The 43,148-nt window shown below is 63.0% G+C and carries 41 protein-coding genes (1 of these 41 cut by a window edge); 15 read left to right on the forward strand and 26 right to left on the reverse strand.

Going from position 1 to position 43,148, the window contains the following annotated elements:
* On the reverse strand, positions 1-73 hold the start of the coding sequence (locus NKI58_RS15040) for a tetratricopeptide repeat protein (protein ID WP_352586723.1). 1,724 nt of this gene lie to the left of the window's left edge; only the first 73 of its 1,797 coding nucleotides appear in the window; the start codon lies at positions 71-73; its stop codon lies beyond the left edge, outside the window.
* A gap of 143 nt (positions 74-216) precedes the next feature.
* A complete protein-coding gene (gene leuA / locus NKI58_RS15045) occupies positions 217-1,953 on the reverse strand; it encodes a 2-isopropylmalate synthase (RefSeq protein ID WP_352788003.1) in 1,737 nt (578 codons plus the stop codon).
* Positions 1,954-2,761: 808 nt separating this feature from the next.
* Here leuA and NKI58_RS15050 point away from each other — a divergent pair.
* The 4 genes from NKI58_RS15050 (at position 2,762) to NKI58_RS15065 (ending at position 6,313) form a co-directional block, all read left to right on the forward strand.
* Positions 2,762-3,928, forward strand: coding sequence for an ATP-grasp domain-containing protein (locus tag NKI58_RS15050; protein WP_352788006.1), 1,167 nt, complete (start codon positions 2,762-2,764; stop codon positions 3,926-3,928).
* Positions 3,929-3,932: 4 nt separating this feature from the next.
* Complete coding sequence (locus NKI58_RS15055; RefSeq protein WP_352638263.1) at positions 3,933-4,709, forward strand: esterase family protein; 777 nt, start codon at positions 3,933-3,935, stop codon at positions 4,707-4,709.
* Between the two features lie 18 nt (positions 4,710-4,727).
* Positions 4,728-5,042: a nuclear transport factor 2 family protein gene (locus NKI58_RS15060; RefSeq protein ID WP_352788011.1), complete on the forward strand. Its 315-nt coding sequence runs from the start codon at positions 4,728-4,730 to the stop codon at positions 5,040-5,042.
* A gap of 194 nt (positions 5,043-5,236) precedes the next feature.
* The gene (locus NKI58_RS15065; RefSeq protein ID WP_023679534.1) at positions 5,237-6,313 is read left to right on the forward strand and encodes a siderophore-interacting protein; all 1,077 of its coding nucleotides are present in this window, start codon (positions 5,237-5,239) and stop codon (positions 6,311-6,313) included.
* Positions 6,314-6,333: 20 nt separating this feature from the next.
* Here the strand turns inward: NKI58_RS15065 and NKI58_RS15070 are convergent, their stop codons facing one another.
* The 6 genes from NKI58_RS15070 to NKI58_RS15095 form a co-directional block, all read right to left on the reverse strand.
* Positions 6,334-7,548 carry an MFS transporter gene (locus NKI58_RS15070; protein WP_352824577.1) on the reverse strand — a complete coding sequence of 405 codons (1,215 nt, stop codon included), beginning with the start codon at positions 7,546-7,548 and terminating at the stop codon, positions 6,334-6,336.
* On the reverse strand, positions 7,548-9,635 hold the full coding sequence (locus NKI58_RS15075) for a TonB-dependent siderophore receptor (protein WP_352638268.1): 2,088 nt from the start codon (positions 9,633-9,635) through the stop codon (positions 7,548-7,550). The genes NKI58_RS15070 and NKI58_RS15075 overlap by 1 nt, the downstream gene beginning before the upstream one ends.
* Before the next feature lie 186 nt (positions 9,636-9,821).
* The gene (locus NKI58_RS15080; protein WP_352788018.1) at positions 9,822-10,910 is read right to left on the reverse strand and encodes an AbrB family transcriptional regulator; all 1,089 of its coding nucleotides are present in this window, start codon (positions 10,908-10,910) and stop codon (positions 9,822-9,824) included.
* Between the two features lie 271 nt (positions 10,911-11,181).
* Positions 11,182-11,490, reverse strand: coding sequence for a putative quinol monooxygenase (locus NKI58_RS15085; RefSeq protein ID WP_352450553.1), 309 nt, complete (start codon positions 11,488-11,490; stop codon positions 11,182-11,184).
* A gap of 49 nt (positions 11,491-11,539) precedes the next feature.
* Entirely contained in the window at positions 11,540-12,337 is a 798-nt protein-coding gene (locus NKI58_RS15090; protein ID WP_352586729.1) for an SDR family NAD(P)-dependent oxidoreductase, read from the reverse strand.
* 171 nt (positions 12,338-12,508) lie between these two features.
* Entirely contained in the window at positions 12,509-12,967 is a 459-nt protein-coding gene (locus tag NKI58_RS15095) for a DsrE family protein (protein WP_352456435.1), read from the reverse strand.
* 102 nt (positions 12,968-13,069) lie between these two features.
* Here NKI58_RS15095 and NKI58_RS15100 point away from each other — a divergent pair, with 102 nt between their 5' ends.
* Together NKI58_RS15100 and NKI58_RS15105 are read left to right on the forward strand one after the other, a co-directional pair.
* Complete coding sequence (locus tag NKI58_RS15100; RefSeq protein WP_352788021.1) at positions 13,070-14,170, forward strand: hypothetical protein; 1,101 nt, start codon at positions 13,070-13,072, stop codon at positions 14,168-14,170.
* 55 nt (positions 14,171-14,225) lie between these two features.
* Positions 14,226-14,474, forward strand: coding sequence for an antitoxin (locus tag NKI58_RS15105; protein WP_352638275.1), 249 nt, complete (start codon positions 14,226-14,228; stop codon positions 14,472-14,474).
* A gap of 217 nt (positions 14,475-14,691) precedes the next feature.
* Here the strand turns inward: NKI58_RS15105 and NKI58_RS15110 are convergent, their stop codons facing one another.
* Together NKI58_RS15110 and NKI58_RS15115 are read right to left on the reverse strand one after the other, a co-directional pair.
* A complete protein-coding gene (locus NKI58_RS15110) occupies positions 14,692-15,621 on the reverse strand; it encodes a cation diffusion facilitator family transporter (protein WP_502896887.1) in 930 nt (309 codons plus the stop codon).
* A 32-nt stretch (positions 15,622-15,653) separates the two neighbouring features.
* Positions 15,654-17,843, reverse strand: a complete 2,190-nt coding sequence (locus NKI58_RS15115) for an anthranilate synthase (RefSeq protein ID WP_352789405.1) — start codon at positions 17,841-17,843, stop codon at positions 15,654-15,656.
* Between the two features lie 320 nt (positions 17,844-18,163).
* Here NKI58_RS15115 and NKI58_RS15120 point away from each other — a divergent pair, with 320 nt between their 5' ends.
* The gene (locus NKI58_RS15120; protein ID WP_352568032.1) at positions 18,164-18,934 is read left to right on the forward strand and encodes an isocitrate lyase/PEP mutase family protein; all 771 of its coding nucleotides are present in this window, start codon (positions 18,164-18,166) and stop codon (positions 18,932-18,934) included.
* A 14-nt stretch (positions 18,935-18,948) separates the two neighbouring features.
* Here NKI58_RS15120 and NKI58_RS15125 read toward each other — a convergent pair whose 3' ends face one another.
* The 3 genes from NKI58_RS15125 to NKI58_RS15135 form a co-directional block, all read right to left on the reverse strand.
* Positions 18,949-19,998 (reverse strand): M14 family metallopeptidase, encoded by a 1,050-nt coding sequence (locus tag NKI58_RS15125; RefSeq protein ID WP_352744290.1) that lies wholly within the window; start codon positions 19,996-19,998, stop codon positions 18,949-18,951.
* A gap of 101 nt (positions 19,999-20,099) precedes the next feature.
* Positions 20,100-21,476 (reverse strand): FAD-containing oxidoreductase, encoded by a 1,377-nt coding sequence (locus NKI58_RS15130; protein WP_352789408.1) that lies wholly within the window; start codon positions 21,474-21,476, stop codon positions 20,100-20,102.
* A complete protein-coding gene (locus NKI58_RS15135; RefSeq protein ID WP_352853437.1) occupies positions 21,473-21,934 on the reverse strand; it encodes a DUF4126 domain-containing protein in 462 nt (153 codons plus the stop codon). The genes NKI58_RS15130 and NKI58_RS15135 overlap by 4 nt, the downstream gene beginning before the upstream one ends.
* A gap of 147 nt (positions 21,935-22,081) precedes the next feature.
* Here NKI58_RS15135 and NKI58_RS15140 point away from each other — a divergent pair, with 147 nt between their 5' ends.
* Positions 22,082-22,639, forward strand: a complete 558-nt coding sequence (locus tag NKI58_RS15140; RefSeq protein WP_352638281.1) for a sugar O-acetyltransferase — start codon at positions 22,082-22,084, stop codon at positions 22,637-22,639.
* Between the two features lie 58 nt (positions 22,640-22,697).
* On the opposite strand, the gene NKI58_RS15145 is transcribed toward NKI58_RS15140, so the two are convergent.
* From NKI58_RS15145 to NKI58_RS15155, 3 genes are all read right to left on the reverse strand, one after another.
* Positions 22,698-23,207, reverse strand: coding sequence for an RES family NAD+ phosphorylase (locus tag NKI58_RS15145; RefSeq protein WP_352638283.1), 510 nt, complete (start codon positions 23,205-23,207; stop codon positions 22,698-22,700).
* Positions 23,204-23,683, reverse strand: a complete 480-nt coding sequence (gene parS, locus NKI58_RS15150; RefSeq protein WP_352638288.1) for a type II RES/Xre toxin-antitoxin system antitoxin — start codon at positions 23,681-23,683, stop codon at positions 23,204-23,206. Before parS ends, NKI58_RS15145 begins: the two co-directional genes overlap by 4 nt.
* Before the next feature lie 187 nt (positions 23,684-23,870).
* Positions 23,871-24,860, reverse strand: coding sequence for a helix-turn-helix domain-containing protein (locus NKI58_RS15155; protein WP_254819147.1), 990 nt, complete (start codon positions 24,858-24,860; stop codon positions 23,871-23,873).
* A gap of 128 nt (positions 24,861-24,988) precedes the next feature.
* Between NKI58_RS15155 and NKI58_RS15160 the strand changes: the two genes are divergently transcribed.
* The gene (locus NKI58_RS15160; RefSeq protein WP_023679515.1) at positions 24,989-25,636 is read left to right on the forward strand and encodes a cysteine hydrolase family protein; all 648 of its coding nucleotides are present in this window, start codon (positions 24,989-24,991) and stop codon (positions 25,634-25,636) included.
* 72 nt (positions 25,637-25,708) lie between these two features.
* Here NKI58_RS15160 and NKI58_RS15165 read toward each other — a convergent pair whose 3' ends face one another.
* The 8 genes from NKI58_RS15165 to NKI58_RS15200 form a co-directional block, all read right to left on the reverse strand.
* Positions 25,709-27,388 carry a formate--tetrahydrofolate ligase gene (locus tag NKI58_RS15165; protein ID WP_352456446.1) on the reverse strand — a complete coding sequence of 560 codons (1,680 nt, stop codon included), beginning with the start codon at positions 27,386-27,388 and terminating at the stop codon, positions 25,709-25,711.
* Between the two features lie 307 nt (positions 27,389-27,695).
* Entirely contained in the window at positions 27,696-28,820 is a 1,125-nt protein-coding gene (locus tag NKI58_RS15170; protein ID WP_023679513.1) for a DUF2333 family protein, read from the reverse strand.
* A gap of 15 nt (positions 28,821-28,835) precedes the next feature.
* On the reverse strand, positions 28,836-30,134 hold the full coding sequence (locus NKI58_RS15175; RefSeq protein WP_031212593.1) for a DUF6638 family protein: 1,299 nt from the start codon (positions 30,132-30,134) through the stop codon (positions 28,836-28,838).
* Between the two features lie 198 nt (positions 30,135-30,332).
* Positions 30,333-32,243, reverse strand: coding sequence for an AAA family ATPase (locus NKI58_RS15180; RefSeq protein ID WP_023679510.1), 1,911 nt, complete (start codon positions 32,241-32,243; stop codon positions 30,333-30,335).
* Between the two features lie 24 nt (positions 32,244-32,267).
* Positions 32,268-33,413, reverse strand: a complete 1,146-nt coding sequence (locus NKI58_RS15185; protein WP_023679509.1) for a hypothetical protein — start codon at positions 33,411-33,413, stop codon at positions 32,268-32,270.
* A gap of 35 nt (positions 33,414-33,448) precedes the next feature.
* Complete coding sequence (locus tag NKI58_RS15190) at positions 33,449-34,537, reverse strand: hypothetical protein (RefSeq protein ID WP_352853438.1); 1,089 nt, start codon at positions 34,535-34,537, stop codon at positions 33,449-33,451.
* Between the two features lie 215 nt (positions 34,538-34,752).
* Positions 34,753-35,142 (reverse strand): c-type cytochrome, encoded by a 390-nt coding sequence (locus NKI58_RS15195; RefSeq protein WP_023679507.1) that lies wholly within the window; start codon positions 35,140-35,142, stop codon positions 34,753-34,755.
* A gap of 127 nt (positions 35,143-35,269) precedes the next feature.
* Entirely contained in the window at positions 35,270-35,881 is a 612-nt protein-coding gene (locus NKI58_RS15200) for a thymidine kinase (protein ID WP_023679506.1), read from the reverse strand.
* A 237-nt stretch (positions 35,882-36,118) separates the two neighbouring features.
* Between NKI58_RS15200 and NKI58_RS15205 the strand changes: the two genes are divergently transcribed.
* The 3 genes from NKI58_RS15205 to choV all read left to right on the forward strand — a co-directional run bounded on the left by NKI58_RS15205 (position 36,119) and on the right by choV (position 39,205).
* Complete coding sequence (locus NKI58_RS15205) at positions 36,119-37,054, forward strand: choline ABC transporter substrate-binding protein (RefSeq protein WP_023679505.1); 936 nt, start codon at positions 36,119-36,121, stop codon at positions 37,052-37,054.
* A 118-nt stretch (positions 37,055-37,172) separates the two neighbouring features.
* A complete protein-coding gene (gene choW / locus NKI58_RS15210) occupies positions 37,173-38,027 on the forward strand; it encodes a choline ABC transporter permease subunit (RefSeq protein WP_352853439.1) in 855 nt (284 codons plus the stop codon).
* Complete coding sequence (choV, locus tag NKI58_RS15215; RefSeq protein WP_023679503.1) at positions 38,024-39,205, forward strand: choline ABC transporter ATP-binding protein; 1,182 nt, start codon at positions 38,024-38,026, stop codon at positions 39,203-39,205. Before choW ends, choV begins: the two co-directional genes overlap by 4 nt.
* Positions 39,206-39,441: 236 nt before the next feature.
* Here choV and NKI58_RS15220 read toward each other — a convergent pair whose 3' ends face one another.
* Together NKI58_RS15220 and NKI58_RS15225 are read right to left on the reverse strand one after the other, a co-directional pair.
* A complete protein-coding gene (locus tag NKI58_RS15220; protein ID WP_352789417.1) occupies positions 39,442-40,851 on the reverse strand; it encodes an ATP-binding protein in 1,410 nt (469 codons plus the stop codon).
* Complete coding sequence (locus NKI58_RS15225; protein ID WP_352690602.1) at positions 40,848-41,564, reverse strand: response regulator; 717 nt, start codon at positions 41,562-41,564, stop codon at positions 40,848-40,850. The genes NKI58_RS15220 and NKI58_RS15225 overlap by 4 nt, the downstream gene beginning before the upstream one ends.
* Before the next feature lie 237 nt (positions 41,565-41,801).
* Between NKI58_RS15225 and NKI58_RS15230 the strand changes: the two genes are divergently transcribed.
* The 3 genes from NKI58_RS15230 to clpS all read left to right on the forward strand — a co-directional run bounded on the left by NKI58_RS15230 (position 41,802) and on the right by clpS (position 42,961).
* A complete protein-coding gene (locus NKI58_RS15230; protein ID WP_352469825.1) occupies positions 41,802-42,146 on the forward strand; it encodes a hypothetical protein in 345 nt (114 codons plus the stop codon).
* A 36-nt stretch (positions 42,147-42,182) separates the two neighbouring features.
* The gene (locus NKI58_RS15235) at positions 42,183-42,398 is read left to right on the forward strand and encodes a hypothetical protein (RefSeq protein ID WP_352450529.1); all 216 of its coding nucleotides are present in this window, start codon (positions 42,183-42,185) and stop codon (positions 42,396-42,398) included.
* Positions 42,399-42,655: 257 nt separating this feature from the next.
* Entirely contained in the window at positions 42,656-42,961 is a 306-nt protein-coding gene (gene clpS, locus NKI58_RS15240; protein ID WP_023679498.1) for an ATP-dependent Clp protease adapter ClpS, read from the forward strand.
* Positions 42,962-43,148: the final 187 nt, after the last annotated feature.

A 43,148-nucleotide genomic window follows, 5' to 3' on the forward strand; every position in this document is an offset into this window, starting at 1 on the left:
CGAACGTTTCGCTGGCAAGCAATCGCTCCAACGTTTCGCGCACTGCGGGGGCGGCAGGCGTGGTATGCTGCAAGTGTCGATCCCTTCGAATTCGGCACAGGTTGAGGTACGATCATATCGCGCTGGCGGCGCCTTACAAGCATGTGCTTATGGTGCGATAGCGTACCCACCGGATAAAATTTCCGGTGGGCTGATGCGCGGGCCTGGCGGTCTCGGCTAGCCGCCCTTTCGGCCGACGATGCGGTTGGCGGCCGAAACCACGGCTTCTAGCGAGGCGGCGACGATGTTGGTGTTGATACCGGCGCCGAACAGCTTGCCGCCCGGATGTTCCATCTCGACATAGGAAATGGCCGAGGCATTCGAGCCGCGCTGCATGGAATGCTCGGAATAATCCAGCACCGACATCGGCACCCCGACATGGCGCGACAGCGCATCGACGAAGCCGTCGATCGGGCCGGTGCCGGTGCCTGATATGGTCACCTCCTTGCCTTTGTCGAGGATCACCGCTTCGACCACGCGCCGGCCCTTGACCTCGGTGTCGGGATAGGTGTGGTGGTCGAGGAACTTCAGCCGCGCGCCGGGCTGGTCGACATAGGTGTCGAGAAAGCGCTCGTAGATGCGCTTGACCGGCACCTCCTTGCCTTCGGCGTCGGTGATCGCCTGGATAGCCTGGCTGAACTCGATCTGCAGGTTGCGCGGCAGGTTGAGGCCGTAATCCGCATGCAGCACATAGGCGATGCCGCCCTTACCGGACTGCGAGTTGATGCGGATGATGGCTTCGTAGCTGCGGCCGACATCGGCCGGGTCGATCGGCAGATAGGGCACCTCCCAATGCGGCGTGTTGGCCTTGCGCAGCGCCTTCATGCCCTTGTTGATGGCGTCCTGGTGCGAGCCGGAAAAGGCGGTGTAGACGAGCTCGCCGACATAAGGGTGGCGCTCCGGGATCTTCAGCTGGTTGGAGTATTCGTAGACGTCCTTCATGCGGTTGATGTCGGAGCAGTCGAGCCCGGGATCGACGCCTTGCGTGTACATGTTGAGCGCCAGCGTGACGATGTCGACATTGCCGGTGCGCTCGCCATTGCCGAACAGCGTGCCTTCGACGCGGTCGGCGCCCGCCATCAGGCCGAGTTCGGTGGTGGCGATGCCGGTGCCGCGATCATTGTGCGGATGCAGCGAGATCAACAGGTTCTCGCGGTTGTCGAGATTGCGGCACATCCATTCGATGCGGTCGGCATAGATGTTGGGCGTCGACATCTCGACCGTAGAGGGCAGGTTGATGATCAGCTTGTTTTCCGCCGTCGGCCTGACGATCTCGGTGACCGCGTTGCAGATCTCCAGCGCCACTTCGAGCTCGGTGCCGGTAAAGCTCTCCGGCGAATATTCGAAACGGTAGCCGCCGCCGGCCTTGGCCGCCATGTCGGTGATCATCTTGGCCGCATCGGTGGCGATGCGCTTGATGCCGGCGACGTCCTTCTCGAAGACGACGCGGCGCTGCAATTCGCTGGTCGAGTTATAGAAATGGACGATCGGGTTGGTGGCGCCCTTCAGCGCCTCGAAAGTGCGGGTGATCAGTTCGGGCCGGCACTGCACCAGCACCTGCAGCGAGACGTCGGCGGGCACGTTGCCTTGTTCGATGCACCAGCGGGCGAAATCGAAGTCGGTCTGCGAGGCCGACGGGAAGCCGATCTCGATCTCCTTGAAGCCCATGTCGAGCAGCAGGGCGAACATGCGCGCCTTGCGTTCCTGGCCCATCGGATCGATCAGCGCCTGGTTGCCGTCGCGCAGGTCGACCGAGCACCAGATCGGCGCCTTGTCGATCACTTTCGAAGGCCAGGTGCGATCGGCAAGACCGACGGTCGGATAGGGCTGGTACTTGCGGGCAGCATCCGGCATGCCCCTCGCGGGCCTGGCGGTTTCCTCTACATTCAGACGGATATCTTCTCGTGCGTTCATCGTCTTTTCTCCCGGCGGCTCGCGGATCCAGCTTCAGGCGGATTGGTGGCGAGCGGCGCCTTTACCAGAATTTCGTTCGCTTGATGTGACGTGCCAATTTGTGACTGGCCAAGGAGCGTGCGCGTGAGCGGCAATTCGACCGCCGGGCGCTCCTTCAGCGAACCCGGCGATCGCCGATAAGGCCGAGAAGCAGCAGGGTGGAGGCGAGCGCGCGAACGGTCTGGCCGGCAATGCCGGTCGGACGGGACGCAAAAGAGGTGGCGCGCGGGCTCATGGCGGATTTCATACAGGAGCGGGCAAAGCGAGGCAAGTGGGAGCCTCGCTGTCGCAGAAGCTGCCGATCCAACCTCAAGACCTGGGTTCCTCGCCGTCGCGAAACGGGGGAGAGGTGGCCGCCCAGGGTCTTGCCTTCGGCGAGCCCGAGGACAGGCTCTGCGGCCGGAGAGGGGGGCTTCGTAGGGCGCAATCCCCTCTCCGTCTCGGCTTCGCCGAGCCACCTTTCCCCATTTTTGTGGGGCGAGGAACCCAAGCTGCAATGAAGGCCCGGCGCCGACATGAAGCGATTTTTTCCTGATTACAGCAACTTTGTTCTTGCTTTGTGCCGGCAGCTATGCTACTAATTTGGGTATGGTGCTGATTGGCGCCGAGGACCCGCCGTCGAGGCGGGTTTTTTATTTCACGGTTTTGGCGTCACCTTTCGCGGACCCAGCCGCTCACCTGATCCAGTTGCTCTTCCCCGAGCCCGGCAAATGCGCCAGAGTCGATTGTCGGCGGGGGTACGATGGCTCGCCGCCGGGAGGGATCGTCCATGAACTTCGTGTTCTTCTCGCCGCATTTTCCGGCCAATGGCGCCGATTTCTGCGACCGGCTGAAGAAGGCCGGCGCCACCGTGCTCGGCATTGGCGACGCGCCGTTCGATGCGCTGGACGGCAAATTGAAGGCAGCCCTTTCGGAATATTACCGCATCGACGACATGGAGGAGTACGAGCCGGTGTTCCGGGCGATCGGCCATTTCATCCACAAATGGGGCCGCATCGACCGGTTCGAATCGCTCAACGAGCATTGGCTGGAGCTGGAAGCCAATATCCGCACCGACTTCAACATTTTTGGCACCAAGCTTGACTTCGTCAAGAATTTGAAACGCAAGAGCCGCATGCGGGCGTTCTTCCGCAAGAGCGGCGTCGAGACCATTGCGCAGCGCAAATGCTCCGACCGCGCCGGCGCCATGACCTTCATCCGCCGTGTCGGCTATCCCGTGGTGGTGAAGCCGGATTCCGGCTCCGGCGCCTCGAACACGTTCAAAATCTCCAACGCCGGCGAACTCGACAGCTTCTTCAGGGACAAGCCGGAAGGCGTCAGCTTCGTCATGGAGCAATTCATCGAAGGGCTGGTGGTGACCTATGACGGGCTGGTCAACCGCGACGGCGAGGTGGTGCTGGCCGCCAGCCACCGCTACGACCAGAGCGTCATGGAGGTGGTCAACCGCGACCGCCATATGAGCTATGTCTGTTTTCCCGAGATCAGCCGGGCGGTCGAGGAGGCCGGCAGGAAAATCCTCAAGGCGTTCGACGTGCGCGAGCGCTTCTTCCACATCGAGCTGTTCGAAACCAGGGACGACCGGGTCATCGCGCTGGAGGTCAACATGCGGCCGCCTGGCGCCTGGATGACCGATGCCATCAATTACACCTTCGATATCGATGTCTATGCCGCCTGGGCCGACATGGTGGTCAAGGACGCCGCCGGCGGCCCTTACAGGGGCAAGTATTTCACCGCCTATGCCAGCCGCAAGCGGCATCTCAGCTATGTGCACAGCCATGCCGACGTGCTGGCCGCCCATGGCGGCATGATCGTCCATCATCACGCCATCGAGGAGGTTTTCAGCCGCGCCATGGGAAACTACGCCTATCAGCTGCGCTCCACCGACCCGAAGGCGCTGCGCCGGGCGGTCGACTACATCCATGCGGAAAAGGCGTGAGGCGATGGACGTTTCGTACCACAAGGGTTTTGGCCGCAACCTCGGCCGCGACATGGAATACAAGCGCTACGGCCATGCCGGCCGACCCGTGGTTGTGTTCCCGACTTCGCAAGGGCGGTTCTACCAGTTCGAGGATTCCGGCGCGGTTTCGGCTCTCGCCGAGTTCGTCGACACGGGTCGCATCCAGTTGTTCACGCTGGACGGCATCGATGCGGAATCCTTCTTCGACCGCCATGCCGAGCCGGCCCATCGCATCGCCCGGCATGAAGCGTATTTCCGCTATGTGCGCGAAGAGGCGCTGCCGGAACTCCTGTCTGCCGCGGCCCAGGCCAATGGCGGGCGTACGCTGAAGCCGCTGTTTTGCGGCTGCTCCATGGGCGGCTATCATTCGTCGAATTTCGTCTTCCGCTTTCCGGAACTGGCCAGCGGCGTCATCGCGCTGTCAGGGGTTTATTCGACCCACGATTTCTTCGGCAGCGCGCTCGACGGACAGATTTTCTTCAACTCGCCGCTCGACTACCTGCCGGGTATCGTCGATCCGGGGCTGCTTGGCAGGCTGAAGGCGCTGCGGCTGATCTTCTGCTGCGGGCAGGGTGCCTGGGAGGAACGGATGCTGGCCGATACGCAGGCGCTGGAACAGATCCTGCGTGACAAGTCGATTCCGGCCTGGGTCGATTATTGGGGCGGCGATGCCGCGCATGAATGGCCGTGGTGGCACAAGCAACTGGTCTATTTCTTCGCCCGCTGGCTGGACGACGATCTGATGCACCGGCTGGATTAGGCCACCTGGAGGAAGGAAATGACCACGCCCGATGCCATCCGCCGCTTTGTCGAAGCCACCAATGCCGGCGACACCAAAGCTTTCCTCGAGACGTTCACGCCCGATGCCTTCCTGAGCGACTGGGGCCGGTCGTTCAAGGGCCGCGAGCAGATTGCGCGCTTGAACCAGTCGGACAATATCGGCGTGCAGTCCAAACTTAGTATCATTCGTATCGAACCGGCGGGCGAGACCTATCACGTCCGCATTGCCGTCACAGGCAACGGCTTCAACGGCGAGGGCGACATGGCGTTCACCCTGGACGACGACCGCATCTCCAGCCTGGTGATCAGCTGAAGGACATTTTGAGGCCCTTTAGGCCACCTCGCCGACACGGCCGCCGTTGCTCGCGCGGAACTCATTGGCTTAATGCCAAAAACATGACTATGTTTATCATCTTTTAGTGGAAACGCCAGGCCGGCTGTGGCATGCCGCAAAGGCGCCGACGTCTAGGGCGATCTCGGATTCAAACGGCACCGAAAGGCTGAGCGATGGAGCAATTGAGTGCGCAAACCCGGATCAGCGGTGCCGCCATCCGGTCGGCGATGGACAGGCTGCGCGCCGAGCACGGCGAATCAGAGATCGATACCGGCCTTGCCGATCATTGGGAATTTCGCACGCATTACGGCTCGTTGAAGGCGACGCTCGGTGACAACAGCGTGCTGATCCGCGTCGCGGCCGAGGATGAAACCTGCCTGTCCTACATGAAGATGGCGGTTGCCGGCCATTTTTCGCAACATCTCGGCACGATCAGGGGCATCGCCTGGCAGGGCGACGGCAGCGATGCCGGCACGCCGGTGTTCTTCCGCGAGATCACGGTGGTGTCCTCGACGCGGATTTCTCAGCATATGCAGCGCGTCCGCTTCACCGGCAACGATCTCGGCCGCTTTGGCCGTGGCGGCCTGCATGTGCGGCTGCTGCTGCCGCCGCGCGGCAGGCTGCCCGTGTGGCCGTCGATGGGCGCCGACGGCCTGATGGTCTGGCCGTCGGGCGAGGACGCGCTCGTCGTGCGGGTCTACACGATCCGGGCACTGGACGCCGCAAGCGGCTGGCTGGATGTCGATTTCGTCCTCCACCCCGGTATGGATACGCCGGCGGCCGCTTTCGCCGAAAAGGCGGTTGCCGGCGAGGTCATCGGCATGATTGGACCCGGTGGCGGCGGCGTGCCCGAGGCGCAAAACCTGCTGCTGCTCGGCGACGACACCGCGCTTCCGGCGATCGGCAGGATGCTGGAGCAGCTTTCGCCGTCAACCCGCGCCGAAGCGTTCATCGAGGTCGACGGCCCGGACGACCGGATCGCGCTGGCCGCAGGCGAGACCGTTGCCGTCACCTGGCTCTATCGGCATGGGCGCGAGGCTGGCACAGCCAGCCTGTTGCCAGCGGTGCTGCGGCAGCGGAGCCGGACCGCGCTTGCCGACAATCTCTATGTCTGGGCCGGATGCGAGTTCGGTGATTTCCGCGAGATCCGCAGGATTGTCCGCAAGGAGTGGGGTGTGCCGCGCGACCGGCATCTGGTCATCGCCTACTGGCGCCGAGGGACGCAAGCGGCGGACGGCGGCGAAGAATAGTGCGCGACGATGCTCCGCAGTCAGCGGCGGTCGGATACGAAGGCGATCGCCGGGGCGGCCAGCAGCGCGACGAGGCCGGCGCCGGCGAAGAACGCGCCATAGCCGAAATACTGCGCCGCGTAGCCGGCCGCGATCCCGCCGGCCATGCTCATCAGTGCGTCCATGCACTGGAACAGCGTGAAGTCGACGCCCGCCTGTCTTGGATCTGACCAGCGCATGAACTGCGCGTAAAGCGCGACGAAACCGAGAGCCATGAAGCCGGACGAGCTGAGCACCGCGATGGCCATCAAAGCGGTGGTCGAGAAGTCACCAAGAAAATCGAAGACCGAAAAGAAGAACAGCGATCCGGCCTGCAGGAAAAGCGCCAGGACGAGCACGTTGCGCGGGCCGAACCATTTGACGAGAGCGCCGCCGGCGAGTGCGGCAGCCAGGCCGACGAACATGCTGCCGACGCCGTTGACAAGTCCGACCATCGAGAGGTCGAGCCCGGCGTCGATCAGGAATGGTCCGAGCATGGCGAGTGCCGCCTTCTGGGCCAGGACATAGATGGCCGACGCTGCCAGGCCGCGCCGAATTTCGGGACGCTTCAACGCGTCGAGAAGGCTGGGAACATGCGCGCGCGTCTCCTCGCGCGCGCGGCTGGCCACGCCGAGCAGGAAGGGCAGACCGAGCGGCAGGAGCAGCAAGGCCATCGCCCAAACGGCGATGCGCCAGCCATAAGCGTCGACCAGAAGCAGAAACAGGCCGGCGCCGATGGCCGAGCCGAGATAGGCGCCGCCGACCTGCGCGGCATTGCCCCAGCCGTGGTTTTCCTTAGCCAGGCTCTGCACGGCGAAACCATCGCAGGCAATGTCGACCGTCGAGGCGGCGAAGGCGACGATGGTCAGGCAGGCCAGAACCGGCCACCAGGCCTCCGGGCCGAGCGCGCCGACGGCCCACAGCCCGGCGATGGACACGAGCCCACCGGCGGCTACGATCGTGCCGGTGCGGTTCTTGCCGACCGGCGGCAGCCGATAGCGCTCGACGGCCGGCGCCCATAGAAACTTGAGCGCCCATGGCAGCGCGATCAGCGAGACCAGGCCGATCCGGTCGAGCGGCAGGCCCTGGTCGCGCATCACCGCCGGCAGGCCCGCCCAGGTGATGCCGCCGATCACACTCTGCGCGACGTAGAGCCCGCCGATCGCCAGGACGATCGCGACAGGCGTCGATGCCTGGCTGGAAACGGCGATCGACATCAGAAGCGGTAGCGCAGGCTAGCGAACAGCGAGCGGCCCTCGTCGCGGTAGCAATAGCCGGCCGAGCAGATGGATTTTTGAGTGTCGAACAGGTTCTTGGCGTTGACCTGCAGCTTCACGCCCTCGAGCTTGGGATTGCGGTAGCCGAAATCGTAGGAGAGCGAGGCGTCGACGAAGGCGCGCGCGTCGTTCTTGAAGGTGTTGGTGTCGTCGCCATAGCTGCTGCCGGCGACGCGAACGCCGCTGCCCAGCCCGAGCCCCTGCAGCGTGCCGTCCTCGAACTGGTACTGCCCCCAGAGCGACAGGATGTGATTTGGCGTTGCCGACAGTTCCTTGCCTGCGGTTCCCGTGGCGCCGCGTTCGATTTTCACGCGCAGATAGGTGTAAGAGGCGAGTATGCTGAGGCCGTTGTCGAGCGAGGCGCTGGCTTCCAGCTCGACGCCGCGCGAGTTGAGGTCGAGCTGGCGCTGCTTGTTGATGCCGGTCGAGGCGTCGAAGACGACGCCATCCTTCTGGTCGATGTCGAACAGAGCGGCGCTGATGGCGGCGTTGTAATCGGCAAACTCGTATTTGACGCCGATTTCCTTCTGCGTCGCGATGGTCGGACGGGCGACACGACCGATGGGGCTGCTGACATCGTCATAGACGAAGCCGATATTGGGCGAGAACGACGTCGAATAGTTGACATAGGGCGTGATGCCCCATTCGGTCTGGTAAGACAGGCCGAGCCGCCCGGAAAGGGCACTGTCGTTCTGCTTGGACTTGGTGAAGTCGGCGGCGGTCGAGGTGGTGTCGGCCCAGTCGTAGCGACCGCTGGCGAACAGGGTGAAATCGTTCCACTCCATCTGGTCATGCAGATAGGCGCCGAGCTGGTTCATCTCCTGCCCGCCATAGTAAGGAACCGGAGCAGCCTTGATGTCGTCGACGGAGACATAGGAGATACCGCTGTCGGCGTCATAATTAGACCAGGCGTAGTCGATGCCGGCTACCGCCGTGTGCCTGACCTGGCCGGTATCGAATTCGAACTGCGCCATGTTGTCGACGACGAAGTTCTTCATGGTCTCGGTGTAGTGGCCCCAGTAGCGTTTCAGATCCGGGCCGTCCGGGTAATGGCCGCTGTACTCGATGTCGCTGTCGACGGCGCTGTAGCGAAGATTCTGCCGGACCGTCAGCACGTCGTTGAAACGGTGCTCGAACTCGTAGCCGATGCGGCCCTGGGTCTGGTCGAAGTCGTTCCAGGCGGGATCGCCCTCATAAAGGTCCGTCAGAGCGCCGCCCGAATTGTAGAAGGCAGCGGTGCCGCCGGTGACGGATTTCGAATATTCGCCGAGGATGGTCAGCTTGGTGTCCTCATCCGGCTTGAAGGTGACTGCCGGCGCCAGATAGATCTTGTCGTCGGGATAACCGACCAGGTCGGTGTCGCTGGTGCGGCCGAGGCTGGTGAAGCGATAGAGGATGCTGCCGTCTTCGTTCACCGGGCCGGAAGCGTCGAGTGCGGCCTGGAAATGATTGCGTGCGCCGAGCAGCATTTCGACTTCGCGGAACTGTTCTTCCTTGGGGCGCTTGGTGACCAGATTGACGATGCCGCCCGGACCGCTGATGCCGTAAAGCGAGGAGGCCGGACCCTTCAGTATGGTGACGCCCTCGATGCCGTAGGGCTCGGTCTTGAACCAGGCCGAGGGGCCGTTGTACTGGCGCAGCCCGTCGCGGAACATACCGTTGTAAAAGGCCTGGAAGCCGCGCAGGAAGAAGGCATCATAGCGGGTGTCGAAGCCGAAGCTGTTCGGATTGGCGCTGGCGACATAGCCGAGCGATTCGTTCAGCGTGCGTGGCTTCTGGTCCTCGATCTGCTTTTGCGTCACAACCGAAACCGCTTGCGGAATCTTGACTATCGGCGTGTCGGTCTTGGTGCCGATGCGGTCCTTCTTGGCGACGTAGCCGTCTTGCACGAGGATCTCGTCGCTCTCGGCATCGACCTCGATCTTGTTGAGAACGGTGACGCCGCCCTGGTCCTGGGCGTGAGCCGGCGCGGACAGGCCGAGCAGGGCCATGCTGCCCGGCAATGATATCCCCAGGAGCCATGTCATCGTCCGTATCCGCATCAACTCGTCTCCACTCTTCCGTACAACATTGACGGAAGGGGGCTCTCAAATCTGAGTATTTGAGTCAAGTTATTTTTTGAGCTCGTGCGCGTGCTGGCCCGATACGGTCGGCGGCAGCAAAGTGCGACCGGTTTCAGGAAAACCGGCTGCGAAGCAGGCAGAGGCAAGCTGCTATGGTTTGAGGCTTCTCGCCACCAGCCGCGCCACGCTTGGGCCGACCAGAAGCACGATCAGGAAGCGTGCCGATTGCAGCGCCATGACGAAGGAGATGTCGACATGCTGCGCGGCGGCGGCGATGATGGCGACGCTGTCCATGCCGCCGGGACTGGTTGCCAGATAGGCGGTCAGCGGATCGATGCCGAGCAGGCGGCTGATCAGGAAGGCGAGGCCGCCGCAAAAGACGATCAGGGCAATGATCGAGCCGACGATCTGCGGCAGCGCGCGGGCCGCGTGGCGCAAAATGGCCCTGGTGAAATTCAGGCCGATGCTCCAGCCGATCATCGTATAGCTCAAGGCGAGCAGCCAGGGCGGCAACTGCATGGTCACGCCGAGCCCGAGATGGATCACGGTGCCGAAAATGAAGGTGCCGAGGAATAACGGCGAGGGCAGCCGGAAAAGCTTTCCGGCGAGGCCGCCAACCAGCGCCACGCCGAATGTTGCGGCCAAGCCTTGCGGGTCTATCGGCGGAAACCAGACGATGGCCGGCACCTCGATGCCCGAGGTGTCGACCCAGAGCTTGGCCACCAGGGCTGCCGTCATTGAGACGCAGATGACGCGCAGATATAGCATAAAGGCGACGAGGCGCTGGTCGGCGCCGAAGGCACCGGCCATCAGCACCATGGCGGTGGCGGCGCCCGGCGACGAGCCCCAGACCGCGGTGGTGCCGGGCAGGATGCGCCAGCGGCTGATCAGCCAGCCGAGCAGGCTGGATGCCGCGACCGTCGCCATCACGACGCCAAGGAACAGCGGCCATTCCCTGTAGAAGACGGGAAAGATATCGGCCGAGATGGAACTGGCGACCAGGCAGCCGACGACCGCCTGGGCTGAGCCGAACAGAACCCGCGGCACGCGCACCGTGGCGCCGTTGGTGCCGGCAGCGATGGCCGCCAGCATCGGTCCGATCAAGAGCGCGGCGGGCAGGGCGGCGAGTTCCAGCGCGCCGGCAAACAGCACCGAGACCACCACCAGGACCGGCCACTGCCAGGCCCTGTGGATCCGCGCCAGATGCTCGATGGCCGGCGGGTTCGGGGAAGAATCCATAGATGGGCTCTTAGACCGGTGGCGAAAAAATGCGAACCCCTTTTTGCGCGGAAAAGGGCTTGGGTGGTAATGGCACCAACCATCCGTAGCGATCCTTCGCGCCCCCCTCTGTCCTGCCGGACATCTCCCCCTCGAGTGGGGAGATTGGATGTCACCTCGGCCTTCGCCAATCTCCAAAAAAGAGCGCTGTCGGCGAAGCTGCCAATCTCCCCACTTGAGGGGGAGATGGCCGGCAGGCCAGAGGGGGGCGCTGTCCCGCCGGCCTCTGCCTCTATCCCGCCTTCACCGCCGGTAACCCGAACCCGCCAACAGGATGCGTCTCCACCTGGAACTCGAAGCCGGCGATGATCGGCCGGGCCTTGGCGATTGCCGCCTGGACTTCGGGCAGCTGCAGAGAAGCCTTGTGGCTTTCGGCGTCGGTCCACACTTCGGTCACCCAGATCGCGTCGGCATCGGCCGGGTCGGTGGCGATGATGTAGTTCAGGCAGCCGGGCATGGCGCCGGTGCTGGCGAGCAGGATATCCATCATTGCGTCACGCTGGCCGCGCATCGCCCGCATCTTGCCGATCAGTCCGTACATTCGCTTTGCTCCGTTGAGATGACGCAACCGGGAGTATGCAGTTCGTCGCCTACGGCATCAACTGGCCGCCATTGACCTCGATCACCTGGCCGATGATGTAGCCGCTCAACAGATCGGAGGAGAGGAACAGATAGGCGCCGACGCAGTCCTCGGCGGTGCCGGCGCGGCCCTGCGGGATGGTGGCGATCATGCCTTTCATCTGGTCGTCGGTCGAGTAGCGCTCGTGGAAAGGTGTCGCGATCGTGCCGGGCGCCACCGCGTTGACGCGGATGTTGAAACCGATCAGCTCCTTGGCCATGCCGCGCGTGACGTTGGAGACGAAGGCCTTGGCCGAGCCGTAAAGGCCGGCGCCGCCACCGGCGCCGTTGCGCGCGGCGATCGAGGAGGTGTTGACGATGAAGCCACCCTGCCGCTTCAGCCATGGGATTGCTTTGCGCGAAGCTGTCAGCACGGAACGCGCGTTGAGGTCCATCACCGCGTCGTAATGCGCCTCGGTCTGCTCGGCATAGGGCACGCGGCCGAGCATGCCGCCGGCATTGTTGACGAGGCCGTCGAGCCGGCCGAAATGTTGCGCACTGTCCTCGACGACGCGCTCGACATCGGCGGGGATCGAGAAATCGCCCTGGGTGAGGAACACGTCGCCGCCACCGTTGCGAATGGTCGCGGCCAGGTTTTCGGCGGCCACCCGGCTCGAATTGTAGTGCAGCGCGACGCGGCATTTCTGCGCGGCGTAGGCGAGTGCGAGCGCCGCGCCGATGCCGGTCGAGGCGCCGGTGACCAGGACCGCCTTTCCGGCAAGGTCGGGGATGACCAGAGAGGGGCTGACAAGGGTGGTGGTGGCTGGCACGTCTATTCCTCCGGGGACTCTGCCTGCTCTTCGTAGGCCCTCGCAGTCCTCGCGTTCAAGTCCGTAAAAGTTTAGAGCGGTTCACCGTTTCACGGAAACGGCGAACCGCTCCCTCTTTGTCTTGACGCAATTCCGGACGGAAAACCGTTTCACACTTTTCCTGGAATTGCCCTATGGCCTGAGATAGGCGTAGCCCTGGCGTTGCAATTCGGCGAGCTTGACGACGCCGCCCCTGTCGGCTGCATGGAAGCCGTCGAGCAGGTCGGCCAGGCCGATATCCATGCCGTGCATGGTGTTGGCGCAAGCGTGCGGGCTGAGCCCATCCTGGACAAGGCCGGCGAACCGCCCGGAAATGGCGGCCGATATGCCCTTCGACTTGAAGGCGGCAAGTGCTGGGCCGTGCACGACAAGCGCGATGTCGACTTTGCCGTCGGTGCCTTCGAAGTGGTTCTTGATGTTGCCGAGCACGAAATTGACCTTGTCGAGGTCGCTGAGGTGATAGGCGACCTTTTGCCTTTCCTCTTCGGCAGCCGCCGGCTTGACTTCACTAGCTGCGGCCTTGATGGGGCGCAGCCCGAAAAGCCCCGCGGCCCCGGCAAGACCGACGCGGAAAATATCGCGGCGTCGCATGGCTTCATCTCCCATTTGGCCGGCCCGCGCAATTTGCGTGGCCTCGACCTCGATCCTAGCATAAATTGAAGCCACGTCTTGTCGGGGCAATGGAGGGGTAGCATGACGTCGAGGACCATAATGGGGACCATTGTGGGCGCCGGAGTTGGGGTTGCCTTGCTTGCCGCCGTCGCCGGTGCTGCTTTCGCCGACGACACGCTCAAACTCACCGAGCTCAGCCCCGACGGCAAGGACGCTTGCTTCGGCCGCGTCTACGACGCCGCGCATCTCAAGTCGCATCCGCAGCAGAAGGTGGCGCGCATCTTCTTCTATTACGGCCGCGATCCGGTCAGCCGACCAAACGAGGAGCCAAGCGCCGGCATCGATTCCTCCTACAATGGCTTCATGGCGACGACGGTACGCGGCGCCGAGGCGCCTGAATGGCTCGGCGGCTGGTGCAGTCATGAGTCGGAGGACGGCAAGATCGGCCCGATCCGCTGCGGCATGGACTGCGATCGCACCATGGCTTCGCTGAAGGTCGACGACAAAGGCCGGCTGATCGTCTCGGACGTGCAGCCCGATCTCTATCTCGACGCCGGATCGGAAGACGAGCTCGGCAAGGCGGAGTACGAAAGGCAGGCGCTGGGCAAGGACGACAACGGCTTCAGGCTCGACCCGATGCCGGCCGCCACCTGCAAGGCGGAGTTCGCGCGCATCGACCCGATCGACCCGGCCCTTGGCCCGCCATTGCGCGAGCGGCTGAAGCCGGACCAGCCCTTCTGCTACGGACGCGACTACGACGCCGCGCATCTCGGCTCGCATCCCGATCAGCTGACCCAGTCGATCAGGGTGTTCCGCGGACCGGTCGAGCTGGCGTCTTTCGCCAAGGAGGGCGATCCGGCCAATTGGCCAAGCGGCGCCGATATCGCCGTTTCGGTTACCACGCGGCAGAAATCGGCCAAGGTCACGCAGGTCTACAACTGCCAGAGCGAGGGCGACCAATGGCGCTGCGCGGCGAGCGCGAAGACGGGTGCTGCGTCCTGCGATATCGCGCAACAGGAGGTCTTCCTTCGCCGCGGCGCCAACGGCACGATGATGCTGGCCAACCCGAACAGCGGCCTGCCGATCATCGATCTGTGTTCGAAAGCGGCGGAAGGCGACACCAGCTCCGACGACAAGGTCTACCGGCTGGAGCCGATGCCGCAGGCTGCGTGCGGGCCTTGATCGTAGTTCGGATCCCGGTTCGAAATTAGCCGAATGTGACGAGGAGGTGGATGCAATGCGCAAGACAAAGGTGTTTTGGTCCGGCCGCTCGCAGGCGGTGCGCTTGCCGAAGGAGTACCGTTTCGACACCGAAGAGGTTTTGATCCGCCGCCACGGCCAGAGCGTCATAATCGAGCCTCTTGCCCAGGATTGGGCCTGGCTGGACAGAGTGATAGGTCCGGTTGACGACGATTTCGCGGAGGCAGCGTTGGAAAGTTCGTCGGATCAGGCCCTGGAATCCATGGCGTGCAGCGGCTCGGAATGAGAGCTGCAGCGATCCTTCGCGCCCCCCTCTGTCCTGCCGGACATCTCCCCCTCAAGTGGGGAGATTTGCAGCTTCGCCGACAGCGCTCTTCTTGGAGATTGGCGAAAGCCGAAGCGACATCCAATCTCCACCCTTGAGGGGGAGATGTCCGGCAGGACAGAGGGGGGTGCTGTCCCGCCGACCTCAAGGTTTTGGATGGCGGCGTCCCGCTATCGCCTCACGCGAACGGCACGGCCGTCGTGCCCTTGGGCAGTTTCGCCTCGTCGTCGGGCTCGACATGGATGATGACGCGGACGGAAGGAATCTCTGCCTGCAGCGCGTCCTCGATGCGGTCGCAGATGACGTGGCTGGCGCCGACCGACATGTCGGCGTCGACGACCAGGTGGAACTCGATGAAGGTGGCGCGGCCGGCGATGCGCGTCTTCAGGTCGTGGACCTCGAGCGCGCCCTTGCAATTGGCCGAGATGATGTCGCGTATGCGGATATGTTCCTGGGTGTCGACGGCGCGGTCCATCAGCCCGTTCATCGACGAGCCGATGACGTGCCAGCCCTGCCACAGAATGTTCAGCGCCACGATCACCGCAAGAGCCGGATCGAGAACCTGCCAGCCGGTCAGTACGGCGCCGACCAGGCCGATGAACACACCGACCGAGGTCGCCACGTCGGTCATGATGTGCCTGCCGTCGGCAACGAGAGCCGGCGATTTTTCGCTTCGGCCGGTGCGGATCAGCGTCAAGGCCCAGACGGCGTTGATGACCGTTGCGACGCCGTTGACGGCGAGGCCGGTCCATGGCTGTTCGAGCGGGGCCGGATGCTGCCACGACCACCAGACCTCGTTGAGGATCAGCAGGGCGGCAAGCACGATCAGCACGCCTTCGAGGACGGCCGAGAAATACTCGGCCTTGTGGTGGCCGAAGGGATGGTCCTGGTCGGCCGGCTTGTAGCTGACCCGGATCGCCCAATAGGCGGCGGCAGAGGCAATGACGTTGACGATCGATTCCAGCGCGTCCGAATAAAGCGCAACCGAACCGGTGACGTACCAGGCCACCAGCTTCAGGCCGAGCACGACGCAGGCGACGACGATCGACCAGAAGGCGAGGCTGGCGACCTTCTGCCTGGCGGCGGCTTTGATTTCCGCCGCGGTCACTGGGGAAAAGTTCCCAACACTGAGCCCTCGAATTAAGCGGCCTTTTCCTTGGCCTTGCGCGGCAGGTGCGCGACGATGTTCTCGATGATGCGCATGCCGGCATTGTGGCCGAGCGTCATGATCGACTCCGGGTGGAACTGCACTGCGGCGATCGGCTCCTTGCGGTGCTCGAAGGCCATGATGATGCCGTCCTCGGTCTCGGCGGTGACGACAAAACCATCGGGCAGCCGCACCGGATCGGCAAAGATCGAATGATAGCGGCCGACCGTCACCTCCTTGGGCAGGCCGGAGAAGATGATGCCCGGCTTCGACACGCGGATGCGCGACGGCTTGCCATGCATCGGGATGTGCAGTTGGCGCAGCTCGCCGCCATAGGCCTCGGCCAGCGCCTGCAGCCCGAGGCAGACGCCGAAGATCGGCAGGTCGCGCGCACGGGCCCGTTTGATGGTGGCGGCGCAGTCGAAGTCCTTCGGCGTGCCGGGGCCGGGCGACAGCACGACCAGGTTTGGCTTCAGCCGGTCGAAGATCTCGTCCGGCACCGGCGTGCGCACCGTCGAGACGTTGGCGCCGGTCTGGCGGAAATAGTTGGCGAGCGTATGGACGAAACTGTCCTCGTGGTCGACCAGCAGGATGTTGACGCCGTCGCCGACACGCGCGGTGCTGCGTTCGGTGCTGGCGGCATTGCCTGATTTGGCGTCGCGGATGGCGGAGAGCATGGCGGATGCCTTCAGTTCGGTTTCGGCTTCTTCTTCCTCGGGAATGCTGTCGAAGAGCAGCGTGGCGCCGGCGCGCACCTCGGCGATGCCGTCCTTGATGCGAATGGTGCGAAGCGTCAGGCCGGTGTTCATGTCACCGTTGAAATTGACCATGCCGATCGCCCCGCCATACCAGGCGCGCGGGCTCTTCTCGTTCTGCTCGATGAAGCGCATGGCCCATAATTTCGGCGCGCCGGTGACGGTGACCGCCCAGGCATGCGACAGAAAGGCGTCGAAGGCGTCCATGCCTTCGCGCAGCCGCCCCTCGATGTGGTCGACGGTGTGGATCAGGCGGGAGTACATTTCGATCTGGCGGCGGCCGATGACGCGCACCGAGCCCGGCTCGCAGACCCTCGACTTGTCGTTGCGGTCGACGTCCGAGCACATGGTGAGTTCGGATTCGTCCTTCTTCGAATTGAGCAGCTTCAGGATCTGCTCGCTGTCGGAGATGGCGTCGTCGCCGCGCTTGATGGTACCGGAGATCGGGCAGGTCTCGACGCGGCGGCCGTTGACGCGCACGAACATTTCCGGCGAGGCGCCGATCAGATATTCGCCCTCGCCGAGATTGATGAAGAAGGAATAGGGCGAAGGGTTGATGCTCTTCAGCTTGCGGGAAATCTCGGAGGGCTGGGTTTCGCATCGTTCGTAGAACATCTGCCCCGGCACCACTTCGAACAGGTCGCCGCGCTCGAAGCTCTTCATCGCCTTGCGCACCAGCTTGGCATATTCGCCGGGCTCGTGGTCGCCGCGCGGCGGGATGCGGTCGGCGGTCCTGAACGGCTCGACGATTTCGTCGCGCGGCAGGCCTTCGGTCGAGAAGCCATCGCCGGAATAGTCGTAGCGGTCGGTCCAGGCCTTGGTCGAATAATGGTCGACGACGAGGATCTCGTCGGGCAGGAACAGCACGAGATCGCGCTGGCTCGGCTTGCGCTCGAGCTTGTAGTCGACCGGATCGAACTGGAAGGCGAGGTCGTAGCCGAAGGCGCCATAGAGGCCGAGATTGGCGTCTTCCTCGGTCTTGAACAAAGCCGTGATGGCGCGCAGCACGGTGAAGACGGAGGGAACGCGGCTGCGTTCCTCTTCAGTGAAGATACGACCGGGCTTGGCGACCTCAAGGCGGATGAGTTTGTTGGACGTCTCGGCGATCGTTACGTCGTCAAGGCCGGCAAGCACCGTGCCGATCACCGGCAAAAGCACCTCGCCGCGGCGGTTCAGCGCCTCGATGCGCATGGCACGGCCGCGTGCCGAGATCACCAACGGCGGATCGATGATGGCGGTGTCCCAGCGCGTATAGCGGCCGGGATATTCGTAATTCGAGGAAAACACGGCGCCGCGGCGCGAATTCAGGCCATCGACATAGCCGTCGATCGCCCCCTCGTAAGGCCGGTCATGGCGCTGGCGGGTAATCGCCACGCCACCCGCCGTGACGAAGCGCTCGGCGCCATGCTCCAGAATTTTCGTCGTCATTGCCGTCTCCATCAGCGTCTTTGGGGCAACGGACCCGGGAATGGCTTGAAAAAACAAATGGCCGCCCGGACATTCCGCTGCGGCCACCCTCTATTGTCACGCGAACGCGTTCGAACAGGCCGCTGTCAGCGAGCCCACCACCAAATGGTCTTGATCGAACGCATATTCATGGCGAAATCCATAGCCGCGAAAAGCGGTATGCGCAACAGGTTTGAAAGTCTGTGGGGTGGCTGCCGCTTTCGCAACCCATGGCACATGGCCAAGACCGGCAGTCCTGCCTAGACTCTGCATCAAACAGCAGGAAGACGGGAAAACATCAAATGACCCAGCAGTTCGACCGCGCACGGACGTTCCATTCCCTCCATGTCAAGGGAAACCCGATTGTCCTCTACAATGCCTGGGACCCAGGCTCCGCCAAGATCATCGAGAAAGCAGGGGCCAAGGCCATCGCCACCGGAAGCTGGCCGGTCGCGGCCGCTTTCGGATTCGCCGATGGCGAGAAAATCCCGTTGGAACTGGCGCTCGAAAACATCAAACGCATCGTTGCGGCGGTGGATGTGCCGGTAACCATGGACCTCGAGGGGGGTTACGGGGTCGCTCCGGAGGTTGTCGCCCGCAGCGTGACGCTCGCCGTGCAGGCTGGAGCCGTCGGCTTTAATTTCGAGGATCAGATCGTCGGCGGCAGTGGGCTGCACGACATCGCCATACAGGTGAGGCGGATCGAAGCGGCTGCAGCGGCGGTGAAGACGTCGGGTATTCCGGCCTTCATTAACACCCGAACCGACATTTTCCTGAAGACTAAACCGAGTGCGCACGACAAGGCTCTTCTCGATCAGGCGATCGAGCGGGCGCACGCCTACGAAAGGGCCGGAGCGCATGGCTTCTTTGCGCCTGGGCTTGCCGATGAAGGCCTGATCGAGGCGCTCTGCGAGGCAACGGCATTGCCGGTCAACATCATTGCCCTGGCGCATGTGCCGCCGCGCCAGAGGCTTGCCGAACTCGGCGTCGCCCGCGTGAGCCATGGTCCGGTGCCGTACCGGCAGATGGCCGAATGGCTGGAGGCCAAGGCGCGACAGGCGATTTCGGGGTAGCCTGGCGGGGTGCGTCAGTCCTCCAGCGTTCCCGACCTTGCATCGGCGCTCGTCCCGTCGCCGACCAGCTTCAAGAGGTCTTCGCCGGCGCGGATGATGCGGCGGGAACGCCGCGTCAGGATGAGGCCCGCCTGCGGCGCCAACACTTCCGTGCGGCCGTCGGGCTCGCCGGGCGCGTGGACGATGGTGGCAAGGCGCGCACCCTTGGTGACGCGGTCGCCCGGTTTCACGTCGTAAAGGATCGCGCCCGAGCGGGGCGCCGGCATCATCTCGATGTTTTCGAGCGGCGCGACGAGTCCAACGAAGCTGCCAGGCGCGGGCAGCGCCTGATCCTGGATTACGTCGCGCGCCACCAGCAGCCGGTAGAGCCCTTCGGCATCGGCGCCGGCGAGGGCGCCGTCGACATCGAGTATGCCGCGATATTCGACGGTGGTGGCGACGCGCCGGTCGAGGCACGCGACGTCGGCGGGAACGTTCTGATACGGCATGATCGAGGCGCCTTCGAAGGTGCCGTCGGGGTCTTCGTCCCACAGCATCACCGCGTCGACGCCCATGGCCGCTGCACAATCCGCCATGGCCGGCCACAGGCTGGTGTGGACGTAAAGATAGGCGAGGCCCTCATCGTCGCAATGCAGGTCGAGCACGATGTCGTGGCCGATGGAGAGCTGCAGCAGCCGCGTCTTCAGCCGCTGGTCGACCGTGCCGTGCGCCGGCAGCAGCGTGAGGTCGGGCGCGGCGAGCCGCGGAAAGCCACGGTTGAAATTGGTGCGCGTGCCCAGATGGAAGCGGCCCTGATGGTCGCCGTAGAGATATTGCGCGCGGCCGATCGGATTGGCCCAGGGCACGATGGTCATATTGCCGGTGATGCGGCCTTCGGCTTCCGCCTTGCTGAGCATCGGCATCAGCGTGTCGATGGCGACGACGCCCGGCAATTCGCCGGCATGAAGTGCCGCCTGCAGATAGGCGGAAGGCGCCGTCTTGTCCGTTCCGGCGAAGCGGAAGACGGGGAATTCGTAGGAAACGCCTTCGCTGTCGCCGGCGACGCGTTCGATGGACTTCTGCATGGGATGGCTCCGGGAGAAGAGGCGGAACACATGCCCTTTTGCCGCTGGGCTGTCGATTGGTCCAGCCGGCGCCGCCATGGGCGCACGATTCTACCCGGCCGTCACACCAGCGGCTTGAGTTCCTGGGCGATGGTCGGCAGAAGCTCCGAGACGTTCGGGTGGATGTGCACGGCGCGCGCCAGCGTGCTGACCGGCGCTTTGGCATACATCAGGTCGAGCACGCAGTGCACCGCCTCGTCGCCGCCCGGGCCGAGCACCGAACAGCCGAGGATCTCCCTGGTGTCGGCATCGACCAGGATCTTCATGAAGCCTTGCGTCTCACCTTTTTCGACTGCACGGCTGACGCGGGTCATTGGCCGCTGGCCGACCAAGGCGCGGCGGCCGGATTTCCTTACCGCGGCTTCGGTCATGCCGCAGCGGCCGAGTGGTGGGTCGATATAGAGCGCATAGGCCTCGATGCGGTCGCTGACCTTGCGCGGATCATTGTCGAGCAGGTTGGCGGCGACGATCTCGTAATCGTTGTACGAGGTGTGGGTGAAGGCGCCCTTGCCGTTGCAGTCGCCCATCGCCCAGATGCCGGGCACGCTCGTGCGCAACTGGTCGTCGACGACGATGAAGCCGCGTTTGTCGACCTCGACGCCGGCTTTGTCGAGGCCGAGATCGTCGGTGTTTGGCGTGCGGCCGAGCGCCAGCAGCACATGCGAGCCGACCGCAGCCGCCTTGCCTGGCGAGAAGGTCACGGCGATTTCGTTGCCTCGCCTGGCGAAGCGGATGTCGTCGGCGCCGAGATGGACGGCAATGGCTTCGTTTTCGAGGATCGACAAAATGGCGTCCGAGACATCCTCGTCCTCGCGACCGATCAGACGCGGGCCTTTTTCGATGACCGTAACTTCGGAACCGAAGCGGCGGAACATCTGCGCGAATTCGAGCGAGACGTAGCTGCCGCCGACAACAATGAGATGGCGCGGCAGCACGTCGAGATCCATCATCGAGGAATTGGTCAGGTAAGAAATGCCGTCGATGCCGGGCAGGTCGGGCACCGAGGCGCGCCCGCCGGTGTTGAGGAATATCTTTTCGGCGCTCAGCAGATCGTCGCCGACGCGCACCGTGTTGGCGCTTACGAAGCGCGCATGGCCGCGATAGAGCGTGCATTTGTCCATGCCGGCAATCCAGTCTTCGAGATTGCCGCGGGCGTCGTTGGAGACCTTGTCCTTGCGCGCCTTGATCGCCTTGTAGTTTACGCCGACGGGACCGGATAGCGTTACCCCGTAATCCGCGGCGGAGCGGGCGAGATGCGTGGCATAGGCGCTTGCCACCATCGTTTTGGTCGGCGTGCAGCCGGTGTTGACGCAAGTGCCGCCGACCAGCTTTCGCTCGATCAGCGCCACGCTCATGCCGGCCGCATTCAGCCTGCCGGCGAGCGGTGGGCCGGCCTGCCCGGCACCGACGATAATGGCGTCGAATGTCTTTGCCGTCATGCCACCGCCGCCACGATCAGAAGCCCGCCGACGATCGCCACCGCGTCCTCGATGAAGGCGGCGGGCGGGTCCTTGCCGAAGGCGGCGGCCAGGCGTTTACGCGCCTCGGCGCCGCCCAGCGTGCCGATCACCGCGCCAACGGCGCCGGCGATCAGGCCGCCGATGGTGGCGCCGCCGGTCGCTCCGATCACCGCGCCGGTGAAAGCGCCCAAGACGATACGCGCGCCGAATTGCTGCGGCACCTTGCGGCTCGGCGCCGAGGGCAGCTGGTCGGTGACCAGTTCGGCGATGGCCAGGATGGTGAAGATGCCGACGGCGATCCAGTGGCCCATGAAGCTCGCCCAGGTGTCCGCGACCGGCAACCAGCCAAGCCAGGCGCCCCAGGCGACGGCGGCGGGCGCGGTCATGGCGCGAAGCCCGGCAACGATGCCAATCAGGAGTGCAAAAATGTACAGCATGATTGATCCCCTCGATGGCCGGCTTGGGACAGGTCCGAGAGAGCAAGCTACCATAGGTCCGGTATTTGACCAGAGGTGGTGTCGCCGCCGGCGCTTCCGTATTTTCACCACTTGTACTTTGGCAAAGTTGAAACTGGAGTTGCAGCCATGGCCGGAAGCGAACGCATGAAAATGGCGGCGGGCGAGTGGTATTGCTGCCTCGATCCGGAACTGGAGGCGTTGCGCATCACGGCGCGAGACGCGGTGTTCGAGCACAACAGCCTGCCGCCCCGGCAGCGTCGCGATATCGGGCCTGGATTGCGGACGCTGCTCGGCGCGGCGGGCGAGGGCACCCGGATCGAGGCGCAGTTCCACTGCGCTTATGGCTTCAACATCTTTCTCGGCGACCGCGTTTTTCTCAATGCCGGCTGCACCATTCTCGATACGGCTTCAGTGCGCATCGGCAAGGGAACGCTGGTCGGCCCCAATGTGCAGATCTATTGCGCCGAGCACCACAAGGAGGCTGCGGGGCGGCAGGCAGGGCTGGAGATCGCCAGGCCGGTCGAGATCGGCGACAATGCCTGGATCGGCGGCAGTGCCATCATCCTCGGCGGGGTCAGGATCGGCGATGGCGCCATCGTCGGCGCCGGTGCTGTGGTGACGCGCGACGTGGCGGCGAACACCACGGTGGTCGGCAATCCGGCACGGGTAATCAGCAACAACTGAGCACCGTGCTTCTGTTGCCGGTCACGTCCTCGTTCTGATGGACATGGGGGCGGCTATGTCACTTGGCCGGAGGTGGATGCAACCGTGTGTCGAGCGCAAACGCCTCCTGGATCTTCATGGCGTATGCCCCTCTGGCGAGGCTCGCGTCGAAGATCAGGTTCCAGCTACGCTGCGATACCGCGCTAGGAATCACCACGAACCGGTGCCGTTGCAGAAGATCGTCGCCAAACGCCTGTTGCCCGGAGCTCGGAATGCCCGGGCGCAACCAGTTGGGGTTGGGCACGGCGGCGGGGTCGACGATATGCACATCCGCGACATCGCTGACGATCGCTGCCGTCATGACATGCGCTATCGTGTCGAGCGCCCTGAAGCCCTTATGAACCGCAACCTCGAGGATCGCAGTCGACGGATCGATCGAGCAGTAGACGGCGCGCACGCCCTTGCTGTTCCAGCGTCCGCCCACCCTGTATGCGCCCTCGCCACTATCCCATGTAGGCGCAAACGCGGCTTGATCGAGGCGCCATCCGATGAGGTCGGAGCCACCAAGCGCCGCCGGCAGCGGCGTCATGCATAAACGCCATATTCAAGCCGTTCCAGATAGTCTTCTACAAGCTCGATCCCCGCCGGCGTCGCCAGAAGGTCGATTGGACGACGCTGGTCGAGCCCAATCGCCGGGCGCTCCAGCCATTGCTCTGCCTCCGCCTGCGAACCGAACACGTCGGTCGCTTTCGACAGGATCTCCGCGAACTTCCAGGTGCGTCCGCTCTGGTCCTGACTGAGAGGCTTGGACGGAGCATCCTTGCGGCGCTGGTAGGTGCGCAGGCTCATGCCGACGGCCTTCTCCAGCGAATCGGTCTTCTGGATGAAGACGAGTTGCCCGATAAGATGGTCCAGCGCTGAAGCCGGCAGGCCGTGCAGAAGCAACTCGTGGGCATCCAAAGCGCTGCTGAGGCGCCTTGCCAGAATGCGGCTGCCGCCCAGCAATTTCGCCACCTTCTGAAGTTCATTGTTTTTTGCTGCTGGCGCAGCCTTTTCCAATGCCATCGCCGCGGCGAGCCCTCTTCGCGTCATCTGTCGCTTTAATATATGACAGATGACGCAGAGTCTTTCAAGCACGACAGGATCGAGAGCAGGGCAATCGCTTCGAGAGAAAAGATAGCCTACTCGGGCCAGCTGGCAGTCCAACGTCGGCACTGAAGCGATTGCCCTGGAATCGAGCGCGAGCCGAATTTCACCTCGGCATGTGCGCCACGCGCTCCTCCTGAGCACTCTTCGAGAATTCGCGCCGGTACTGCGCCGGCGAGGTTCTGAGGCGCGCTGCGAAATGCTGGCGCAGCGAGGTGGCGCTGCCGAAGCCGGCCTCGAAGGCAACCGTGTCCATCGATTTTTCCGTTGCTTCCAGCAGCCGTTGCGCCAGCTGGACGCGCTGGTCGGTCAGCCAGTCACCGAAACTGGTGCCGATCGTTTTCTGGAAACGGCGCGTGAACGTCCGGCGGGTGAGGCCGGCGTGACCGGCAACGCTGTCCAGACTGTGCGGCTCACCCAGGGTTTTGCGCACCGCTTCGAGAGCCTGGGTGAAGCGGTCCGCATTGCCGGTCCTGGCGATGGGACGTTCGATGAATTGAGCCTGCCCGCCCTGCCTATGCGGAGAAAGCACGATCTGCCGGGCAAGGCGAAGCGCCGCCTCCGCGCCGTAACGAGCCCGTACGACGTGCAGGCAGCAGTCGAGCCCGGCGGCGACGCCGGCGGATGTCACGACATCGCCATTGTCGATGTAGAGCACTTCCGGTTCGACGAGAATGTCGGGATAGAGTTCCTGCAGCTGATCCGCGTAGGCCCAGTGCGTCGCCGCTCGCCGCCCCGAAAGCAGTCCGGTCGCCGCAACAGCGAACGTTCCCAAGCACAGTCCGACGATCAGCGCGCCGCGCTCGTGCGCGCCAAGCAACGCGTCGATCAATGCGGCTGGAGGCGAGCTCCCGAGATCCTTCCAGCTTGGCACGATGACGATGTCGGCGTCATCGAGCGCGGAAAGCCCGTGCGGGACGCTGATGGTCAGCCCGGCATCGGTGCGGATCGGCCCGTCCTCAATCGCGCAGACCCGGAAGTCGAAGCGCGGCAGGCCGAGCTCCGTGCGATCCGCTCCGAACACGAGACACGGCACGGAGAGATGAAACGGGCTGATGCCATCGAAGGCGATGGCGGCAACGGCAGGATCGGTCATGGGAGCTCCAGCAACGGGTGAGGCCGATTGTCCCAATTCTTTCGAATAATGTCAATCGGGACACTTTTTGCAATCCGGTGCCGAGCTTATCGTCCACCCATCAATGTCCAACGGGAAAGGAAAACCCCATGTCGCAACCAGCCAAAGGCAAAGCTCCACGCCGCGCCCTCATCGTCATCGATGTTCAAAACGACTATGACGGCGGCAACCTCGCCATCCAGCATCCGCCCTTCCGCGACAGCGTCGTCAATGTGGCGCGAGCGATGGATGCGGCCACCGAGGCAGGCGTCAAGGTGGTGGTCATCAAACAGTTGGCGCCGGAAACCTCACCGGTGTTCGCCAAGGGCAGCCATGGCGCCGAGTTGCACCCGGAAATCGCCAGGCGAAACCGCGACCACTACATCGAAAAGAACTTGCCCAGCGCCTTCACCGGCACGGACCTCGAGGAGTGGCTGCGCGCCAACTCTATCGATACGATCACAGTCATCGGCTACATGACGCATAATTGCGACCTGTCGACGGTCATCCACGCCGTGCATATGGGTTTTGAGGTCGAGTTCCTGTCGGACGCAACGGGGTCGTTGCCGTACGCCAACAGCGCCGGCTACGCTTCGGGGGAGGAAATCCATCGCGTGGTGACGATCGTATTGCAGTCGCGCTTCGCGGCCGTTCTCAAAACCGCCGAGTGGATCGATTGCCTGAAGACCGGCGTGGTACCCCAGCACGACACACCCTATGCCTCCAACCAGCGCGCGCTGGCGCGAAGCGCGGCGTAGGAGACTGTTGCGAACATGCAGAAGGGCGCCGCAGCGTTGCGGCGCCCTTTGCCGTTCAAGCGTTGATTGTCCCTAAAACAGGCCTTCGATCTGGCCCATTTCGTTCAGGAAAATCTTTTCCGAGGATGGCGCTTTGGGCAGGCCGGGCATGGTCATCACCTCGCCGCAGATGATGACGACGAAGCCGGCGCCGGCAGACAGCCTGACCTCGCGCACCGGTACGGTGTGGCCGGTCGGCGCGCCGCGCAGATTCGGATCGGTAGAGAAGGAATATTGCGTCTTGGCCATGCAGACCGGCAAATGACCGTAGCCGGCGTGCTCCCAGGCGTGGAGTTGGTCGCGCACCGATTTGTCGGCGATCGCTTCGGAACCGCGATAGATGCGCTGGACGATGGTGTTGATCTTCTCGAACAGCGGCATGGCGTCCGGATAGAGCGGGGCGAATTGCGACGCGCCGGATTCGGCCAACGCCACGACTCTTTTGGCCAGTTCCTCGATGCCGGCCGATCCCTGAGCCCAGTGCTTGCACAGGATCGCCTCTTCGCCCATCGAGGCGACGTAGTCCTTCATCGCCTGGACCTCGGCCTCGGTATCGGAGTAGAAATGGTTGATGGCGACCACTGCCGGCACACCGAACTGGCGGATGTTCTCGATGTGGCGGCCGAGATTGGCGCAGCCCTTCTTGACCGCCTCGACGTTCTCCTTGCCGAGGTCCTCCTTCTTGACGCCGCCGTTCATCTTCATGGCGCGAACCGTGGCGACGATGACCGCCGCCGCCGGCCTCAGGCCGGCCTTGCGGCATTTGATGTCGAAGAACTTTTCGGCACCGAGATCGGCGCCGAAACCGGCTTCGGTGACGACGTAGTCGGCAAGCTTCAGCGCCGTCGTCGTGGCAACGACGGAGTTGCAGCCATGCGCGATGTTGGCGAAGGGGCCGCCATGGACGAAAGCCGGGTTGTTCTCCAGCGTCTGCACGAGATTGGGCTGCATGGCGTCCTTCAAGAGTACGGCCATCGCACCGTCGGCCTTGAGGTCGCGGGCATAGACGGCCGACTTGTCGCGACGATAGGCGACGATGATGTCGCCGAGGCGCTTTTCCAGGTCCTTCAGGTCGGTCGATAGGCACAGGATGGCCATGACTTCCGAGGCGACTGTGATGTCGAAACCGGCCTCGCGCGGGAAACCGTTGGCGACGCCGCCGAGCGAACAGATGATCTCGCGCAGCGACCGGTCGTTCATGTCCATGACGCGGCGCCAGACGACACGGCGGGTGTCGATGCCGAGCTCGTTGCCCCAATAGATGTGGTTGTCGATCAGCGCCGACAGCAGATTATGGGCGGTGGTGATGGCGTGGAAATCGCCGGTGAAGTGGAGGTTCATGTCCTCCATCGGCACGACCTGCGCGTAGCCACCGCCGGCGGCACCGCCCTTGACGCCGAAATTCGGTCCGAGCGAAGCCTCACGGATGCAGACGATGGCCTTCTTGCCGAGGCGGTTGAGGCCATCGCCCAAGCCCACCGTCGTCGTCGTCTTGCCTTCGCCGGCCGGTGTCGGGTTGATGGCGGTGACGAGGATCAGCTTGCCATCCTTGTTGCCCTTCACCGACTTGATGAACTCGGCCGAGATCTTCGCCTTGTCGTGGCCGTAGGGCAGAAGATGTTCGCTCGGAATGCCGATCTTCTGGCCGATCTCCTGGATCTGCTTCTTCCTGGCGCCGCGCGCGATCTCGATGTCGGACTTCACTTCGGCCATGGACGACTTCCCTCTGAATTGGACGGATTTGACTAGTGTGGTCGCAAGAATAGCCCGGCATTGCAGGCGCGGGCATGTTCTACCCCTGTCGCTGCCGCGGCGTCAACTTTCATGCAACTATGTTTCCTACGAAGAAAATGCCTCTGCGGCCGGCTGCCCTGCTACAGGTTCTTTTCGCGCCGGTTGCCGCGCCGTATAGAAGCCAGAGCAGGCGCGGTTCCGCCGTCTCAAAACAGCCGCGTAATACGCGAAAAGCGACAGAAGCAACGGCGCAAATTCACCAGCGCCGGCTGTGCGGGACGATCCGCTACTGCGTCAGCACGTTGCTGATCTCGACCATGTTCGAGCGCACCCTGAGTATGTAAAACCCCATCGTCGTCAGATGTGTCGGCAACAGCCAGCCGTCCTCGCGGCCATTGGCGATGATGAAGGGCTGGATGCGCAGCGCCGAGACGAATTGCGCGTCCATCGTATCCCACAGGTTCTGCAGGTGCTTTTCCTTGATGACGTCCTCGAAGTCGGCCTGTGCGCCCTTCATCAGCCCGTAATAGGCATAGAGCTGGCCATAGGCGAACCAGAAGCGGTCGTCGGCGCGTGTGTCGAACCAGCCATTATTGTGGTTTTCGGCACGCTCCTTGAGGATCGCCGAGGTGGAACCGATATCGGACGAAATGCGGTCGATATACTGCTTGAGATTGTCGGCGCGGGCATCGAATGTCGCCTGGCAGGCTGCGAGGCGGGCGTTGAAGGAACGCAGCTTGCGCACCGCGTCGCGATAGTAGCTCGGCGTCGGCGTCTTGGGCCCGAACGGGTTCAAGCCGAAATACCAGGTTTCCTCATCGAACTGCAGATTGCCGCGGGCGTCCTGCAGGTCGGCGTCGATCTGCGAGGTGGTGCGGACGCGGCCGAGATTGTCGGCAAGCTCGGTCGCCGTGCGCCGCACCGCCTGGTTGATGCCGCGCTGGAACGACGCCTTGTTGTCCATGAACGGCGTGTGGTCCCAGTCGATGCCGAACAGGCCGAGCTTGTAGAGGATCATCGACGACACCCAGGCATTCTGGTTGACGTTGAAGTCGGTCAGGTCGGCAGCGACCTGGGCAATGGCTGAATTTCCGCAGGTCTTGGCCGTGTCGGTGCCGGCGCCGGCGGAAACCTGTTCACCGGCGGAGCTGTTGCGTTTTTCGAACGTGTATTTGTCGACGTAATTCGGGTCGAAATTGTTCCACCACTGGGTGGCGTAGAAGAAGTTGACATAGAGACCGATCAGCACGAGCACAGCCAGGCCGAGCACCGCCTTCAGGATCCAGCCGCGTTGCGTGTACCAGCGCCCCGCCCACAGGAACGGCCACAGGATCGCGCCGATGAGCAGGCCGATGCCGCGGCCAATCCACTGGAAAATCCGGGTGAAGAAATTCACGATCGGATCAAGCATGGCGATGTCACCCCCTCAGTCAGTCAAGCCGTAGAGGCGTGTGCGAAACGCCACCTTGTCCTTCAGATATGTGGTTTTCAGAACGTCCACAACATGCGATCGCCAGGCGTCGCTGAAGCCTTCATAGTCCCTGTAGAAGCCCGGCTTGTTGAAGACGTAACGCGAAACGAAGTCCTGCGGCACGAAGTCCGAGATCAGCTGGTTGGTCAGCCAGGCGTCGGGATGGTCCGGCTTGGCGCGGATGACCAGGAAGCGCTGCTGCGGGAACACGTCCTCGATCTTGAGATGGCCGAGCTGGGCGATCTCGCGCTTGGCGGCGTTGAGGAAGGGAAAATTGCCGTCCCTGGTGATCAGATCGGTATGGCCGTGGATCCAGGTCTGCAGCCAGACCTTGTCGACGTCGGTCAGATTGCGGTCGGGATCGGCGTCGCGGATCAGCGCGCGCACCACCATTTCGGCGCGATGCTCGAGATAACCGGAGGTTTCGATCCATGAGGCGCGCGGCAACTCGAGGCGGCCGGTCGAGGCGAGGAACTTGAATACCTTGTCGGCGTCGTGGATCGAAAGGTAGCTCACCTGCCATGGCCGCGAGCGGCGGAAGCCCGGCGCTGCCGGGTCGCTGATCACCGTCGTCACGTCGGGATCGACGAACACATAAAGTCCGCCGAAATGGCTGGTCCAATAGGCATTGTGGCGGAAGATCACCTGGTCCGGCACCAGCGCATTCTCGCGGATGTCGCCGCAGATCTTCGCCAGCTCGACCATGTGGGCAAGCATGGCGTTGTCGCGCCAGGCATCCGGTTCCTGCTTCAGCCGGTCGACCAGCTTGCCGAGTTCAGCGGCCTTGCCGAGCACATCCTCGGCCGACAGCACCTTGAATTCGACCTGATTGATCGACAGCAGGTCCTCGATGTCGTCGACCTTGGGGACCGAATCCTCGATCTCGCCGTAGATGACGTCCTTGATCGTCAGCGCATCGATGGCGCGCTGGTTCTTGGACATGAACTCGTACATCAGCAGCGAAGTGTTGGAGAACGCCGTGTGCACCACCGGCAGGTCGATCTGCGACGGCGTCAGGATGATGAAGCGACGGTTGACCTCGTTCGGATCGAGGTAGCTGTAGTCGCCGCATTCCTCGGCGACCTGCGGCGAGAAGCCAGTGCGATCGATCTCGAAGCTTTTCAACTTGGTCGGCTTCAAGCCGAACGCGACCATCGCCTTGTTGTAGCGCTGGATCAGGTGCGGCTCGTCGATCGTCAGCAGCCGGCCGTAGATCAGCTCGTTGTCGCGCAACAGATCGGGTTTCTTAGCCATTATTCCTTCTCCCCGTTCACGGGGAGAAGGTGCCCGAAGGGCGGATGAGGGGCGCGAACGCTCCTTCTCCCCTTGTGGGAGAAGGTGGCCGAGCGAAGCTCGGTCGGATGAGGGGTGTTCCAGCTTGACGAATACCCCTCATCCGTCGCCTTCGGCGACCCCTTCTCCCACAAGGGGAGAAGGGGGCGTCGGCGCATCTCACGCATTCCACAGCCCCTTTTTCTTCATATCCTCGATCTCGCGGACGGCACGCTCCCGCAGACGGGTGTCGCGGATCATCTTGGTCACCGCCGCATCATCGGACTTGTCGGAATAGCGGAACTCGGAATCCGCGTAGCGGTTGATCTCCTGCATGACCATGTCCATCGAGAATGGCCCGCGCAGCTCCTCGATCATGGCTTTCTTGTCGTCGTAACCCTTGTGCATGAAGGCTTCCGGCTTTTCGAACCACTCGTCCGGCAATTCGATGTCCATGGCGCGCATCTTGATGGCATCGGTGACGTTCTTGATGGCGCGACCGGTAAAGCGCGGCTCGGCATCCTTGATCATATGCAGATAAGTGCCGATGTCGGCCATCGTCTTTGGCGCGCCATTCTCCTTCATGTAGCGCTCATAGACCTTCATCAACCCGTCTTCCTGTGGCTTCTCATGCTCCTCGTAAGCTTCCATCACCGCGCGCTGGATCTCTTGCGCCACATAGAGCTTGTGGTCGCCGAGCGGGATCTTGTGGTTCTTGCCGGCGAGCAGAACGAAGATGTCGATGTAGTCGTCGCGGCTCTGCGGGCCGTCGACCAGCCAGCGCGCGCCGGCGCGCTGGCGTAGCGCGTCGTCGACATTTTCGGGATAGTTGGAGAACATGCCGAACGAGCAGTTGCCGCGCACCACGGTCGCCGCACCTCCAAAGGCGTCCATCAGGACGCCGGTGATTTCCTGCTGGCCGGCCGAGGCGCGGTCGTCGGACCGGCGTGCCGCCACCTGGTCGATATCGTCGATGGTGCCGAAGCCGATGACGCGCGGGTTCAGCACATTGTTGATGAACTGGCGGCAGTTCTGGCCGGACTTGCCCTGGTAGGAGGAGATCTGGTCGACGCCGAAATTCTCGTAGGCGAAGGGATAACCGGCGACCTGGCAATAACCATTGAGAAGACCGGCGATCATCTGGATCAAGGTTGTCTTGCCGGTGCCGGGCGCGCCATCGCCGATAAAAGTGAACAGGAAGCCGCCGAGCTCGACGAACGGGTTCAGCTCGCGCTCGAAGTCATAGGCCATCAGCATCTTGGCAAGCTTGACCGACTGGTATTTGGCGATGTGGTTGCCGACGACCTCTTCCGGTTTTTTGAAGGTCATCACCAGCGGCTTTGCCCGCTTACCCGGCGCGACGTCGAAGCCGTCAAGGGTAAAATCGTCGACGTCGATGCGGATATGCGCGTTCTCGAACGGACCGATGCCGTCGAAGCGGCCCTTTCGCGCCAACAGCCCGTCGATGGCGACGCGGGCAAAGGCGCGGGCGCGGGTCATCAGGTCGGCATCGTCCTTCGAACCCGCTATCGCCCTGTCGAGCCCGGCCACGATCGACTTCACCGCATCCTGTGGCGTGTCGAACAGAAAGTCCGGCTCGGGCGTGTCGTTCGGCGCCTCGCCGTCGCTGTCGATCAGCTGGAACAAATAGGAGGCAAGGCTGAAGGCGGAGATGTAGGCAGAGGCCGACAGCAGCTTCTTGAAGGTGGCAGCTTCATCGCCTTCGAGCGGCGCGCGGGCGTTTTTCGCCTGCAGACTTTCGAGGTCCGAGCCCTCGGCGAAGACATCCGATATGGCCAGCGCTATCGCTGTGCCGCGCCGGGCGCGAAACAACAGCGTGTGCTGCGGGATAGTCAGCAACTGGTCGTCGGAATGGACGGCGGCGACGGTTTTGGAGAGCTCGACCTCGCGCGTGCGGCGCACCGAGCCGACCGAGACGGTAGAGACGAAGCGGCGGTTGGTGCCGGCAAGCGCGGTGCCGGACTCGCGCGATGGGTCCTCCAGCACGACGATGCGAGTGATGAAACTTTGCGCAGTGGCACGGTGCTTTTCAATTGCCGCTTCCGGGATGGTGGTCAGGCCGGTGTCCATGGAGGATGCTCCGCGATTTGATGGTCAGACGTCGCTGATGACCTGCCCTTTGGACAGGATGTGGACCTTGTAGCCCGAAAAGATCTTCTGCGCCTCGCCGGCGGCATAGAGCGCCTGATAGGCCTCGTGCGGAATCAACGCATGGTTCTCATAGCTCGACACGCCTTGCCGCGCGGCCTCGAGATCGTCGGTATTGATGAAGAATTCCTGCGTCGTCTTTTCGCTCGAAAACAGCCCCTTGCGGCCTGGCTTTTCGGCCTTGGAAAAGACCTCCTGGATGGTCCAGGTCAGCAGCCAGGCGTTTTCCGGCTTGCGCACCTTGGCCAGCACTTCGCTCACCGTCGAATTGTTGTCGGTAATCCCTGCAGAATAGAACGGGCCGAGCACGACGCGACGCAGTTGCTTGGGATGCAGCGGCTCGAAATCCTTGTCGAGGTTGACCGCGATGGTCGCCGGCGACAGCGCGTAGGCGGAATTCTTCTCGGTGAAATCGTCGAAACGGTGGGCAAGCTCGGGATTGAGCAAGCCGTCGACCGGCAGCGGAATGTCGACCCTCTCATTAAGTTTGCCACTGGAGTCGACAAGCTGCCGGATCATGTCGTCCGAGGAATCCTCGACCGTCACCATATACACAAGCGGCAGGTTGGCGCTGCCGTCGAAGCAGGCCCAGTGGACCAGATAATAGGGGCGCAACGTCTTCGGATTGACCGACACCTTGACCGTCTGGGCCAGCGTGAACGGGCCGAAGGTGGTCTCGCTCTTGACGTCCTCGAGGTAAAGCCGCTCGGCCATCGACTTCTGCAGCGCTTCGGGAAATTCCTTGTGGCGCAGGATGAAGTCCGCCATTTCCTCGCGCAGCTCATCGGCCAGCGGAAGGTTGGCGAGGCGCGCATCGGCCTGGAGCCGGTCGTTCTCCAACTCGAGCAGGTTCTGGAAGACCGGAAAACCGCTTTCGGCGCGCGAGATGCGGAACGTCTCGGTGAAGCCCAGCCGGTTGCGCCAGCACGAGAACGACTTGTCGAGCCGCGCAATATATTCGGCGACGACCTTGGCGACGATGCCGTGCCGATAGAGCGGCGAGCGATCGTCGCGCATGAACACTTCGAGGCCGCCAAGTGCCGCCGTGATCGCCGAGAAATAGCGCGCCGCAGCTTCGTTTTCGGGGGTCATGCTGCCAGCCCTTGGGAGCAGTGCACGTGCAGCAATTACGATTGCACGTAATTTGCCGAATTGTGCTTCTTCATCACATCGTCGAAGCGGCGGGCGAAGGCATCGTCGGCGAGCTTCTTGCGGCGCTGGATGTCGGCGGTGGCGACCATGTTCTTCTCGTGCATTTCAAGCAGATCGCCGATGTGCTTTTGCGAGGCGGCACCAATGCCGGCCATGGTCTCTTCGGCGGTGTTGTCGACCTGGCTGCCCAGCGTGTTGATCTTGTGGGCGACATCCTGTTGGGCGGCGGTCTTCAGCGAATCTTCCAGCGCCTTGTACAGAACGATGCGCTGCTCGGTATCGATGGTCAGCTTGTTGATCAGCGTCGATTGCGCCGCGATCTGGTTGTTGAGCGAATCGACGAAGGTCTGGAACATCGAGGTGTAGCGCTCCAGCGTCTGGCTTTCGGCCAGCAATTCCTGCTCCTTGGCCTGCTTCTCGTTGTATTCCGTGGCCAGTTTCGAGCGTTCGCCTTCCAGCTGCGTGCGCACCTTCTGGCTGGTCGAGGCGGCGATCTTGTTCTCGATGTCGAGCAGCATCGGGTTGAGCTCCTCGATGCGCTTCTGCACGGTCTCGAGATTGCACATGGTGGTCTTGCGGCGCTCGATCACCTGCGACAGGCTGGCCTCGGAGGTCTTGTAGCGCGTGTCGAGAACCTGCTTCTGAGCCTTGAGGATGCCGACGATGGTGTCGGATTTCGCCAGCAGCTCCTGCAGATTGCCGGCCAGCGACATGTTGCGGACGCGGTCGGTGCGCAGGCGCTGCTTGCGCTGGCTGGAGAAGACACCGACGAAATTTTCCCAGCCGGTGTAGTTCTTCATGCTCTCGAATTCGGCGCCGAAGACGTTGGTGGCGTCCTCGAGGCCGATAATCAGGTCGGCGATATTGCCTTCCATCACCTTCTGCTGCTTCAGCACATCCTCAATGCGGGCATTCTCGATGTCGAAATTGGCGTCGCCGATCTTCTTGTCGGCGGTGGCGAGCGTGTCGAGCACAGTACCGGACTGCTCGATCTTGGTGCGCATGTCCTCTACGACCTGCTTGGTCTTGGCAATCTCGGCATCGAAATTCTGCAATGTCGCCATTGGGGCCTCCCGCTTCGGCATCGGTTTCGTTTCGCAAACCGCCGCGAATATATGTGCCGGGTTTGGCGAATGAAAGACGGAAGACATGGGATTACAGGAAAACAAAAGAATTTCAGGAGGCCGACCGCAGGATAGTCAGGCAATGATTACGGTGTAACTGCCGTCCGGTCAGACACCGCTTCAACCGCGGCTGGACTTTAGGTCGGGAGCGACGCTCAGGGCTTGGGATCGGCCTTGAGGTAGGCGATGACATTGGCGATGTCGTCGTCGCTGGTCAGGCCGGAGAAGGCCATTTTGTTGCCGGGGACCTTCTGCCGCGGCGCCCGCAGGTATTCGGCGAGGTTTGCTTCGTCCCAGACCAGGCCGGCGGCGCCGGCGTCCTTCATCCCCTGCGAGTAGCGGCTGAGATAACTGTCCGCGGTGCCGGCGGTGCGGCCGACGACACCCAGCAGATGCGGGCCGACCTTGTCGTGGTCGCTCGTGGCCTCATGACAGGCCATGCATCTGTTGAAGACTTTCTTGCCGAGAGCGGCATCGCCGTCGGCATGCGCGGCAAGAGCGCCGGCGATGAGGAAAGCAGCGGCAGACGAAATGGCTCGAAGCATGGGAACTCCCCGACGGCTCTGGCTGAGAGGTTCTGAAATAGCAAGCAGGCCTTAAACAAGCGCCGCACGATGGCGCGATTGGTGAACGAATGTCGGCCGGGAGGTCGGATGAAAGCAATAGCGCTGGTCAGGTTTTGGTGAAGCCGATGAAATCGTCGGGCACGGCGCGGCCCATTTCTTCTTCCCAATGGCGGCGGCAGAGCGAGACATAGACATCCTTGCCGATCGCCACCTGTTCGCCCTGTTTCGCCACCTTGCCGTCGGCGCCGAGGCGCACCACCATCGTCGCCTTGCGGCCGCAACGGCAGATGGTGCGCACCTCGCGCAGGTCGTCGGCGATTGCCAGCAGGGTGCGCGATCCGGAAAACAGCTTGCCTTGGAAATCGGTGCGCAGGCCGTAGCACATGACCGGGATGTTCAGCCGGTCGGCGATGCGGGCGAGTTGCCAGACCTGCTCCTCTTCGAGGAACTGCGCCTCATCGACGAAGACGCAATGGACCGTGGCGTGGTCGTGATGCTCGGCGACCCGGGCAAACAGATCGTCGCCGTCGCGGAACATCTCGGCTTCCGTCTCCAGGCCGATGCGCGACGAGATCAGCCCGGTATCGCCCTTGCGGTAGTGGCCGGCGATGAACAGCATCGTCGTCATGCCGCGCTCGCGGTAATTATACGAGGCCTGCAACAGCATCGTCGTCTTGCCGGCATTCATCGTCGCATAATGGAAGTACAGCTTGGCCATGCCGTCCTTTTAAGCCGAGTTGCAACAAAGCGGGGAGGGGGAGCGCCTACATTCCACCGGGAAAAGGCGACTTCCATCCGGAAAGCGGCGGGCGTGTCGCTGATCGGCCAGCCTGCGCCGTTGTTCGTGATTGCCTTAGTGCTTGAAACCGCAGCAGAATGATGTTTGGCTGACGGAACAAAGGCGGAGATAAAACCGTCGCTTCGCTTCACCGAGAACTGAAATGGGAGAATTTTCATGTCGCGTATGAGTTCATTCGTCGCCGGCCTCGGCCTGGCGGCTTTTCTATCCACGACTGGGGCCTTCGCCGGCGATCCGGAAAGCTGCAAGACGGTGCGTCTGTCCGATGTCGGCTGGACCGACATCCAGGCGACCACCGGCGTCGCCTCGGTGCTGCTCACGGCGCTCGGCTACGAGCCGCAGGTGATCCAGCTTTCGGTGCCGGTGACCTATGCGTCCCTGAAGAACAAAGATCTCGACGTGTTCCTCGGAAACTGGATGCCGTCGATGACCAACGACATCAAGGACTATGCCGCCGAAGGCTCGGTCGAGACCGTCAGTGAAAATCTCAGCGGTGCCGGCTACGGCATCGTCGTTCCGACCTATGTCGCCGATGCCGGTGTCAAGACGCTGACCGATCTCGGCAAATTCAAGGACAAGTTCGACGGCAAGATCTACGGCATCGAGGCCGGCAATGACGGCAACCGCATCATCCTCGACATGATCAAGGATCCGAAGACCAATCTCGAAGGCTTCGAACTGGTCGAATCTTCCGAGGCCGGCATGCTCACCCAGGCCGACCAGTCGATGAAGAACAATGAATGGATCGCCTTCCTCGGCTGGACGCCGCATCCGGTGATGGGCGCCATGAAGATCACCTATCTCGAGGGGATGGGAGATAGCGGCTTTGGTGCTGCCACCGTGCATACCAATGTACGCAAGGGCTACATGAGCGAATGTCCGAACGCCGGCAAGTTCATCGCCAATCTGAAGTTCAACCTGGACATGGAAGGCGAGATGATGGACGCGATCCTGAAGGGCGGCGACGCCAATACGGTCGCGACCGACTGGCTGAAGAAGCACCCGGACGCGGTCGCTCCCTGGATCGCCGGCGTCACCACCTTCGACGGCGGCGATGCGGCGGCTGCGGTGAAAACGGCGCTCGGAAGCTGACCCGACCATCTGGCATGACGAGACAAGGGGCAGCCACGGTAGAAATGGCTGCCCTTTTTCATATCCTGTGACAAGATGACCGTCCGGCGAAGGACGGCGCCGGTAGAAGAGGGGCTAGATGGATCCGATCTCCAAATTCCTGGTCAGTTACAAGATTCCCATCGGGGCATGGGGGAAGGCGTTTTTCGGCTTTCTCACCGACAATTTCGACACCATCTTCAGGGCTTTTTCCAACAGCCTCAACTTCCTGCTCGACGGCATCGTCGACGGGCTGCTGTTGCTGCCGCCGGTTCTGCTGATCGCGCTGATCGCTCTGCTCGCCTATTTCCTGCAGCGCTCGAAAGGCCTGGCTTTGGCGGTATTCATCGGATTGCTGTTCATCCTCAACCAGAAGCTGTGGAAGCAGACGGTGGAGACGCTGGTGCTGGTGGTCGCCGCCGCCGCCGTGTCGATGGCCATCGGCGTGCCGCTCGGCATCTGGGCCGCGCACAAGCCGAAGGTGTATCGCGTCATGCTGCCGGTGCTCGACCTGATGCAGACATTGCCGACCTTCGTCTACCTGATCCCGGTGCTGACCCTGTTCGGCCTCGGCAACGCGCCCGGCCTGATCGTCACCATCATCTTCGTCATCCCGACCTCGGTTCGGCTCACCCATCTCGGCGTCACCTCGGTGCCGAAATCGATCGTCGAGGCGGGCGAGGCGTTCGGCGCCACCAAGCGCCAGCTGCTGTGGAAGGTCGAGCTGCCTTCGGCGCTGCCGACCATCATGGCTGGGCTGACCCAGTCGATCATGCTGTCGCTGTCGATGGTGGTGTTCGCCGCCCTGATCGGCGCCGGCGGCCTCGGTACGGAAATCAACCGGGCGCTCGGTTCGCGCAGGATCGACCTCGGGCTTGAGGCAGGGCTGGCGATCGTCGTGCTCGCCATCGTGCTCGACCGGATGACGCGCATCGGCGTGGGAGGCAAGAAATGACCGTCGCCGTCGATTTCAGGAATGTCGACATCGTCTTCGGCGCCGACCAGGCAGGCTCGCTGGCGCTGATCGACAGTGGTGCCACCCGAGCCGAGATCCTCGAACAGACCGGCAACGTACTGGGCTGCGCCGGCGCCAGCCTCACCGTGAACGAGGGCGAGATCTCGGTGCTGATGGGGCTTTCCGGCTCCGGCAAATCGACGCTGCTCAGAGCCGTCAACCGGCTGAACGTCGTCTCGCGCGGCCAGGTGCTGGTCAAGGACGGCGACGGTACGGTCGACGTCGTCACCTGCGACGAGGCGACGCTTCGGCGGCTGCGGCAGAAGCAGGTGGCGATGGTGTTCCAGCAGTTCGGGCTGCTGCCGTGGCGCACGGTGGAGGAGAATGTCGGCCTTGGCCTCGAGCTCGCCGGCGTACCCGAAGCCGAGCGCAAGGAGCGGGTGAACAGGCAACTGAAGCTGGTTCATCTCGACCAGTGGTCGAAGAAATATGCGCATGAGCTTTCCGGCGGCATGCAGCAGCGCGTCGGCCTGGCGCGCGCCTTTGCCACCGAGGCGCCGATCCTGCTCATGGACGAGCCGTTCTCGGCGCTCGATCCGCTGATCCGGACCAAGCTGCAGGACGAGTTGCTGCAGCTCCAGGCCGAGCTGAAGAAGACCATCATCTTCGTCAGCCACGACCTCGAGGAGGCGCTGAAGATCGGCACCCATATCACCATCATGGAAGGCGGGCGCATCGTGCAAACCGGCGCGCCGGAAGACATCGTGCTGCGGCCCGCCAACGACTATGTCCGCGACTTCATCGCCAATGTGAACCCGCTCTCGGTGCTGACCGCGTGGAACGTCATGCGCGACCGCCGCGACCTCGAACACGGCGAGAACGGCTGGGTGTGGCTCGACCGGCGCAGGACGACGCGTTTCAAGATCGACGAGCATGGGCTGGTGGCGGCGGCCGAGCGCGACGGCAAGCCCGCGGTATGGGTGTCCTGCGCCGATGTCGAAGCCCAGCCGGAGGAGACGGCGCAGGTGTTCTGGGCCAATCCCGGCACCTCGCTGAAGACCGTGATGCTGGCCATGCATCGCTCGCAGACGGCACCGGTGGCGCTGTTCGACGACCAGTCGCGCTTTGTCGGCGCCATCGGCGTCAGGGATGTGCTGAGCGCGGTGTTGAGAAGGTAGTTTTTCTCCTTGGGGAGAGAACCAAGACCAAACGCCGAGTTCTGTCGCGCCCCCCTCTGTTCTGTCGGACATCTCTCCTACTTGGGGGAGATCGGCGGTTTCGCGGACGGCTCTCACATTCCAACGTTTGTAATTGGCGAAATCGGCGACGACGGCCAATCTTCCCACCTGTGGAGGAGGTGTCCAGCAGAACAGAGGGGGCGCGAAGGAACGCCGGCTTAGCCCGATACCGCAAGCTAAACCGCAAGCGGCAGGCGCAGCTCCGTCATCAGGCCGCCATCGGGATGGTTGGACAGGCTGACTTCGCCGCCGGCGCTACGGGCGATGTTGCCGGCGATGGTCAAGCCGAGGCCGAGGCCGCCGGTCTGACGGTTGCGCGACTGTTCCAGGCGCACGAACGAGCCGAACACGGCGTCGAGCTCGGCTTGCGGGATGCCCGGACCCTCGTCATGGATCGCCAGCGTGATTGTCTTGCCTGATTGACGCAGGCTGAGATGCGCCCTCTTGCCATAGGTCACCGCGTTCTGGACGAGGTTGGTGACACAGCGCCGTAGCGCGACCGGCTGCGCGACGCAGATCAGGCCGCGCGAGCGCGTGTCCTCATTGTCGAAGGAGACCTCGTCGAAGCCGTCGGCGATCGATTCTACCAGCGACCAGAAATCGATCCTCTCGCTCTTCTCCTCGGTCACCTCGAAAGTGGCGAAGTCGATGACCGAGCTGGCAATGCCTTCGATGTCGGCGAGGTCGTGCGCCAGTGCGGCGCGCACGGACGAATTCCTCAGCAGTTCGAGGCGCAGCCGCATCCTGGTCAGCGGCGTGCGCAGGTCGTGCGCCAGTGCGGCCGCAAGATGCTCGCGGTCCTCGACGTAGGCGCGCAGCCTCGCCTGCATGGCATTGACCGCCTTTGCCGCGGTACGCACCTCGCGGCTGCCGCTCTCGGCGATCGGCGGGCTCTTCAGGTCCTCGCCGATCCGCTTCACCGCGGTCTCCATCATCCGGTAGGGCGCCGTCAGCCGGCGCAGCGACCAGATCGAGGAAGCCACCACCAGCCCGGCGATCAAGGCATAGAGCGGCAGGCTATCGAAGCTCAGTATCGGCCCGGCCGGCGTGTTCGGCTCGGTGAAGTTCAGCCATTGGCCGTCGGCAAAGCGAAGCGAAGCCGTCAGCTTGTCGCTCTGGGCGAAATCGGCGGCCAGCACCAGCAGGTCGCGCTCGACCTGGCCAATATCGGGACCGGCGACCGTCCCGCCGGGAGCGTCGGCTTCGTGCGTTGCCGGGTCGCGGCGGACCCGCGCGTCGGTGATGCCGAACTTCGATAGCCGGCCGACCAATATGTCCTCCAATTCGGCCAGCTCGTCGTCGCCGGCTATCGAGGAAGTAACGGCGGGCGTGTTGGAAACGGTGAGCGCATAAGTGGCGTTGAACAGGCCGGAGGCCGTCGCCTTGCGCTGTTCGGGGGTGGCGTCATGCATCAGCTGTACCAGCGAGAAGGCGCGGTCGTTCAGCCGGTAGAGATCGACGACGTCATTGGCGGCGGCACGGTCGCGCGAAACGATGTAGAGGGTCGCGATTTGGCTGATCAGCAGGCCGGCGATGACGATGAGCAGCACCCAGACCGGCAGCGTTTGCGGCAGAATGCGTCTCATTCGGCGGTCGTCTCAGGCAGGAACTGGTAGCCGCCGCTGCGCACAGTCAAGATCAGCCTCGGCGTTTTCGGGTCATCCTCCATCTTGCGCCGCAGCCGGCTGACCAGAATGTCGACGCTGCGATCGAAGCTGTAGCCGCTGTCGCCGCCGGACAGCTCGATGAGCTGCTCGCGGCTCAGTACGCGCTGCGCGCTCTTGACGAAGGTCTGCAGTAGATTGAATTCGGCCATCGTCAGCTCGATCCTGACGTCGCCGGGCGCCATCAGCCGGCGGCGCGAACAGTCCATCGTCCAGCCGGCGAAATGGTAGATCTGCCGCGAGGCGGCGCGTCGCGGTTCGGCGGCGCCATTGCGTCTCAAGACGGCACGAATGCGTGCGAGCAACTCGCGCGGATCGAAAGGTTTCGGCACGTAGTCGTCGGCGCCCATCTCTAGCCCAACCACGCGGTCGGTAGTTTCGGTAACCGCGGTCAGCATGATGATCGGCGTCGAATAATTGGCGCGCAACTCGCGGCAGAGCTCCAGCCCGCTCTTGCCAGGCAGCATGACGTCCAGGACGATCAGGTCGACCTGGGCGCGGCGCAGGATGGTCTCCATCTCGGTGCCGTCGGCGGCGACCGATGTATGCAGCCCTCGCTTCTGGAAGAATTCCTGAAGCAGGTCGCGAATGCCCTTGTCGTCATCGACGATCAGTATGTGGGGGTCGGATTTCACAGGGAACCTGTCATTTGTGGATCGCCCAAGCGCTGCTTCGGCCGTCAGCCAGACGATAGAATTCAGGCCATAAGTTGGCCAGTGGAGATCGGCGGCCCGATCCGGGCTGCCCAGAAACAATCCAGAAACAAAATTCTACAATCCGGAAAAACTGCCGAAAAAAATCAAAGGCATAAGTGGTGCCGTGGCGGTCAGGTCATCGGCTGCGACACGCGTTACGGGATTACGGACAGACCAATGCAAAGGTTCTCGATCAGTCTGATGGGTGCGTTGCTTTCCATTTCGCTCGTCACGGTCGCGGTCGAACATGCCGATGCAAAACTGGCCGATGCGAAGGTGGCCAATGCAAAGGCGGCCGATGCAAAGGTGGCGACCACCCGCAGCGAGCGTTGCATCGATCTGAACCGCCAGTTTGACGAAGCCCTCGAAACCCATGCCGCGGCAACGCAGGTCACCGCGGCGAAAGCACTTCAAAGAAAGGGAAACCGGTTCTGCGCCAACAAGAAACAGGCACAGGGAATCCGGATGCTCGCGAACGCTTTGAAGCTGCTTGGAGTGACACCGATCGATCCCGTTCAGTGACACTCAATCCGATCTGCACAAAAAGGAAGTGAAGCCATGAAAAAGTCCCTCCTCTCCGCCCTCGGTCTCGCCATCGCGCTGGCCGTCTCGATGCCGGTTCTCGGCGCCAGCAGCGCCAATGCCGCGACCACCACCCCGGCTGCGACGACAACGACGACCGCTGCGCCGGCCAAGGCCGTGAAGAAGGTCGCTGCCAAGAAGACCGTCAAGAAGCACAAGAAGCACGCGGTCAAGGCAGCTCCCAAGGCCTGATCAAGCGACATCTTTCTACCCTATGAGAAGACCGCTCCAGTTGCGATTTGCCTGGAGCGGTCGTCTTTTTTGTTGCGTGCGGACAGTAGGGCCAGTCCCGGCCCACACCCCCGGTTGAACGCCAGACGGCAGTTCCCACATAGGCACGGACTTTTGAACTGCGCCTGCCGGCAAGCCGATCGCGCGCGGTTGAATGGACGACCGCTTTTGCCCATGTCAAAATAACCGCAAAGCTGTCGTACGCAATTGCCGGTCCAATGCCTGAAATCACGACAAAACCCCGTACCAGCACGAAGCCGAAGGTCGAACGGCCGAAGCTCTACAAGGTCATCCTGGTCAATGACGATTTCACGCCGCGCGAGTTCGTCGTGACGGTGCTGAAGGCCGAGTTCAAGCTCAGCGAAGACCAGGCGCACAGGATAATGATCACCGCGCACCGGCGCGGCGTCTGCGTTGTCGCCGTCTTCACCAGGGATGTCGCCGAGACCAAGGCGGCGCGGGCAACCGATGCCGGCAAGGCCAAGGGCTACCCGCTGATGTTCACGACGGAGCCGGAGGAGTAGGGCGGTTCGCTTTCTTCCTTCTCCCCTTGTGGGAGAAGGTGGCCGAGCGAAGCTCGGTCGGATGAGGGGTGTTCCAGCTTGGCAAGGACGGCACTCCGTCCAGCACCCCTCAACCGTCTTGGCGCTGCGCGCCAATCCACCTTCTCCCACAAGGAGGGCTTTGCACGGGAAGCGAAATCCTGGTTGG

The organism is Mesorhizobium sp. M0522 (assembly GCF_040321085.1).
Taxonomy (GTDB): domain Bacteria; phylum Pseudomonadota; class Alphaproteobacteria; order Rhizobiales; family Rhizobiaceae; genus Mesorhizobium.

Bases quoted from the DNA above. Each gene is read 5' to 3' on its own strand.
- NKI58_RS15175 (WP_031212593.1), bottom strand. From the start codon at position 30,134: ATGGCTAAGAAACCCGATCTGTTGCGCGACAACGAGCTGATCTACGGC.
- parS (WP_352638288.1), bottom strand. From the start codon at position 23,683: ATGGCATTGGAAAAGGCTGCGCCAGCAGCAAAAAACAATGAACTTCAG.
- NKI58_RS15200 (WP_023679506.1), bottom strand. From the start codon at position 35,881: ATGGCCAAGCTGTACTTCCATTATGCGACGATGAATGCCGGCAAGACG.
- NKI58_RS15115 (WP_352789405.1), bottom strand. From the start codon at position 17,843: ATGACGACGAAAATTCTGGAGCATGGCGCCGAGCGCTTCGTCACGGCG.
- clpS (WP_023679498.1), top strand. From the start codon at position 42,656: ATGCCTGAAATCACGACAAAACCCCGTACCAGCACGAAGCCGAAGGTC.
- NKI58_RS15065 (WP_023679534.1), top strand. From the start codon at position 5,237: ATGGAGCAATTGAGTGCGCAAACCCGGATCAGCGGTGCCGCCATCCGG.
- NKI58_RS15140 (WP_352638281.1), top strand. From the start codon at position 22,082: ATGGCCGGAAGCGAACGCATGAAAATGGCGGCGGGCGAGTGGTATTGC.
- NKI58_RS15185 (WP_023679509.1), bottom strand. From the start codon at position 33,413: ATGACCCCCGAAAACGAAGCTGCGGCGCGCTATTTCTCGGCGATCACG.
- NKI58_RS15055 (WP_352638263.1), top strand. From the start codon at position 3,933: ATGGACGTTTCGTACCACAAGGGTTTTGGCCGCAACCTCGGCCGCGAC.
- NKI58_RS15070 (WP_352824577.1), bottom strand. From the start codon at position 7,548: ATGTCGATCGCCGTTTCCAGCCAGGCATCGACGCCTGTCGCGATCGTC.
- NKI58_RS15170 (WP_023679513.1), bottom strand. From the start codon at position 28,820: ATGCTTGATCCGATCGTGAATTTCTTCACCCGGATTTTCCAGTGGATT.
- NKI58_RS15050 (WP_352788006.1), top strand. From the start codon at position 2,762: ATGAACTTCGTGTTCTTCTCGCCGCATTTTCCGGCCAATGGCGCCGAT.
- NKI58_RS15105 (WP_352638275.1), top strand. From the start codon at position 14,226: ATGCGCAAGACAAAGGTGTTTTGGTCCGGCCGCTCGCAGGCGGTGCGC.
- NKI58_RS15235 (WP_352450529.1), top strand. From the start codon at position 42,183: ATGAAAAAGTCCCTCCTCTCCGCCCTCGGTCTCGCCATCGCGCTGGCC.
- NKI58_RS15205 (WP_023679505.1), top strand. From the start codon at position 36,119: ATGTCGCGTATGAGTTCATTCGTCGCCGGCCTCGGCCTGGCGGCTTTT.
- NKI58_RS15165 (WP_352456446.1), bottom strand. From the start codon at position 27,388: ATGGCCGAAGTGAAGTCCGACATCGAGATCGCGCGCGGCGCCAGGAAG.
- choW (WP_352853439.1), top strand. From the start codon at position 37,173: ATGGATCCGATCTCCAAATTCCTGGTCAGTTACAAGATTCCCATCGGG.
- NKI58_RS15095 (WP_352456435.1), bottom strand. From the start codon at position 12,967: ATGCGACGCCGCGATATTTTCCGCGTCGGTCTTGCCGGGGCCGCGGGG.
- NKI58_RS15075 (WP_352638268.1), bottom strand. From the start codon at position 9,635: ATGACATGGCTCCTGGGGATATCATTGCCGGGCAGCATGGCCCTGCTC.
- NKI58_RS15135 (WP_352853437.1), bottom strand. From the start codon at position 21,934: ATGCTGTACATTTTTGCACTCCTGATTGGCATCGTTGCCGGGCTTCGC.
- NKI58_RS15195 (WP_023679507.1), bottom strand. From the start codon at position 35,142: ATGCTTCGAGCCATTTCGTCTGCCGCTGCTTTCCTCATCGCCGGCGCT.
- leuA (WP_352788003.1), bottom strand. From the start codon at position 1,953: ATGAACGCACGAGAAGATATCCGTCTGAATGTAGAGGAAACCGCCAGG.
- choV (WP_023679503.1), top strand. From the start codon at position 38,024: ATGACCGTCGCCGTCGATTTCAGGAATGTCGACATCGTCTTCGGCGCC.
- NKI58_RS15085 (WP_352450553.1), bottom strand. From the start codon at position 11,490: ATGTACGGACTGATCGGCAAGATGCGGGCGATGCGCGGCCAGCGTGAC.
- NKI58_RS15120 (WP_352568032.1), top strand. From the start codon at position 18,164: ATGACCCAGCAGTTCGACCGCGCACGGACGTTCCATTCCCTCCATGTC.
- NKI58_RS15155 (WP_254819147.1), bottom strand. From the start codon at position 24,860: ATGACCGATCCTGCCGTTGCCGCCATCGCCTTCGATGGCATCAGCCCG.
- NKI58_RS15160 (WP_023679515.1), top strand. From the start codon at position 24,989: ATGTCGCAACCAGCCAAAGGCAAAGCTCCACGCCGCGCCCTCATCGTC.
- NKI58_RS15230 (WP_352469825.1), top strand. From the start codon at position 41,802: ATGCAAAGGTTCTCGATCAGTCTGATGGGTGCGTTGCTTTCCATTTCG.
- NKI58_RS15080 (WP_352788018.1), bottom strand. From the start codon at position 10,910: ATGGATTCTTCCCCGAACCCGCCGGCCATCGAGCATCTGGCGCGGATC.
- NKI58_RS15145 (WP_352638283.1), bottom strand. From the start codon at position 23,207: ATGACGCCGCTGCCGGCGGCGCTTGGTGGCTCCGACCTCATCGGATGG.
- NKI58_RS15060 (WP_352788011.1), top strand. From the start codon at position 4,728: ATGACCACGCCCGATGCCATCCGCCGCTTTGTCGAAGCCACCAATGCC.
- NKI58_RS15180 (WP_023679510.1), bottom strand. From the start codon at position 32,243: ATGGACACCGGCCTGACCACCATCCCGGAAGCGGCAATTGAAAAGCAC.
- NKI58_RS15100 (WP_352788021.1), top strand. From the start codon at position 13,070: ATGACGTCGAGGACCATAATGGGGACCATTGTGGGCGCCGGAGTTGGG.
- NKI58_RS15125 (WP_352744290.1), bottom strand. From the start codon at position 19,998: ATGCAGAAGTCCATCGAACGCGTCGCCGGCGACAGCGAAGGCGTTTCC.
- NKI58_RS15190 (WP_352853438.1), bottom strand. From the start codon at position 34,537: ATGGCGACATTGCAGAATTTCGATGCCGAGATTGCCAAGACCAAGCAG.
- NKI58_RS15220 (WP_352789417.1), bottom strand. From the start codon at position 40,851: ATGAGACGCATTCTGCCGCAAACGCTGCCGGTCTGGGTGCTGCTCATC.
- NKI58_RS15130 (WP_352789408.1), bottom strand. From the start codon at position 21,476: ATGACGGCAAAGACATTCGACGCCATTATCGTCGGTGCCGGGCAGGCC.